The sequence below is a fragment of the Peribacillus sp. NPDC096622 genome (genome assembly GCF_044762665.1).
Lineage (GTDB): Bacteria > Bacillota > Bacilli > Bacillales > DSM-1321 > Peribacillus > Peribacillus frigoritolerans_B.
The window spans coordinates 46,640-104,310 of the sequence record NZ_JBIWES010000010.1 but is presented as its reverse complement, the minus strand read 5'-3'; the positions used below and the strand labels follow the sequence as shown (position 1 = coordinate 104,310).

54 protein-coding genes, 2 pseudogenes and 1 riboswitch (1 of these 57 cut by a window edge) are annotated in these 57,671 nt (G+C 41.3%); of the genes and pseudogenes, 40 read left to right on the top strand and 16 right to left on the bottom strand.

Going from position 1 to position 57,671, the window contains the following annotated elements:
* The 4 genes in view from ACIQYG_RS17880 to ACIQYG_RS17865 are tightly spaced (at most 27 nt apart) and all read left to right on the top strand, a layout consistent with a single transcriptional unit that may run on beyond the window.
* Positions 1-379 carry the 3' portion of a GntR family transcriptional regulator gene (locus ACIQYG_RS17880; protein WP_034310706.1) on the top strand. 2 nt of this gene lie to the left of the window's left edge, so only the last 379 of its 381 coding nucleotides appear in the window; its start codon straddles the left edge of the window (only 1 of its three bases is visible, at position 1); it ends in the stop codon at positions 377-379.
* The gene (locus ACIQYG_RS17875) at positions 376-1,062 is read left to right on the top strand and encodes an ABC transporter ATP-binding protein (RefSeq protein WP_402840499.1); all 687 of its coding nucleotides are present in this window, start codon (positions 376-378) and stop codon (positions 1,060-1,062) included. Before ACIQYG_RS17880 ends, ACIQYG_RS17875 begins: the two co-directional genes overlap by 4 nt.
* A complete protein-coding gene (locus ACIQYG_RS17870; RefSeq protein WP_402840496.1) occupies positions 1,059-1,889 on the top strand; it encodes a hypothetical protein in 831 nt (276 codons plus the stop codon). Before ACIQYG_RS17875 ends, ACIQYG_RS17870 begins: the two co-directional genes overlap by 4 nt.
* A gap of 27 nt (positions 1,890-1,916) precedes the next feature.
* On the top strand, positions 1,917-3,125 hold the full coding sequence (locus ACIQYG_RS17865) for a hypothetical protein (protein ID WP_402840493.1): 1,209 nt from the start codon (positions 1,917-1,919) through the stop codon (positions 3,123-3,125).
* Positions 3,126-3,182: 57 nt separating this feature from the next.
* Here the strand turns inward: ACIQYG_RS17865 and ACIQYG_RS17860 are convergent, their stop codons facing one another.
* Together ACIQYG_RS17860 and ACIQYG_RS17855 are read right to left on the bottom strand one after the other, a co-directional pair.
* A complete protein-coding gene (locus tag ACIQYG_RS17860) occupies positions 3,183-4,382 on the bottom strand; it encodes an MFS transporter (protein ID WP_402840490.1) in 1,200 nt (399 codons plus the stop codon).
* Between the two features lie 12 nt (positions 4,383-4,394).
* Entirely contained in the window at positions 4,395-4,781 is a 387-nt protein-coding gene (locus ACIQYG_RS17855) for a MarR family winged helix-turn-helix transcriptional regulator (protein WP_402840709.1), read from the bottom strand.
* Between the two features lie 199 nt (positions 4,782-4,980).
* Between ACIQYG_RS17855 and ACIQYG_RS17850 the strand changes: the two genes are divergently transcribed.
* Entirely contained in the window at positions 4,981-5,379 is a 399-nt protein-coding gene (locus ACIQYG_RS17850; RefSeq protein WP_402840487.1) for a hypothetical protein, read from the top strand.
* An 89-nt stretch (positions 5,380-5,468) separates the two neighbouring features.
* Here ACIQYG_RS17850 and ACIQYG_RS17845 read toward each other — a convergent pair whose 3' ends face one another.
* A complete protein-coding gene (locus ACIQYG_RS17845; RefSeq protein WP_402840485.1) occupies positions 5,469-6,113 on the bottom strand; it encodes a DUF6944 family repetitive protein in 645 nt (214 codons plus the stop codon).
* A 129-nt stretch (positions 6,114-6,242) separates the two neighbouring features.
* Here ACIQYG_RS17845 and ACIQYG_RS17840 point away from each other — a divergent pair.
* The 9 genes and pseudogenes from ACIQYG_RS17840 to ACIQYG_RS17800 form a co-directional block, all read left to right on the top strand.
* Positions 6,243-6,512, top strand: a pseudogene (locus tag ACIQYG_RS17840) (DUF4306 domain-containing protein); the annotation flags it as partial.
* 32 nt (positions 6,513-6,544) lie between these two features.
* Positions 6,545-6,730: a hypothetical protein gene (locus tag ACIQYG_RS17835; protein WP_402840732.1), complete on the top strand. Its 186-nt coding sequence runs from the start codon at positions 6,545-6,547 to the stop codon at positions 6,728-6,730.
* Between the two features lie 214 nt (positions 6,731-6,944).
* Positions 6,945-7,592: a pentapeptide repeat-containing protein gene (locus ACIQYG_RS17830; RefSeq protein ID WP_402840482.1), complete on the top strand. Its 648-nt coding sequence runs from the start codon at positions 6,945-6,947 to the stop codon at positions 7,590-7,592.
* Positions 7,593-7,763: 171 nt separating this feature from the next.
* The gene (locus tag ACIQYG_RS17825) at positions 7,764-8,450 is read left to right on the top strand and encodes a VOC family protein (protein ID WP_402840479.1); all 687 of its coding nucleotides are present in this window, start codon (positions 7,764-7,766) and stop codon (positions 8,448-8,450) included.
* A 128-nt stretch (positions 8,451-8,578) separates the two neighbouring features.
* Positions 8,579-8,791: pseudogene (locus tag ACIQYG_RS17820) on the top strand (sodium:solute symporter family protein); the annotation flags it as partial.
* A gap of 210 nt (positions 8,792-9,001) precedes the next feature.
* Entirely contained in the window at positions 9,002-9,316 is a 315-nt protein-coding gene (locus tag ACIQYG_RS17815) for a thioredoxin family protein (protein WP_034310732.1), read from the top strand.
* Positions 9,317-9,491: 175 nt separating this feature from the next.
* Positions 9,492-9,998: an Rrf2 family transcriptional regulator gene (locus ACIQYG_RS17810; protein WP_402840474.1), complete on the top strand. Its 507-nt coding sequence runs from the start codon at positions 9,492-9,494 to the stop codon at positions 9,996-9,998.
* Positions 9,999-10,000: 2 nt separating this feature from the next.
* Complete coding sequence (locus ACIQYG_RS17805; RefSeq protein WP_402840707.1) at positions 10,001-12,211, top strand: YhgE/Pip family protein; 2,211 nt, start codon at positions 10,001-10,003, stop codon at positions 12,209-12,211.
* The gene (locus tag ACIQYG_RS17800) at positions 12,208-12,852 is read left to right on the top strand and encodes a YhgE/Pip family protein (protein ID WP_402840471.1); all 645 of its coding nucleotides are present in this window, start codon (positions 12,208-12,210) and stop codon (positions 12,850-12,852) included. Before ACIQYG_RS17805 ends, ACIQYG_RS17800 begins: the two co-directional genes overlap by 4 nt.
* Positions 12,853-12,895: 43 nt before the next feature.
* On the opposite strand, the gene ACIQYG_RS17795 is transcribed toward ACIQYG_RS17800, so the two are convergent.
* From ACIQYG_RS17795 to ACIQYG_RS17780, 4 genes are all read right to left on the bottom strand, one after another.
* Positions 12,896-13,267 (bottom strand): ArsR/SmtB family transcription factor, encoded by a 372-nt coding sequence (locus ACIQYG_RS17795; protein WP_402840468.1) that lies wholly within the window; start codon positions 13,265-13,267, stop codon positions 12,896-12,898.
* Positions 13,268-13,690, bottom strand: coding sequence for an SRPBCC family protein (locus ACIQYG_RS17790; protein WP_402840465.1), 423 nt, complete (start codon positions 13,688-13,690; stop codon positions 13,268-13,270).
* 125 nt (positions 13,691-13,815) lie between these two features.
* Positions 13,816-14,259, bottom strand: coding sequence for a DUF6376 family protein (locus ACIQYG_RS17785; RefSeq protein ID WP_402840462.1), 444 nt, complete (start codon positions 14,257-14,259; stop codon positions 13,816-13,818).
* 36 nt (positions 14,260-14,295) lie between these two features.
* Complete coding sequence (locus tag ACIQYG_RS17780; RefSeq protein WP_101224808.1) at positions 14,296-14,901, bottom strand: protein kinase family protein; 606 nt, start codon at positions 14,899-14,901, stop codon at positions 14,296-14,298.
* A 589-nt stretch (positions 14,902-15,490) separates the two neighbouring features.
* Here ACIQYG_RS17780 and ACIQYG_RS17775 point away from each other — a divergent pair.
* Positions 15,491-18,589: an SH3 domain-containing protein gene (locus ACIQYG_RS17775; RefSeq protein ID WP_402840458.1), complete on the top strand. Its 3,099-nt coding sequence runs from the start codon at positions 15,491-15,493 to the stop codon at positions 18,587-18,589.
* A 45-nt stretch (positions 18,590-18,634) separates the two neighbouring features.
* Here the strand turns inward: ACIQYG_RS17775 and ACIQYG_RS17770 are convergent, their stop codons facing one another.
* Positions 18,635-19,069 carry an Rrf2 family transcriptional regulator gene (locus ACIQYG_RS17770; protein ID WP_402840456.1) on the bottom strand — a complete coding sequence of 145 codons (435 nt, stop codon included), beginning with the start codon at positions 19,067-19,069 and terminating at the stop codon, positions 18,635-18,637.
* Between the two features lie 313 nt (positions 19,070-19,382).
* Between ACIQYG_RS17770 and ACIQYG_RS17765 the strand changes: the two genes are divergently transcribed.
* From ACIQYG_RS17765 to ACIQYG_RS17725, 9 genes are all read left to right on the top strand, one after another.
* On the top strand, positions 19,383-20,072 hold the full coding sequence (locus ACIQYG_RS17765; RefSeq protein WP_402840454.1) for a DsbA family protein: 690 nt from the start codon (positions 19,383-19,385) through the stop codon (positions 20,070-20,072).
* Between the two features lie 2 nt (positions 20,073-20,074).
* Positions 20,075-20,485 (top strand): disulfide oxidoreductase, encoded by a 411-nt coding sequence (locus ACIQYG_RS17760; RefSeq protein ID WP_402840451.1) that lies wholly within the window; start codon positions 20,075-20,077, stop codon positions 20,483-20,485.
* A gap of 349 nt (positions 20,486-20,834) precedes the next feature.
* Positions 20,835-21,476 (top strand): NAD(P)-dependent oxidoreductase, encoded by a 642-nt coding sequence (locus ACIQYG_RS17755; RefSeq protein ID WP_402840448.1) that lies wholly within the window; start codon positions 20,835-20,837, stop codon positions 21,474-21,476.
* A 392-nt stretch (positions 21,477-21,868) separates the two neighbouring features.
* Positions 21,869-22,756 carry a UTP--glucose-1-phosphate uridylyltransferase GalU gene (gene galU, locus ACIQYG_RS17750; protein ID WP_402840445.1) on the top strand — a complete coding sequence of 296 codons (888 nt, stop codon included), beginning with the start codon at positions 21,869-21,871 and terminating at the stop codon, positions 22,754-22,756.
* 136 nt (positions 22,757-22,892) lie between these two features.
* On the top strand, positions 22,893-26,495 hold the full coding sequence (locus ACIQYG_RS17745) for a CDP-glycerol glycerophosphotransferase family protein (RefSeq protein WP_402840442.1): 3,603 nt from the start codon (positions 22,893-22,895) through the stop codon (positions 26,493-26,495).
* Positions 26,496-26,589: 94 nt separating this feature from the next.
* Entirely contained in the window at positions 26,590-27,561 is a 972-nt protein-coding gene (gene galE / locus ACIQYG_RS17740; RefSeq protein ID WP_402840439.1) for a UDP-glucose 4-epimerase GalE, read from the top strand.
* 263 nt (positions 27,562-27,824) lie between these two features.
* Positions 27,825-28,715, top strand: coding sequence for a PhzF family phenazine biosynthesis protein (locus ACIQYG_RS17735; RefSeq protein ID WP_402840437.1), 891 nt, complete (start codon positions 27,825-27,827; stop codon positions 28,713-28,715).
* Positions 28,716-29,088: 373 nt separating this feature from the next.
* Positions 29,089-29,790 (top strand): class I SAM-dependent methyltransferase, encoded by a 702-nt coding sequence (locus ACIQYG_RS17730; RefSeq protein ID WP_402840704.1) that lies wholly within the window; start codon positions 29,089-29,091, stop codon positions 29,788-29,790.
* 396 nt (positions 29,791-30,186) lie between these two features.
* On the top strand, positions 30,187-31,020 hold the full coding sequence (locus ACIQYG_RS17725) for an STAS domain-containing protein (protein WP_402840434.1): 834 nt from the start codon (positions 30,187-30,189) through the stop codon (positions 31,018-31,020).
* 135 nt (positions 31,021-31,155) lie between these two features.
* On the opposite strand, the gene ACIQYG_RS17720 is transcribed toward ACIQYG_RS17725, so the two are convergent.
* A complete protein-coding gene (locus ACIQYG_RS17720; protein ID WP_402840431.1) occupies positions 31,156-31,812 on the bottom strand; it encodes a potassium channel family protein in 657 nt (218 codons plus the stop codon).
* 23 nt (positions 31,813-31,835) lie between these two features.
* Positions 31,836-33,173: a TrkH family potassium uptake protein gene (locus tag ACIQYG_RS17715; protein WP_402840429.1), complete on the bottom strand. Its 1,338-nt coding sequence runs from the start codon at positions 33,171-33,173 to the stop codon at positions 31,836-31,838.
* A 173-nt stretch (positions 33,174-33,346) separates the two neighbouring features.
* Positions 33,347-33,489: riboswitch (cyclic di-AMP (ydaO/yuaA leader) on the bottom strand.
* A 331-nt stretch (positions 33,490-33,820) separates the two neighbouring features.
* On the opposite strand from ACIQYG_RS17715, the gene ACIQYG_RS17710 reads away from it, so the two are divergent.
* Positions 33,821-34,012, top strand: a complete 192-nt coding sequence (locus tag ACIQYG_RS17710) for a hypothetical protein (RefSeq protein ID WP_076370632.1) — start codon at positions 33,821-33,823, stop codon at positions 34,010-34,012.
* 346 nt (positions 34,013-34,358) lie between these two features.
* On the top strand, positions 34,359-35,618 hold the full coding sequence (locus ACIQYG_RS17705) for an MFS transporter (protein WP_402840425.1): 1,260 nt from the start codon (positions 34,359-34,361) through the stop codon (positions 35,616-35,618).
* Positions 35,619-35,663: 45 nt separating this feature from the next.
* On the opposite strand, the gene ACIQYG_RS17700 is transcribed toward ACIQYG_RS17705, so the two are convergent.
* Positions 35,664-36,263 (bottom strand): TetR/AcrR family transcriptional regulator, encoded by a 600-nt coding sequence (locus ACIQYG_RS17700; protein WP_402840422.1) that lies wholly within the window; start codon positions 36,261-36,263, stop codon positions 35,664-35,666.
* Positions 36,264-36,381: 118 nt separating this feature from the next.
* Here ACIQYG_RS17700 and ACIQYG_RS17695 point away from each other — a divergent pair, with 118 nt between their 5' ends.
* From ACIQYG_RS17695 to ACIQYG_RS17675, 5 genes are all read left to right on the top strand, one after another.
* On the top strand, positions 36,382-37,107 hold the full coding sequence (locus ACIQYG_RS17695) for an ABC transporter ATP-binding protein (protein WP_402840419.1): 726 nt from the start codon (positions 36,382-36,384) through the stop codon (positions 37,105-37,107).
* Positions 37,104-38,120 carry an ABC transporter permease gene (locus ACIQYG_RS17690; protein ID WP_402840416.1) on the top strand — a complete coding sequence of 339 codons (1,017 nt, stop codon included), beginning with the start codon at positions 37,104-37,106 and terminating at the stop codon, positions 38,118-38,120. The genes ACIQYG_RS17695 and ACIQYG_RS17690 overlap by 4 nt, the downstream gene beginning before the upstream one ends.
* A 197-nt stretch (positions 38,121-38,317) precedes the next feature.
* On the top strand, positions 38,318-38,926 hold the full coding sequence (locus tag ACIQYG_RS17685; protein ID WP_402840414.1) for a VanZ family protein: 609 nt from the start codon (positions 38,318-38,320) through the stop codon (positions 38,924-38,926).
* A gap of 39 nt (positions 38,927-38,965) precedes the next feature.
* Positions 38,966-40,432: an aminoacyl-histidine dipeptidase gene (locus ACIQYG_RS17680; RefSeq protein ID WP_402840411.1), complete on the top strand. Its 1,467-nt coding sequence runs from the start codon at positions 38,966-38,968 to the stop codon at positions 40,430-40,432.
* Positions 40,433-41,498: 1,066 nt separating this feature from the next.
* Complete coding sequence (locus ACIQYG_RS17675; RefSeq protein ID WP_402840408.1) at positions 41,499-42,197, top strand: GntR family transcriptional regulator; 699 nt, start codon at positions 41,499-41,501, stop codon at positions 42,195-42,197.
* A gap of 72 nt (positions 42,198-42,269) precedes the next feature.
* Here the strand turns inward: ACIQYG_RS17675 and ACIQYG_RS17670 are convergent, their stop codons facing one another.
* On the bottom strand, positions 42,270-42,857 hold the full coding sequence (locus ACIQYG_RS17670; protein ID WP_402840405.1) for a TetR/AcrR family transcriptional regulator: 588 nt from the start codon (positions 42,855-42,857) through the stop codon (positions 42,270-42,272).
* Positions 42,858-43,010: 153 nt separating this feature from the next.
* Here ACIQYG_RS17670 and ACIQYG_RS17665 point away from each other — a divergent pair, with 153 nt between their 5' ends.
* Together ACIQYG_RS17665 and ACIQYG_RS17660 are read left to right on the top strand one after the other, a co-directional pair.
* Positions 43,011-43,928, top strand: coding sequence for an ABC transporter ATP-binding protein (locus ACIQYG_RS17665; RefSeq protein WP_402840402.1), 918 nt, complete (start codon positions 43,011-43,013; stop codon positions 43,926-43,928).
* Positions 43,928-45,532 (top strand): ABC transporter permease, encoded by a 1,605-nt coding sequence (locus tag ACIQYG_RS17660; protein WP_402840399.1) that lies wholly within the window; start codon positions 43,928-43,930, stop codon positions 45,530-45,532. The genes ACIQYG_RS17665 and ACIQYG_RS17660 overlap by 1 nt, the downstream gene beginning before the upstream one ends.
* Before the next feature lie 90 nt (positions 45,533-45,622).
* On the opposite strand, the gene ACIQYG_RS17655 is transcribed toward ACIQYG_RS17660, so the two are convergent.
* From ACIQYG_RS17655 to ACIQYG_RS17640, 4 genes are all read right to left on the bottom strand, one after another.
* The gene (locus ACIQYG_RS17655; protein ID WP_402840396.1) at positions 45,623-46,375 is read right to left on the bottom strand and encodes a sulfite exporter TauE/SafE family protein; all 753 of its coding nucleotides are present in this window, start codon (positions 46,373-46,375) and stop codon (positions 45,623-45,625) included.
* 374 nt (positions 46,376-46,749) lie between these two features.
* A complete protein-coding gene (locus tag ACIQYG_RS17650) occupies positions 46,750-47,412 on the bottom strand; it encodes a methionine ABC transporter permease (RefSeq protein ID WP_402840393.1) in 663 nt (220 codons plus the stop codon).
* Positions 47,405-48,163, bottom strand: a complete 759-nt coding sequence (locus ACIQYG_RS17645; protein ID WP_402840389.1) for a methionine ABC transporter ATP-binding protein — start codon at positions 48,161-48,163, stop codon at positions 47,405-47,407. Before ACIQYG_RS17645 ends, ACIQYG_RS17650 begins: the two co-directional genes overlap by 8 nt.
* A gap of 34 nt (positions 48,164-48,197) precedes the next feature.
* Positions 48,198-49,031 (bottom strand): MetQ/NlpA family ABC transporter substrate-binding protein, encoded by an 834-nt coding sequence (locus ACIQYG_RS17640; protein ID WP_402840386.1) that lies wholly within the window; start codon positions 49,029-49,031, stop codon positions 48,198-48,200.
* A 340-nt stretch (positions 49,032-49,371) separates the two neighbouring features.
* Here ACIQYG_RS17640 and ACIQYG_RS17635 point away from each other — a divergent pair, with 340 nt between their 5' ends.
* The 7 genes from ACIQYG_RS17635 (at position 49,372) to ACIQYG_RS17605 (ending at position 57,512) form a co-directional block, all read left to right on the top strand.
* Positions 49,372-50,856, top strand: coding sequence for a 4-hydroxyphenylacetate 3-hydroxylase family protein (locus ACIQYG_RS17635; RefSeq protein ID WP_402840383.1), 1,485 nt, complete (start codon positions 49,372-49,374; stop codon positions 50,854-50,856).
* Entirely contained in the window at positions 50,804-52,240 is a 1,437-nt protein-coding gene (locus ACIQYG_RS17630) for a 4-hydroxyphenylacetate 3-hydroxylase family protein (RefSeq protein WP_402840380.1), read from the top strand. Before ACIQYG_RS17635 ends, ACIQYG_RS17630 begins: the two co-directional genes overlap by 53 nt.
* A 12-nt stretch (positions 52,241-52,252) precedes the next feature.
* The gene (locus tag ACIQYG_RS17625; protein WP_402840377.1) at positions 52,253-53,308 is read left to right on the top strand and encodes an LLM class flavin-dependent oxidoreductase; all 1,056 of its coding nucleotides are present in this window, start codon (positions 52,253-52,255) and stop codon (positions 53,306-53,308) included.
* Positions 53,309-53,342: 34 nt separating this feature from the next.
* A complete protein-coding gene (locus tag ACIQYG_RS17620) occupies positions 53,343-54,392 on the top strand; it encodes an LLM class flavin-dependent oxidoreductase (RefSeq protein ID WP_402840374.1) in 1,050 nt (349 codons plus the stop codon).
* 297 nt (positions 54,393-54,689) lie between these two features.
* Positions 54,690-56,102 (top strand): glycoside hydrolase family 18 protein, encoded by a 1,413-nt coding sequence (locus tag ACIQYG_RS17615; RefSeq protein ID WP_402840701.1) that lies wholly within the window; start codon positions 54,690-54,692, stop codon positions 56,100-56,102.
* A gap of 241 nt (positions 56,103-56,343) precedes the next feature.
* A complete protein-coding gene (locus ACIQYG_RS17610) occupies positions 56,344-57,129 on the top strand; it encodes a PhzF family phenazine biosynthesis protein (RefSeq protein ID WP_402840371.1) in 786 nt (261 codons plus the stop codon).
* Positions 57,130-57,329: 200 nt separating this feature from the next.
* Positions 57,330-57,512, top strand: coding sequence for a hypothetical protein (locus ACIQYG_RS17605; RefSeq protein WP_402840368.1), 183 nt, complete (start codon positions 57,330-57,332; stop codon positions 57,510-57,512).
* Positions 57,513-57,671 lie beyond the last annotated feature (159 nt).

The window sequence follows — 57,671 nt, the reverse complement described above, 5'->3', positions numbered from 1 at the left end:
GAACGTAAATACCCGGGAACCGGTATATCTGCAAGTCGTTAGGCATTTCAAAGAACAAATAGCCATTGGCAATTTCGTGGCGGGGCAGGAAATTCCCTCTCGAAGAGAACTGGCGGCTTCACTCAATATAAATCCCAATACTGCTCAAAAAGCGTATAAAGAAATGGAGGAACAGGGCTTGATTCATACTGAACGAAATTTCCCCAGTCAAATCACGACGAATGAAACGATACTACAGGCTGTGAGGCAGGAATTGATTTTGGCAGCCGTCGATACGTTTGTCGATGCGATTCGTCCGATTAATGTACCAGTTGATGAACTGCTTCGTGTGGTTAAAGAAAAATACTCGGAAGAAATAAGGGAGGAGGAAGAAAAATGATAGAAGTAAAAAAGATCTCCAAGAATTATGGCCGGAAAAAGATCTTGGATGGTGTTTCATTTACAGCCAATAAAGGGGAAGTCACTTGTCTGATCGGGATAAATGGTGTAGGTAAAACGACTACACTCAAAGCGATCATGGGATTGACGCCATATAAAGGTGAAATCCTGATCGATGATCAAAAGATGACAAAGGACAGTTATGAAAAAATCACCTTCATTCCGGACGCACCGACCATGCTTCCGCAAATGACCATTAAACAGGCCATTGTTTTCATGTCGGATTTCTATACGTCCTGGAATCCGGAAAGAGCTAACCAACTGATGGGGTTTTTCAAGCTTAAAGAGGAGAATCGCATTTCGGAATTGTCAAAAGGGAATACAGCTAAGCTCAACCTGATGCTTGGTTTGGCCCTTGACGTCGATTATGTACTGATGGATGAACCATTTTCGGGAATCGATATGTTTAGCCGCGAGCAAATTGCCGATGTCTTTGCGAGCCACCTGATTGAAGATAGAGGAGTCATCATCACGACCCATGAAATCGGTGATATTGAACATTTGATCGATAAGGTCATTTTACTGGATAACGGTTCAGTGCTTAAAGAGTTCAATACAGAAGAAATGCGGGAAGAGGAAGGAAAATCGGTAGTCGATGTAATGAGAGAGGTGTATCAATCATGATGCGATATATAAAACTAGTGAACTTTGAAATCAACCGTTTCAGTAAAATCTATCTTAGCTTATTGTTGATCACCTTGGTTTCGCAATTTGCCGGAGTGATCATCGTAACGAAGAGCCTTCTTAAAGATGCCAGGGATATCATGAAAGAAGAAAGACTATCTGAAGCCGCTTATATTACCAATTATGGAAGCCTTGATTTTAATCATATTGCCAATACCCTTTTGTTTGTTGGACCGATAGCGCTGAGTGCGGTTGCCCTTATTTTTTACATTTTCCTTATTTGGTATCGTGATTGGTTTGGAAAGAATACGTTCATTTATCGTCTTTTGATGGTACCAACATCCAGATTATCGATCTACCTTTCAAAAGCTACGGCCATTTTCCTGATGGTATTAGGGTTGATTGCTTTCCAGATCATCATTTTACCTATGCAAAATGCCCTATTTAATTCAAATGTGCCGGAAGCGCTCTTGAATGAAATGTCAATTTCTACTATCACGATAGCCAATCCGATTTTGTCATTGATCATTCCAAGCACGTTTACGCAATTCCTGATTTCCTATGGCGCCGGTCTTATGATCATGTCGATATTATTCACGTCGATCATGTTTGAAAGAAGTTTCCGCATAAAAGGAATCATAATGGGCTTGTTATATTGCGGAATCGCTGCTGTGTTGTTTTTAGCTCCATTTTTCGTAATGGGGTTTGGGGATTTCCATTTCTATCCTAATGAATTATTTGGCCTGCTGCTCGCAATAGGAATCATTTTGACAGGATTATCGGTTTGGCTTGGTGCTTGGTTATTGAAAAATCGCGTTACCGTATAACAACAACTTTAAAGGAGAGTGAACAAGGTGAAACGTTATTTATGCAGCATCATTATTGGAATGGTTGTCATCTTAAGCATCGGGACCTATTATGTCAAAGTAGCTTCCTCCGCTTCCAGCCTTCCAAAGTATACGTTCAAGACACTGGAAGGCAGCGATAAAGAGCTTGATCCGGTAACCATAAATGCTACGCTTCAAAAGGGCAGTAATTTTTATGAACCATTAACGATTGAATCCAATACAACGACATATGCCAGCGAAAGGTCTTACTTGGAGAACTTAACTGGAAGACAAAATCAGCAAATTGAAACATTGGTAAAAGAACATCGTTCGTTTATGCGTGGCAAGGATTCCGTTAGTTCTTTATATGAAGACGATGATTTTCTTGCTTACGCTTGGGTGAATAGCGAATATACAAAGAGCGGGGATATGGAAGCAAAGTTTGATATCGGTTTACTGGAGAAGAAGGACGAAGAGGAAACTTCATTCCAAATCGAGCTTCCGAATCAAGGGAGAATCATGAATGCTGATGTCAGGGATGTGCAGTTGGTCCATTCAAAACTACAGGTTTTAACGATGAATGATGTGAATTCCTACAATGAGAAGCAAACGAAAGAAGTTCATCTGTATACGATCGATGTAGCCAATAAAAAAGTCTTGAGCGATAAAACCCTTGTAACTGAAACCTTTACTGACCCAGAACAAGTTGATTTTGAGATGCCAATTGATGTTGCTCCCTCCATGCCAAACAACATGGTATTAATCTCGTTAATTAAAGGGGTAAATCATGAGGATGGCTTTGAGGAAAAACTAAAAGAAAGCAAGCTTATATCTTATAATTATGAAACGGAAAAATTAGAAACGGTAAAAAAAGGATCGCTGAGCCTGGACATGGCTAGATCAGGATATTCAGACGGAAAAAACCTTTATGCAGTTGAAATGAAATCAGGTAAATATCGCATTAAAACGTTTGATCTCAGCAGTCAAACGATAACGAATGATACGGAGCTGGATATAGCTGCTAATAAAGAAGAGCAATATACCGCTGCCTTTAAGAACGGGCGTGTGTACTTCCTATTGAACGGAATGAATCAAGAGGGGAAAACAAACAAGCCTGCCAAACTCTTGATTGCAGATATAAAGACTGGAAAGACTTTATATAAAGGTGAAACAGTCATGAATAAAAAGAACAGCAAAAGTTTTGGACTTTTTATCAATGACTTGGAAGTAAAATAAGGACCAAATAAGCTTAAATGAAAAAGGGATATCCCCCAATGGGATATCCCTTTTTATTTAAATGGAAGCCAAGTTCGTTCTGGCTGTACGTTCCTTTTTGCCGTGCAAGAAGTAGTAAAGGACGGAGGTTGCGATGACCACAACGCCCAAGATGACATAAAGTGTGCTGTAACCTGTTACCGGAATGATGAAACCCAGAATATAAGGGCCGAATCCAAGTCCTGCATCAAGCATGATAAAGAAGGTGGACGTTGCCATCCCCATTCGGTGAGGCGGTGTCAGTTTAACGGCAATCGCCTGCGAGCTTGATTGCATATTACCGAATCCGAGGCCGATGAGGAAACCAGCTGCCAGTAAAGTGAAACTATTTGTTGTCATACTTAGAAGCAGCAAGCCGATCCCGAAAATAATGAACGCCGGATACATAATGAAGTTCGATCCTTTCCGGTCCATCAATGGTCCTGAGATAGGACGTGATAACAATACGGCTACTGCGTAAACTACAAAGAAGAAGCTTGCCGTATTGACCAGATCGATTTCAATGGCATAGAAACTGATGAAAGAAAGGACACTGGAATAACAGAATGCCAATAACAGAGTGATGATTGAAATGGGCAGTGCCTTAGGTTCAATGAAATTGGAAAGCTTGAATCCTTTGCTTTCCGTAACTTTGGCCGTCACTTTCAATGCCGGGACATACAGGAAGAATGCTGTAATCAGGGAGATTACCCCTAAAGCCAGGCAGAAGCTGAAAATGACCTGGAAGCTTGTATGCTGAGCCATAAACAGACCGATGAAAGGACCGATTGCTGTCGCAAGTGTTGCGCTCATGCTGTAATAGCCGATGCCTTCTCCCTTTCGTGTCGCCGGAATGATCTGGGCGACGATCGTGCCTGTCGCAGTACTTGCCATCCCCATTGCCATCCCATGGATCAGGCGGTTAACAAGCAGGAAGCCAATTCCAAGGTCCACAAAATATAGAAGTGTTGTCAAAGTGAAAAAGATCAAACCTATGAATAAAGTTTTCTTGCGGCCGATTGAATCAATGAAACGGCCAATGAACAGGCGTCCGATCAACGTCCCGATAATAAAAATCCCCGATATGAGTCCGGCTTCGCTTGTAGAAGCATCCAATTCATTAACAGCATAGATGGCAAGTGTCACCATCAGTAAATAAAAGATTAATGTTATGAAAAAATTGATGGACGAAACGATGACAAAGTCCTTCGTCCACAGTCTGGTTCTGGATTGATCCATGTTATTATCTCCTTACTTTATAATGTTATTTCTAATTTCGCCCATGATGCGTATGGCTGCGAGTTGTTCCTCTTCCGTGATCCCTATCAAGATCTCCTGTTCATATTGATCGATTGTCACGCGGACTTCGCTGTAGACCTTTTTGCCAAGCTCCGTAAGCCGCATTCTTTTTTCGCGCTTATCTTTGCTTGGCACATGCTCGACATACCCCAGCTCTTCCAAGCGGGCAATGGTCCTCGTAATCGTGGGTTTTTCCACGCTTTGGTAATTGGCAAGCTCTACAAGCGTCGCCGAACCATAATTGTTCAAGTAATACAAAATGGACCATTGCGCCCTGTGTAAATCATGCTTGTTCAGCTGGATATTAAGATTATTTTCAAACGGCCGGTACAACAGCAATAATTGCTGAAAGAATTTTTGGAAAGTCTTTATCAGAAACACCCCTTATATCAATATATAGTTATCGTGAGTAATTGTTACCCTAAGTAACTATAATAACAAAACAAATCCATTCTGTCCACTCGGATTTGTTTTGTTTAGTTAAATCAGGTTTTTAGTTAAAATGAATGGGAATATAGAATAGGAGATGATGTGAAGCATGAATAAATCTATGATCGCGTTGATTGCAGCAGCAATGCTAACTGCCTGCAATAATGACAAAGCGGATGAAAACGGGGAAAAATCTGTCCAAACAACGGATGAGAATCAAACCCAAACCGAAAATGAACAACAAAAACAACCCACGCAAACAGAAACTCAAACAAGTCCTAAACATGAGAAGTGGTCTTCTTTGCCCGAATATGACAAAATCACCGAGCAAATCGGCAACGAAGACTATACTTTCAATAAGGAAACGGATAACGATGGCAAACGAGTCTTCCTTATTGAACTTAATGGTGAAAAACAATATAAAACCGTTTTCGTCAAAAATACCAATCGCCTGAAAATTATCAAAATAAATGGCGGCGGAGAGATTTATAACGGAATCATAAAATAAGTGGACCCTGCGTAAGTGTTGTATTGCCTTTTTTATTCTGCTGTATATTTCGAAGATCCCGATCGGATGAAGGTCGAACTCGTGGCCCCTTAACAATAGTTGGCATAGCTATAATGGCGGTTATGTCGATCTTTCCCTCTCTCAGGTTCGGGTTCTGGGCCAAGTGAAAAGGCCTCGATCAATATAAATGCACCGAAAACTTGGGTCCAGCTGCCTAGTAAAAGAATATGTTCTCCCATCCGTACTTTTTCATTTAAAATGAAAATATTTCCCACGGATTCCAAAAATGAACCGGCTGAAATGAGGCCATTTCCCTTGATCTCATAAGAGCGTGAAATGGTCTCCTCGGTCAGCGATGCCCCGAATGCTTCAATTGCGGCGCCCAGGCCTTGGATTCCACTGCCGAGTACATCGGTTCTAATGCCCTCCTCCACTGAACCACTCAACTGCATACCTATTCCAACTGCATCTGCGATATTGCCAATGGCCTCAAGCCAAGAACCGAATATGAAATAGGTTTCCGTACGTTCATTTTCCGGATTCAGCATTTTCGAACGGCCGATTGCTTGCAGCGAATTTCCAACGGCTTCAATGCCATTCCCTTTAAGGACGAGATCTTTTCCGAGGTCAGTGCTCGTTAAAGTTTGCCGGGTTTGCCCGATTGCACCTACAAGTGTGCCGATGCCGAGTAACCATGCTCCTGAAATAAGGAGGTCTTCTCCATGAGTGATCATATCTCAAACGCTCCTTAAAAGTGGTTAGATTATATTATTCAGGAAACAGTGTTTGTTTACATATTGCTTTATCACTTTGGGCTCTGGTTGAATATTACCCATTTATTGGTATAATGGAAAGTTGGAGGGATGATATTGTCTTTTAACAATTTTTTGCAAATGATTATCGCTGCACTTTTCTTTATGGTTTTTACGTTTTTTACCTGGTATGAAGGAAGTGAAATTCTGGATAGACCTTGGGAATGGAAGTATTCCACGTATTTCACACACGTAAATGATGAACAAGCGATAGATGCAGTTGATATTTCGAATTTCGATCATTTCGTTTATGCCGTAAAATTCAAACCGTTATTTCCATTTCTTATGGCCCTATCCGCATCGTACATCATCATACTTTCGGGATATATCCTGTTCAAAAGAAGGATAAAAAAATGGCCCAATTCTTGTTGGGATTTGGTGTCCTTTTTCTGTTTTCAAGTGGTTTTGTATCCAATTCCCCGACTGTTGGAGGAAATATCTTTCAGGCATTTTTTCTGATAGGCGGAATGATGTCTATAATGGGTGCGGCTCTCTATTATTACCGGATGCCAACAGGATTCAATACGTTCATGAAGTAAGCAAGCTGCCGATGAGGCAGCATTTTTTGTGCAAAATGTTGACACAAAATAACGAAAAATAATAGTCATTTTCGCGAAATTCTTAGATTGAACTTCACTGTAATGTAGTTTATAGTTAAGTCGAAATTTAGTAGACCAGTTGCTATAATACCGGCGATGAACCTTATCGATTGGATAAACCAGTGATTGAAGAATAAAGCGAAAAGGTGATAATATGTCAGGCAAAATCAAAATTGAACAGCCAAAGATCCCCCAAGACTTAACACAAGCGAACTTTCAGGAAATATATTATCAAGATGAGCCTTATCTTGAGTCCTGTATCATAACCAACTGCACGATCGATAGAGAAAAAATGGACAAAATCGTAGTATCACAGGTTGTTTTTAAAAATGTGACATTCAGTGATGTATCATTCAGGAATATCGAGCTGACGGATGTCATCTTTGATCATTGCGATTTAACGAATGCCGATTTCATGGGCGGCTCGATTCATCGAGTGGAATTCAAAGAGTCCAAACTTTTAGGCATTAACCTGTCTGACGCAAGCTTAGGGAATGTCTTCTTTGAGAATTGCAACCTGAATTTAAGTGCCTTTGGTTATTCCAGTTTAAAGCAAGTGAGGTTCGATCATTGCTCATTGGAAAGTGCTGATTATTATGAGTGTAAATTCATTAAAGTGAAGTTCGAAACATGCAGGTTAAATGAAGTGAACTTTTCCCGGACACCGCTCAAAGGAATTGATATTAGCAGTTCTACATTTCAAAGGATTATCGTATCCCCGGAAGATTTAAAAGGATGCGAAGTTTCCCCGGACCAAGCGATAGTCTTTGCAGCCATGCTTGGACTGAAAATTAAAGAGTGAACCTTTCAATAAGGCTGAAACGAGGGACCACCGATTTTGGCGTTCCTTTTTAAGTTATTTGTGGTGAAAAAAGGCAGAGTGAATAGAATTATATAGATTAGGCAAAGCGCGGAATCTTTGCACAAATGCAGTATTATCTTACAATATTTGTTAAGCGGAGGGGGATTGAATGTGATTATCAATAAGGTCACTTTGTATAGTCAGGCATGGAATGAAATGCGGAATTTTTATGTTGAGGTGTTAGGATTTGAGCTACTATCGCTAACTGATGATGGTTTTGAAATGAAGGCAGGGGAAAGTGTGCTTGAAATTAAAAAATATCATCAAAAAGAAAAGCCTTTTTACCATTTTGCCATGAACATTCCGCCCAATTTATTTTCTTCGGCAAAAGCATGGGCGAAATCAAAAGTGGAATTGACTAGAGAAGAGGATGAAGACGAAGTTTATTTCAGCTTTTTCGACGCACAATCTTTTTATTTTTTAGACCCTTCAGGCAACATTGTCGAGTTCATATCGAGATATTCCGTATCACCCGAATCCGAGGCTGAGTCTTTTTCAGCTCAAAACGTCCTGTGCATCAGTGAAATAAACATTACGACAGATGAAGTCAGGGCTTTGGGAAATCGGTTGATCAGCAATGGCGTGCCTGTAAGGAATGGTGAAGTCATAAGAGAAGATGGGTTGAATTTCATGGGGGAACATGAAGAAGGTTCGTTTTTACTTTTAGGTCCAAGGAAACGGCGTTGGATTTTTTCGGATAAAGAGTCGGAAATCTTTCCGCTTTCGCTAGTCATAAATCAGCAGCTAGATATTTCAGTGGATGGGGAAGGATTTATGGAATTGAAAAAGGTGGAATGATGCAGATTTATATTTTTACATAATAAATTCTCTAAACTCATCAATATAGAAAGCTACATAACCACAATTTGGGCATACAGATGCTTTAGGGATTGCAGAAACACTATTGAAAAGTCCTTTCTTTTGGCGCCCTTTTATTGATGGGATACAGCATGGTAACTCAATTGTTCCCATCTTTCATTGCCAGTCTCCTGCAAAAGAATTTCGTGACGAAGGAGGGTGCGTCAGCGGGCATCATTGCCGGTTTAGCTACTGTTGGATATACAACCATAACAAGCGCTACAATTGGGACGCTTTTCCCTGCATTGCCGCAAGCCATTAAAGATTTGAACATTAGCCTATGATTGGAGTCAGCCTTATTGCAAGGGAATTTTCCAAGGACAATAAAGGTGAATGGGGGGCTGCTTGAATATTTTGGATAAAGGAGAGGGGGGAAACCGGGCAAGAGTTCGAACTTTTAGGATAAACCGTTTGTGCTGTGAAGGAATTAATTATATATTAATCCTTGAGTACATTATGGATTAAAGTATAAAAGCCCGGAGGAGACGATCATGAAAAACATCAATACAGAACAAGAATATCGTGAACAAATCAACCAAGAAGGACTGACGGTCGGGATTTTTACGACTACATGGTGCCCGGACTGCAAGCGTTTAGACATGTTCATCGATGAGATCACTCAAGAACATCAAGACAAACAGTGGTTTACAATCGATCGTGACGAGTTCCCTGAGATTTCTGAAGAGCAAACGGTAATGGGAATCCCATCACTATTAGTATTTAAAAATGGGGAAAAGGTTGCGCACCTGCACAGTGCAAATGCTAAAACTCCCGAAGCGGTCAATGAATTTCTAAAGGACCTATAAAAGATCTTAAAAAGGTGAACCCCGTATGGTGCTGTAATGAGGGGTTCATCTTTTTTTAGGAATTTTTTTCTAGAAATGACTTGATTTCTAAGGTGAAACGGGTTTTAATTATAGATACCGAATATCCATTATGGATATCTGATATCCACATACATATTGAAAGAGGTGAACTGATTTGCAATTAACAAAAGGGGTCGAGCAAGCTATATGCATCATCGTTATACTCTCTACCCAGGATAAAAATGTCCCGCTTTCGTCTAATGAGATCAGCAGGAGATTAGAGGTGTCTCCTTCTTATTTGAAAAAAATCATAAGGAAATTGGTCATAAAGCAGGTAATCACTTCCGTTCCTGGTAATAACGGCGGCCTTACTCTTGCCAAAAGTGTAGATAAGATTAAAAACCTTGAAATTATTGAGGCGATGGAAGGTCCCATTTCGATGTTTCCGGATACAGGACTTATAGAAAAAGCGTTCAAAGATGGAGAGTATGCAGAGAAGGGGATGGACGTCCTTCGCCGGATGTTTTCTCGGGCGGATCAACTTTTAATAGAGTTCTTTTCCAGTCAAACAGTGGCGGATTTGCTTAAAGAAAGCTTTGGCACCACGGACATACCGACTCTTAATTGGAATACCGCGTCATTGAGTGATGTACTGCGTGAAAAGAAAGGTGAAAAGAAGTGAACATGCTTAAACAAGAATGGAAGCTCTTCCTTACAAATCGAAAACTGGTCGGTGTCGCGATCGTTTTACTGTTCGTCCCGATTATTTATGGGGGGTTATTCCTTAGTTCTGCTTGGAATCCATACGGAAATACGGGCAAATTGCCTGTTGCAGTCGTGAATAAGGATGTGAAGGCGGAATATGAGGGAAAAACCTTAACAGTCGGTAATGAGCTAGTCGAGCAGTTAAAGGACAATGATGATTTAGAATGGCATTTCGTAACGGAAAAAGCGGCGAAAAAAGGATTCGATGATGGTACATATTATATGGTCGTTACCATTCCGGAAGACTTTTCAAAAAATGCTTCTACCGTCATGGATGATAAGCCCAAGAAAATGAATTTGACGTATGATGTGAATCCTGGACGCAGTTTCGTTTCTGAAACGGTCGGGAAACAGGCAACGAATAATTTGAAAACGGAAATTGCGGAAAGTGTCACAAAAGAATATGCGGAGGCGATCTTCTCACAACTGGATGAAATCGGAGAAGGATTCGGTGAAGCGGCAGATGGGGCATCAAAGCTGGATGACGGTGCAAAAAAACTGCATGATGGAAACAAAGAAGTGACGGAAAATCTGAATAAGTTAGCTTCGAGCACATTAACTTTTAAAGATGGAGCGAATAAACTTCAAATTGGCGTTGGCGAGTTTTTGGAAGGGGCCAACAAGCTTGAAAGTGGCGCGGCGGAATTGAATAAGGGAATTTCACAATATACTTCCGGTGTCGGTCAGTTGCAAAAGGGTGCGACCGAACTCGCATCAGGCACAGGGGAATTAACTAATAACAGTGAAGCACTTATACAAGGTTCATCCCAACTTTCCACAGGGCTGGCCAAAGTGGTTCCAGGAGCGCAGTCTTTAAATACTGGATTGGCACAAGCGCAAACGGGAAGTGCGAATTTGAATGATGGGTTGAATCAATTATCACAAAATGCAAGCCAGCTGACGGACCAATCGACAGGAATTCCAAAATTGGCAGCAGGTCAGCAGAGTTTAAACGAGGGAATCAATAAACTGGCAGAAGGAAGCCAGGCGTTAAATGACGGCCTAAAAAAAATGGATGGCCAATTGCCCGCAGAAGAACAGCTGAATCAGCTTAAGCAAGGACTGACAAGCATTCAAAGCGGTGTAAATCAATTGCAAGAAGCGGTTCCCGCAGGAAGCAGCACGTCCGGTACCGTATCCGGCATTACCGAAGACCTCAATAACAGTCAAGCGGCCTTAACGGAACTTCAATCAACGATTGCGAATAATGGTCAGAGCACGATCAATGCCGTTCAAAACACGGAAGCCTTCAAAAGCATGACCAGTGAACAGCAATCCGAATTAATCGGAGCCATTCAAAATGAACTTCAAGGCCAGGCGGAAGCACAAAAACGAATCGCATCGAATCTTGCTGCAAGTGTATCCGACATATCAACACAATTAACGGATAAAGTAATGCCTGTATTGAATGGATTAGGCCAGCTTCCGGAACAAGTGGCCAATTTAAATAATGCGGTGAATAAAGTCAATCCAAACGCCGTTTCAGCGTTAAACGGATATACGGCAATAAGGAACGCACTGAATGAACAATTGATTCCTGGTGCGACCCAATTAAATGGCGGTTTTAATGAAGCTGTAGAAGGCAGCGATCAATTAACGGCGGCAACACAAAGTTTAAATGAACGGACACCAGAATTAGTGAAAGGGATCAACCAGTTAGCACAAGGCGGTTCCTCGTTAAATAATGGCCTTTCAAAACTAACTGAGGGATCTGGTCAGTTGGTTGATGGGGTTTCACAACTGCAAGCAGGTTCATCCTCCTTTGGGAATGGTCTTGAGAAGTACGCATTTGGTGTTAGCCAAGTTGGTGAAGGGGCAAGCAAACTGGCTAATGGGGCCAATCAACTGAATGCCAACTCAGCGGCATTGAACGAGGGCTCATCAGCACTAGTTAAAGGCACGGAACAATTGGCAGGCAACCTGCCTACTTTGAGCAATGGAGTCATCCAGCTTGCTGATGGCGCAGGGAAGATCAATGAAGGTTCATCAGCACTTGCTGAAGGTTCCGGCAAATTGGGTGATGGAATCTCATCACTTAAAGATGGAACGGTCGAGCTTTCGGAAAAACTTAGTGATGGTGCAGAAGAAATAAGTGAAAATAAAACAACCGATGATAATTATACAGCATGATTGCTGAACCGACAAAGGTCAAAGAACAAAAAAGCAGTGACGTGCCGAATTATGGTCATGCACTGGCTCCTTATGTATTGTCTCTTGGGTTATTTGTAGGGGCTATTGCCTTCAATATGGGATTCCCGACAGGCTTGCCCTCTACAAGGCCTACATCAGGGGTGGCATGGTGGTTCAGTAAATTTACGGTCCTGTTTATCCAAGCGACGCTATCTGCATTAGTGTTGGATGCAATCATGATATGGGGAATGGATTTACAGGTCGAGAACATGGGGCAATTCATTGGGGTATCCATCCTGACATCCCTTACGTTCATGTTCATCGTTACCTTCCTGACCGTAGGATTTGGAAATCCAGGTCGTTTATTGGCGATGATATTCCTTGTATTACAGCTAGGTGCAAGCGGAGGAATGTTCCCTGTAGAACTGACCAATAACTTCTTCAGTCATGTTCACCCGTTCATACCCATGACATACTCTGTCATGGGCTTCCGCCAGGCAATGAGTACGAGCCTTGGAGCGGATGCATTGACAGCGAGTATAGTGTTCCTTACTGGATGCATCATTGTTTTTAATCTACTGCTATTGCTAACGATGGTCATCAAAAAGCGAAAAGCATACAATATTGAGATGGATGCATAAACAAATGAAAAACCCCCGGTGCAATGCGCCGGGGGTTTTCTCATTATAATGGTTCATCCGTGTTCTTTTCTGCTTCGATGACTTTCAATCCATTTTCGCCTGAATTTTCAATCACATGTTTAAGGATGGATAATTTGTTATCCCAGTATTGATCGTAAAAAGAAAGCCACTGTTTCAATTCCGCTAAAGGTTCCGGCTGAAGCCGGAAGCGTTTCTCCCTTCCTACCTTCCGGCCACTGACCAATTCAGCTTCAGAAAGGATATGAAGATGCTTGGCAATCGCTGTACGGCTCATGGAAAAGTGAGAAGTGATTTCTGAAATGGGTAAATCCCCTTCAGCAAGCAATTGCAGGACCTTTCGGCGGGTCGGGTCGGCTATAGCCTGAAATACATCATGTTTTTCTGCTGCAGACACTTAGCCCTCAACAGCCTTTTTAAGACCTTGATTAACGATCTGCTCCCAGCCATGATTCATTCTATCGCGAATCACTGAGCTTTTTTCGTTCGGTTTCGGAAGAATCGTTTCAGGCTCTTTCCAGCCACCATGAATAAGGGTGAACTCCGTTTTGTCATCCAGTTCTTTTAAAATGAAGGAAATGAACCAACCGTCCGTATCCCAACTGAATGAAAGACGATGAGGAGCATCTAACTCCGTTACCTTACAAGGAGATGGACCGAAGGGTGATTGCACATGGAACTCATGTCCCACTTTCGGTTGAAAATCATTTGGCATGAACCATGAAGCTATGCCCTCTGCAGTCGAAACTGTATCCCAAACTTTTTGGATAGGTGCTTCAAGAATAATTGTCTTCTTGATATCCTGTAATGTATTTTCCATACTGTTTCTCCTTTTTAAGTGAAAATATGAAACCAATTGGTTTCGCTTTTTTGATTATATAAAACCTTTTGGTTTCATGTCAATAATTTGTTTCAAGCGATTCCTTTTTATTCATTGCAGGATGCTTAATTACCCAACTCTTCAATTTGTTTTGCCAAGCCCGTTATATTATCGATTGATTTCATTATCTCTGAATCTTCCAATGCCTTAGGGTCAATTTGGCCCTTTTCAATATTATTCAGATATAATTCAATTCCATCTGAAAGCTGTTGATTTGAGCTGACGATCTTCTCATGGATGCCTTCAGCGATTTGGGGTGGTTCAGTTGCATCAAATTCTTCAATCTCCGTTTTCATCAATTCCAGTTCTTTTTCAAGATTTGCTCTTGCTTCTGCATTCGTGACGGCGTCCTGGGACATTGCGGGCACCTCATTGGCAAAATCCTTAACGGTATTTACATACTCCGTCGCATTATCTGCATACTCCAAGGATGAATTGACTTCTTCTAAAGCTGAGCATCCGCTTAATGTAAGGATGGACAGCAGCGCAAAGGTCATTATTTTTTTCATATGTGTGCCTCCAATGTGATTTTTTTATAGTAAGGATCAAATGGGCAGAAATCTTTTTTTATAAATCGCTGCAATCGAATTCAGTATGAAGCTGGGGATCTTCTTCGGAAAAAATGACTTCGAATAGAAAAGGTGAAAAGCGCTTTTCAAGTCGTGCCACTGATTGCAGGATTTCACTTGCTTAAACCTTGCAACGTCAATGATCTTCACCTTTTTTTCAGAAGTTATGAAGATGTTTCGTAAATGGATATCCGAAGGATTCAATCCCTCTTTCCTTGCCAATTGCAGCGCATGGTCTATCTCCGCAATGTTTTCTTCCGTTATCGGGATTCCCAATGTTAAACATTCAAAAAGAGTGTTGCCTTCAATGTGATCTATAACCAGGTAATTTACCCCCGCATCATATAGGGTTGGATAGTATTCGATGGATTGGACGGTTTTGTATATTTCAGCTTCAACTTTAGCTGTGTGAGTATGATCCGGGAAAAACACTTTTAGTGCCTTATTGGTGGAATGTATTCGGAATACATATGCGCTTCGGCCTTTTCCGATCAGTGATAAAGATGGGTCGGCATCGAGCAATATATGTTTTTTATCATCGGAAATCTTAACGCTTTGAGCTAATTCATTATAGTTCTGCATACTTTTCACCTCTATTGTGCAATTTTTTCGAATCGAAAAAGACGGTATAACCGATTATTGGTTATACCGTCTTTTAAAAATTAAAAGACCTCACCAAATAATCGGCAAGGTCTTGCAAACAACTAAAATCAGTTGCCAATAAAGCCGAGGATTCCATCCTGTACTGACGACTTTATTGTATAGCTACTCCCCTTAACAGAAGGATTCTTATAAGTTATATACAGTAATTATATAGGTTATTGCCTCGTTCCGTCAAATATAAGGATCGTGTGCTTACCCTTTATATATATTCGGTTTAGGCAGAAAGATGCTCGTCTCATTAGCATTAATTTGAGTGGTAATTAATTATATCAATATATTTTATATTCATCATTTGCTTGGCGTATAAGGTTCGTTGCGGATATTTCTATTTAATTACATAAATGTCTATTAGTTTACTATTATATTACAATCACCTTTATCTCCCTGTAGATCTAAAGGAATATGATATATTTTAGATGAATGAGCATATTTACCTATATTATTATACTAATTTTAACCGATATTTAAATAAATGTTAAAAATATAATTCTTTAGTAGGGAGAATGAGATGAAGAAATTAATTATACCAACTTTCTGTTTTGCAGTGTTGTCTACAGTTGCTTTCGAAGAAAAAATATCTGCAGCTCCACTACATGCGGAACAGGCCAATATTGAAAACGTCATGTTTGTGCAGGTGAATTCCGGATCGCTCAATATGAGAAAAAACGGGAGGGAAGGTGCAAGCATAGTTGCAAAGCTGGCAAATGGCACACAGGTGACGGTGTATTCGGAATCCAAAGGCTGGGCGAAGATCAAAGCCAATGGAAAAGAAGGATATGTCAGTACCAAGTATTTATCGGCAACGAAGCCAGGGACTTTAAAGAAAACTGCTGTGACCATTAAAACGACAACGAAATATGTGAATGTGAGCACAGGTTCACTTAATATGAGAAAAAGCGGTAGTGATAGTGCAAGCTTAGTCGCGAAGCTGACAAGGGGCACACAGGTGACGGTGTATTCGGAATCCAAAGGCTGGGCAAAGGTCAAGGTCAATGGAAAAGAAGGATATGTCAGTGCCAAGTATCTATCGGCAACGAAGCCTGGAGCGGTAAAAAAAGCTTCGGCGGCCGTTAAAACGACAACAAAATATGTGAATGTGAGCACAGGTTCACTTAATATGAGAAAAAGCGGTAGTGATAGTGCAAGCATAGTCGCAAAGCTGACAAGAGGCACACAGGTAACGGTGTATTCGGAATCCAAAGGCTGGGCGAAAATCAAGGCCAATGGAAAGGATGGATATGTCAGCACGAAGTATCTATCGGCAACGAAGCCTGGAACAGTAACCAAAGCTGAGGCGACAGTTAAAACGACAACGAAATATGTGAATGTGAGCACGGGTTCACTCAATATGCGAAAAAGTGGAAAAGCTACCGCAAGCATAGTTGCCATCCTTTCAAAAGGGACGAAAGTGACGGTGTATTCGGAATCCAATGGCTGGTCGAAAATCAAAGCCAATGGAAAGGATGGATATGTCAGCAATAAATATCTGTCTGCTTCAAAGCCAGGGTCGGGATCAACGGCAGTCACACCTGCAAAAACGACGACGAAATATGTGAACGTGAACACGGGATCACTCAATATGCGAAAAAGTGGAAAAGCTACCGCAAGCATAGTCGCCATACTTTCAAAAGGAACGAAAGTGACGGTGTATTCGGAATCCAATGGTTGGGCGAAAGTCAAAGCCAATGGAAAAGACGGATATGTCAACACCAAATATCTGTCTGCTTCAAAGCCGGGATCGGGATCGACGGCCACGCCTGAAAAAACGACGACAAAATATGTAAACGTGAGCTCTGGAACGCTCAATATGCGAAAAAGCGGATCGGAAAGCGCGAGCGTAGTCGCAAAGCTGTCAAAAGGAACGAAAGTGACGGTCTATTCGGAATCCAAAGGCTGGGCCAAGGTCAAAGCCAATGGAAAAGACGGACATGTCAGCACCAAATATCTATCGACAACAAAACCGGGAACGGGTTCAACGGCAGTCACGCCTGAAAAAACGACGACGAAATATGTAAACGTAAGCTCTGGAACGCTCAATATGCGAAAAAGCGGGTCGGATAGCGCGGGCATAGTCGCAAAGCTGTCAAAAGGAACGGAAGTGACGGTGTATTCGGAATCCAATGGATGGGCGAAAATCAAGGCAAATGGGAAGGATGGGTATGTCAGCACTGACTATCTTTCCACGACAAAGCCTGGAACGGACTCCAAACCATCCATACCTGAAAAAACGACAACGAAATATGTAAATGTCAGTTCGGGTTCATTGAATATGCGGAATAAACCGTCAGATAGTGCTTCCGTCATTGTGAAATTGGCAAGGGGTGTAGAGGTTGAAGTCATCTCGGAATCAAATGGCTGGTCAAAAGTTAAAGCCTATGGCGGAGAAGGTTATGTCAGTACGAAATATCTATCGGCAACGAAGCCTGGTTCTGTACCGGGGCTGAATCCAGATGGAGAAGAAAACACATTAGTTAAATACGTAAGTGTGAATGATGGCTCGAGTCTGAATATGCGGTCTGCAGCATCTGCTTCCGCTTCAATTATAACCAAGCTTGTAAACAATACGGCCGTAACGGTGTATTCAGAGTCTAATGGCTGGTCAAGAGTCACGGCCAATGGAAAAACCGGATATGTCAGTACGCAATATTTAACGGCCAAAGCATCGGAAGGTCCGGGAAGTTCGAATGGATCGATAATCAGGATCGATAAAGAGTATAATCTTACGATGGAAAAGATGGTTGAAATTCAAATGGCCGTTAATGGTCAAACGGATAAGAAGTATAAGACCTACATACGTGAAGATGGATTATCTTTAATCAATTCAACAAAAGGTACAGTTAAAGGAACCGGATGGCGTGTCAGGGGCGGAGCCGGTTCTAATTATTGGGTAGTCGGTCCTGTCAGCAATAACCAATCATTGAATATTAAATCAAAAGTAAGGGGCTCTGACGGATACTGTTGGTATGAGGTGGACTATAACAAGACATGGGTAAATGCCAGTCCTGAAGAAATAGAATATAATCTTAACCCGAATAATTTTGTGAATGATCCAGTAAATTCATTCCAATTCGTCAAGCTCTCCCAAGTCACCAACATGAACGTTTCTGAAGTGAATAATAGAATCCTTTCAGGTAAAGGGATACTACAAGGCCAAGCTGCAACCTTCACTGCGGCAGGGGAAAAATATGGGGTAAATGAAATCTACCTGATTTCACACGCTTTGCTGGAGACCGGGAATGGCACCTCACCATTAGCGACTGGCGTAAAGGTGAACGGGAAAACGGTCTATAATATGTATGGAGTCGGAGCATTTGACGGAACGGCGCTAAGCAGCGGCGCTCAATACGCCTATAATGCAGGCTGGTTCACTCCGGAAGCGGCCATCATAGGAGGTGCCGAATTCATCGCCAAAGGGTATATCTCTTCTGGACAGGACACGCTTTATAAAATGAGATGGAATCCTACAGCTGCAGAGAAATATGGATATGCATCACACCAGTATGCGACTGATATTGGCTGGGCAACAAAACAAGTGAAACAGATTTATAATTTATATAGTTTATTAGATTCCTATAAATTGACGATAGAGGTTCCTAAGTATAAATAAGGAAACAGGAAAAAACACATGAGCCCGGCTCATGTGTTTTTTTTGCTATTTAGTTTTATCCTTTTCCAGAATCCCCTTGACGACATCCTCGATCGTCACCACTCCCAACGCCTTTTCCAAGGCAAGTTCAGCAACTGAAAAGATGGGCTCTATTGTATCTTGTATATTTCTTCCAACAGTGCATGCTGGATTAGGATTTTCATGGATTCCAAATAATTCTTTATCGGAGACAACGTTGACAGCGTGATAAACATCGAGCAAAGTGATATTCGATAATTCCTTGGCCAATGTCGCTCCGGCGATACCCGGCCGGACATTCACTAAACCTGCATTCTTCAGCATGCCGGTGATTTTTCTGATTAAGGCTGGGTTGGTGTTTACACTTTTTGCAATAAAATCGGAAGTGTTAACGCCTTCTTTGTTTATTTCTAAAAGAGATAATATATGGATTCCTACGGAAAAGCGGGTACTGATGGACATCTCTTTTTTCTCTCCTTTAAAATCTCTATTCCTATATAGTATAAATTATTTAACATGTAATTCAAGTGGTTACAAGTTATAATGGCCTGTAAGAATAATATTTATCCATTAAACGTTTCCTTGTCAAGCCAGGCCTTTTCTTCAAAGTCAAAAATAAAAGGTATGTGTAATTGACAAACAAGCATGGTGAAACTTATATTATAACGTGTAAATGAATCAGTTACAGGTGAAAGGTACAGGAAGGGGGAACTGAAATCGGCCGCTATGGCTGGATAAGGAATAGCGACACAACTACAAGTGATGGAGGTATATGATGGCTAATAAAAAAAAGGGTAATCAAAAACAATCTTCTGCATTCACGTTTTGGATCATCGGGTTAATCGCTGTAATCATTATTGGCTTTATATTTTTAGCAAATGGGAAAGACGAAGATACCGCCGTTAATGAAATCGATTATAAATCACAACCTTATTTGGGAGAAAAATCGGCTCCTGTCCAAATAGTGGAATTTGGGGATTATAAATGTCCAGTCTGCAAGACATTCGAGGAGCAATTCTTCCCTTCTATACAAAGTGAATTGATTGATACGGGAAAAGCGCAATTTTATTTCATGAATTATTCGTTCATTAACGTCGATTCAACCAGATCCGCTAAATTCGCGGAAACTGTTTATCAGGAATTGGGAAATGAGACCTTTTGGAAATTCCATGAGCTTTTATTCGATAAGCAGCCAGATGACCTGAAATATGAAAAGGAAGATGTCTTTACGGACAAATTCTTAGAAGAAACATTGAAAGAAATCGCAACTGACAAAGATGTGAAAAAGGTCGTTACTTCTTTTAAAGCCGAAAAGTCCGAGGACCAATGGAACAAGGATATGGAGTTGGCCGACGAATTGGGCGTTACTGGAACTCCTTCCTTATTTGTCAATGGCAAGAAGTTTGAAGGAAATACAATCGATGATTTAGTTAAAATGGTTGATGATGCAGCGAAGGAGAAATAGTGATGAACAAACCACTATTATTTTCTTGGATCCTGTCCATCATCGCCACTGCTGGAAGTCTCTACTTTAGTGAGATTCTCCATTATGTACCCTGTACCTTTTGTTGGTATCAAAGGATCTTGATGTACCCGCTCGTTATCTTATTGGGCCGGGCCTTTTATGAACAGGACCTGAAAATCCATCGATACATCCTCCCATTATCGATTTTGGGCATGTTGGTGTCAGGGTATCACTATAGTCTGCAAAAAATTCCAGCACTACAGCATTTCGAAATGTGCCAAAGCGGTGTTCCCTGCTCAGGTGAGTATATAAATTGGCTTGGATTCATCACGATCCCGTTTTTGTCCTTTATCGCCTTTACTCTCATCACAATCTGCATGGCACTGCTAATGAAAAAGAAAATCAGCATGTAATTAAGCGCACCATTCTAAAAGGAATGGTGCTTTTTTATTTATAACAGATGAAAAAATCAGAAATATATCTCCGAAAATTGGATTATATCGACGAAACTTGGCAATATATCTCCGAAACCTGAATTATATCGACGGAAAGCAGCAATATTTCCCGGAAAATTGAATTATATCGACGAAAGTCAGGATATATCTCCGAAACTTGAATTATATCTACGAAATCAGCAATATATCTCCGAAACTTCGCTCTAAATAATATAGTTGACAAAAAGGCAACCTGTAACTTATATTATTACATGTAAGTAATTTAGTTACAGCTAATATTTCAAAAACAATATAGGAGGAATTTAAAATGAAAATCGGTATTATTGGTGCGAGCGGAAAAGCTGGAAGTCTGATTTTAAAGGAAGCATTGACTAGGGGACATGAAGTTACGGCCATTGTCAGGGATGAAGCTAAAGTCCAAATTCAAGGAGCATCTGTACTGGAAAAAGACGTATTCGATCTGAAAGCGGAAGATATTAAAGAATTCGATGTGGTAGTGAATGCCTTTGGCGCTGCTCCAGGGAAAGAACATCTGCATGTCGATGCAGGAAAAACCTTGATTGAGGCAATGAAAGGGGCTCCTCAAACGAAACTGATTGTTGTTGGCGGAGCGGGAAGCCTTTTCGTTGACGAGGCAAAAACGATCCGTGTACTGGATACGCCTGAGTTCCCTAAAGAATACTTTGCAACAGCGTATAATCAATCCAAGAACCTTGGAGATCTGCAAAACGCCACGGGCATCCAATGGACGTTCATCAGTCCTTCCGCCTTCTTTGATCCGCAAGGAAATAGAACAGGTCGATATAAATTGGGTAAAGACAATCTTCTTGTAAACTCAAAGGGTGAAAGCTATGTAAGTTATGCCGATTTTGCCCTTGCAGTACTTGATGAAATTGAAAATCCGCAGCACATCAACCAACGCTTTACCGTTGTTGCCGAAGCTGAATAATTTATGACGTCTCTCCTCTGGGGTGACGTCTTTTTTTATGATAGTAACTTCTGAAATCGTTTTGCGCAGACTCTCTGTATCATTCATCGCTGAAAGATCAATATGAGGATCAAAGCGCGAACGGTGGGCACCAATAAGGAGGAAGCCGGGATGAGATGATCAATTGTGCTGAATGAATAAGTCTTTAGATCTATGAGCTGTAATTAAGAAAAATAAGTCCTTTTCCTCAAATATCAGGGAAAGGCCTTAAATATTATGGATGTGTTTACAAATGAAGGAATTTTTTCTGTTAATATATTTACAAAAAACGAGTCTATGTTACTATGAAAAGGATGATTCAGAAAAAAATGGTTTTTTTTGTTGATTTATCCTAATATGAAGGAGTTACAAATATGAAAAAAGTTAAAAAGGCCATTATACCTGCAGCGGGATTGGGAACTAGATTCTTGCCCGCAACGAAGGCCATGCCTAAAGAAATGCTGCCAATTGTCGATAAACCTACTATTCAATATATTATAGAAGAAGCCGTGAAAGCGGGAATTGAAGATATAATCATTGTCACAGGAAAGAATAAACGAGCGATAGAAGATCATTTTGATAATGCTTACGAACTAGAGAATAACTTGAGTGAAAAAGGGAAATTCGATTTATTGGAGAAGGTGCGATACCCATCCAATTTGGCTAATATCCATTACATTAGGCAAAAAGAACCGAGAGGCCTCGGACATGCTGTTTGGTGTGCTCGTAACTTTATTGGTGATGAGCCATTTGCCGTCCTTTTAGGCGATGATATCGTAGAAAGCGATGTGCCCTCCCTGCGTCAATTAATCAACGAATATGATGCGACAGGTTCGTCCATCATTGGTGTGCAGCCGGTGAATGAGAGCGAAACACATAGATATGGCATCATTGACCCGCTTACGCAAGAGGGCAGAAGATACGAAGTGAACCGTTTCGTCGAAAAACCAAAACAAGGAACGGCACCATCCAACTTAGCCATCATGGGAAGATACATACTGACTCCGGAAATATTCGATTTCCTGGCCAAGCAGGAAACAGGGGCTGGCGGAGAAATCCAGTTAACGGATGCCATCCAAAAACTGAATGAAATCCAAAGTGTCTTCGCTTACGATTTTGAAGGAAAACGCTATGATGTCGGAGTTGTCGATGGCTTTGTGAAAACGACAATTGAATTTGCCCTGCAACGTCCCGATTTAAGAGAAGACATTATAAAAGTAATGGAAAATATCCTCGAACTGCACAAGGCAGTGGACAAATGATCTTTTAATTTAATAGAGTAATTATTTATAAAAAATCTCCAACTATTGATCATTCATAGTTGTTATTTTTGGTTAATGAAATGCAAACATAATTTTGAATGGTGAATATATATCCATAAAAGGGGATGCCTATTTAGTGAATAAGAAGGTAATAAAAAGAAAAGTCGATTTCCTTAAACAGCCTATTGTTAATTTCCTGCTAAAGGAAAATCATCAGCGTGTAAATAGATATGCAAAGTATTATGAGAAATTAAAAATTCAAAAAAACACGATTCTATATGAGAGCCGTGATGGTAACAGTATGACTGACAGTCCATACGCGATGTTTAAATATATGCTGGAAAATCAGGACTATCAAGATTTTATGCACATTTGGTCCATCCAGGATTTCAGTGTCCTCTCAGGTGTAATAGCGAAGTATAAGGATATGCCGAATGTTCAATTTGTTCAGCGTAATTCAAAGGAATATTTAAAGTGGTTGGCAAAAAGTGAGTATTTAATCAATAATTCCACATTCCAGTCTTTCTTCATCCCTAAAAGCGATCAAGTTTACATCAATACCTGGCATGGAACGCCCCTTAAGAATATGGGCTTTGATATACCCGGTAACCCTTCGGTCTCTCAAAACGTCGTCAGGAACTTTTTGAGTGCAGATTTCATTTTGAGCCCTAATGCCCATACTACGAACATATTTACACATAGCTATAAGTTAAATGGATTGTATAAAGGTGAAATAATAGAAGAAGGATATCCGAGGATCGATTTGACGCTGAATACGGATCCGGGGGAGTATAAGGATTATCTAAGGACCCTGGGTTTGAAAATCAGTGATGCTAAGGAAAATATTTTATATGCCCCGACCTGGAAGGGGACGAACCTGGCCAAGGTAGATAACGATCTTCTTCAAATCATTGCAGATATTAATTATTTACAAAGTCAAATCGGTGAACGATATAACCTATTTATTAAGGTGCATCCATTTCTATATAAAGAAGCGGCCAAGCATTCGGAAATCAAGGATCGGCTAATACCAGACCATGTGGATACAAATGAATTGCTTGCTGCAGTCGATTTGCTTATCACGGATTATTCCAGCATTTTCTTTGATTACCTTGTTACCGATAAGCCAATTCTATTTTACACTTGGGATACGGACGTTTATGCAGAGCAAAGGGGACAATATCTCCAAAATGATGAACTTCCGGGACCAATGCTTTTTAACTCAAAAGAATTGGCGCTAGCCATTAAAGACATTAAAAATGTGAAATTGAGATATTCCGATAAATATAAAAAAATGCAGGGAAAATTCACGAACCATGAAGATGGAAAAGTAACGGAGAGAATAGTCAAAAATATTTTCAATAAGTCTACGAAACAACTGAACACAATTACCGGGCTGGATTCCGCAAAGGAAAAAATATTAATATATCCAGGCGGTTTGAGGGATAACGGGATTACATCCTCTTTCCTTAACTTAATGAATAATATTGATTATGATAAATATGATGTCAGCTGTTTCACTGCCACTCCTCACTCGTACGAGGTTTTGAAAAATATGGGCAAGGTTAATAAGAATGTGCGTTTTCTATTCAAACCTGGCTTGCCTGTGTATAAAATTTTGGAAGTCTACAAAGATAAATTCATCCATAACAGAGGGGAAAGAGGTTTCTTAGGGAAGAAGCTTTACCCGGAAAATGCCTATATTAGGGAGCATGCACGTTTATTCGGCAAAACAAAGTTTGATTTTGTTATCGATTTTAGCGGTTATAGCCATTATTGGGCGAAATATCTGCTGGCGGCAGATGCAAAAAAGAAAGTTTGCTATATGCATAATGATTTGCTTTCTGATAGTGAGCGCATCATTAACGGAAAGAGACCTCACCGTATTAATCTAAGAGGGATATTTTCGGTATACAATCGATTTGATAAACTGGTAAGCGTTTCTGAGGGAACGATGGAATTAAACCGAAAGAATCTATTGGAGTATGCAGACTTCGATAAATTTGATTTTGTAATGAATTCTATCAACCCGGATAAAATCCTTCAAATCGAGTCAAATGAACCTGAAGTTATCGAAAATGATGAAAAGGCAATGATCACAGAAAACTTCAAAGCAAGGGCGATATTATGGGATGTCAAGGATAATCCTGTTTGGAATACCCTTCCGGGAATTTCGAATGCCGCTCAATTTCCAATGGAAGAACGATTTGAAGGTGCTGAAATCGTAATTTCGAGAAAAGCCCATGCTGATCAAAAAACTTTTTACAAATTCAGCCATGACAATCAAATAATAGGCTGGATTAGTGAAGAAGCTGTGGAGCTGCTGCCAGACAGCATCATTTATGAAAAAGAAGTGGATAAAATTGCAAGGTTAGTAAGACCTCGATCGAACTATATTTGGTCCCTGCCGTATAAAGTTGAAGGAACGTACAAAGTTTCCGGCAGTCATGATTTTAAAGGGATCATTGTAAAAGTTGATAGGGAAGCAAAAACCCAGCATTCGATTTATAGCAGAATATCTGTAAAAGACAAGATAATAGGCTGGATAGATAATGCTGCTTTATCCATCCTTGAACATTGTACAATCAATGAAGACATGAGCTTTAATGACAAGCTGCAAATCATGATGAAAAGAAAGTATATAATATCGAGAAACTATAAAAACAATAAAAAGTTCATTGATAAGATCGAGAATAGAACGCTGAAGGAAATAAACACCGGCAATCAGAAATACGGAAAAATAGCTAACCCGGAAGATCATACAATCTGGACGAAGGCATATCCGAACTACAAGGCTAAAAGAGTGAGCAAGGCAATCGATTTTGAAGGGCAAATCGTCAGAATCATAAAGTATAACAGAACCAACAAAGGCGGCTATTACCTTTTCGAAATCGATAATAAGAAAATTGGCTGGTTAAATACGGGGGCATTCGAAATCATAGAAGAGCCAATCCTGTTAAAAGAACGGGAAGTGCGCGGCACTGCCGAAATTAACTTGGGCGATTATCATATTTGGGATAAGCCTTATGGACTGCAAGATGCCATGGTCTTGGAAAATGGGCCAACCTTTAATGGCCGGATTGTGGAATTCGATAAAGAAGCGGTTACTCAACTTGGTACTTATACCCATATATTATTGGATGGGATATCTATAGGCTGGATCGATAAACAGGCGTTAATCGTACAAGAGGTCCATGGATTGGAAGTGAATGATCAGTTCGTTCCATATCCTGATAAAAATGATTTTAACTTTGTCAATATGGGAAGGTTATCTCCTGAAAAAGGGCAAGATAATTTGATTCGTGCATTCGCAGGCTTTCATGAGAAACACAAAAATAGTAAACTGTATATTTTAGGACAAGGACCCTTAAAGGAAGATTTGCAGGCAATCATTGATGAGCTGGACTTAAATCATTCCATTCATCTTTTGGGCCAGCTTGAAAATCCTTTTTCGTTCATGGAAAAATGTGACTGCTTCGTTCTTTCCTCACATTATGAAGGGCAGCCTATGGTTTTATTGGAGGCCATGACGTTAGGAATGAAAATCATGGCTACGGATATTGTGGCTAACCGAACCGTTTTGGAAAACGGTAAATATGGTTTACTTGTCGAAAATAGCATAGATGGACTGGAAAAGGGCTTATCTACCATGGGTAATAATGATAATCCTAAACTAGCGAAGTTTGATTACACCCAATATAATGGATTGGCCATGGAAACCTTCAATAAATGCTTATAAAATGAGGGAGGTTCTATTAATAGAGCCTCACATATATAGGTTGCGGGAATTGGTTATGATTCATTTAAGCTTAAAGTAAAAGGGGAAATTCTATATGATTTTGGTCGTTGGCGGTGCAGGATATATTGGAAGTCATCTTGTAAAAGAGTTAGTGAAAACTGAAGAGGTTGTCATTCTGGATAATCTCTCAACTGGATTTCGTTCGCTGGTCGATTCGAAGGCCATCTTGGTGGAAGGGAATTTAGGGGATGAAGCGGTCTTGAATGAAATATTCCTTAAATATCCCATTAAAGCTGTTATGCACTTTGCCGCCAATAGCTTGGTCGGGGAGTCTGTTCAAGATCCTTATAAATATTATGATAATAATGTAGGTGCCACTCTTACATTGTTGAATACCATGCTCAAGCATGATGTTAAGAATTTCATTTTTTCATCAACGGCAGCTACGTACGGGATACCAAATGTGGATATGATTGATGAAGATCAGCCAACCAATCCGATTAACCCATATGGCCGCTCAAAATTGATGGTAGAGCAAATCTTAGGGGACTTTGCAAATGCATATGGACTCCATTATGTCGTCTTGCGTTACTTTAATGCGGCCGGAGCACATGCGTCAGCAGAAATCGGTGAAAGCCATGATCCGGAAACACACCTGATTCCTATCATTTTACAGCATTTATTAGGTCAACGTGAGAAGATTTCCGTGTTTGGAACGGACTATGATACAGAAGATGGCACTTGCATTCGCGATTATATCCATGTAACGGATTTAGCCCAAGCTCATATAATCGCGCTTCAAGCCCTATTATCCGGGAAGAAGGATACGGCCATCTACAATCTTGGGAATGGAAAAGGGTTTTCGGTTAAGGATGTAATCGACACTTGCGAAAAAGTCACAGGAGTTAAACCGACCGTAGAGTATGCAGACCGTCGCCCTGGAGATCCAGCCCGCCTGGTAGCTTCGGCCAATAAGATATATGAAGAACTTGGTTGGAAAGCATCAATAGATTTGGAAGAAATCATTGAAAGTGCGTGGAAATGGCATAAATCTCAAATGAATTAATGGTCCCTTGGGGGCCGAAAGTCGTTTCAGACTGCAGGCAAACTCTAAGAAATACGAGTTTGCCTGCAGTTTTTTTATTAGGTTGCAGTTGATTTCAGGGATCCGCTCCCTTTCCGCCGGCTGTCGGCCAAGCCTCATCAAAGCAAGCACCTGTGGGGTAGGCAATGGTTGTTTCACTTAATAAGCACGAAAAAGGGATATTGATAGAGATATAGAATTACTATTCAAGAGAAGCACCATTCATTTAATAGGAGATGTTTGATTTGAAAACGGTAAGGGTTTTTCATTACGATGCGTTCAGCAGTAAACCGAATAAAGGAAATCCGGCAGGTGTGGTTTTAGATGCGGATGGACTGACGGAAAAGGAAATGCAGGTTATAGCGATGAAGGTCGGGTTCAATGAAACCGCTTTTCCCATGGGGTCCGATATTGCCGATCTTAGAATCCGTTATTTTACACCGGGGCACGAAACGAATCTTTGCGGACACGCGACAATGGCCACCATCCATGCACTGAAGACCAGGGGATTGTTGAATAAAGATGAGCTGATGATTGAAACAGGAGCGGGAATATTGCCAATCAAGATCCATACGACGGCGGATCTTGATATATATATTACGATGAAGCAGGCCGCGCCGCAGTTTGAAGCGTTTAACGGAGATAAAGTTGGCTTAGCCAGTTCCCTCGGACTTGATATAGAAGATCTAGAAGCGGAATTGCCTATTATTTATGGAAGTACAGGTTTATGGACTTTACTGATTCCGATAAAAGACCGCAATGCATTCAAAAAGATGAAGGCGAACAATAACCTGTTTCCACAAATATTAAAGGAAATGCCAAGAGCTTCCGTTCATCCCTTTTGCCTGGAAACGTACGATCAGGATGCCCATATGCATGCCCGGCATTTTTCCTCGCCATTTTCGGGTACGCTTGAAGACCCGGTTACAGGAACGGCTTCAGGTGTAATGGGCGCTTATTATGCAAAATACATAAAGGATGATCTTGAAGATGAGGTGCAACTGTTAATCGAACAAGGACATGAAATCGGAAAGGATGGCAGAGTTCACGTTACGGCTACCAAAAACGATGACACATATGATATTGAAATCACCGGGAATGCTGTCTACGTTAAAGAGTTTGAAGTGAAAGTCTAAAGGTTAGGGCAGGGGGGATGGGCGGTTGAATGATAAGCATATCTGAATAGAGCTTTAGTTTTGTTATTTGGAAGCTAAACCTGACCCGTTGTAAAGAGCATGTAATATTTGACATGCATGTATAAAATCCCTGTCTTCCCTAACATGGATAATGAGCTGATCGCCGGGTCATTAAGTAAGAATGGATCATACCATCAGAGGGCAGTTTGAATGCATTTTTGATACCTTTAAATTCCAGTGACCATTATATAAACAACAAGGTCCAATGGTGTCTGATCGTCATATGTAACGCATTTTTGATGCAGCTGTTACATAGGCACTGGCCGAAATCAGTATAATTAAATGGCGGGATACAATGGAAGAGGTGATGGTTTTGTCGGAAACGATTACAACCTACGAAGATCTATTGAACATGCTGGACTCATTATTGCGTGAGCCAGCTGGATTCTGGGATGGTTTTTATGAAGACCGTGAAAAAGGGGTTCCCTTTTTTGGGAATTTCCCTGATGAGAATTTGGTTTCATATTTTGATGATCGGTTAATTGGGCCAGGAAAGGTTCTTGAGCTTGGATGCGGACCTGGGAGAAATGCCATTTACCTTGCTCAAAAGGGCTGTTCCGTTGATGCGGTGGACATTTCGAAGGAAGCCCTTGAATGGGGAAAAGAACGGGCAGCAGATAAAAATGTCCACGTGAACTTCATTCAAAGGAATATTTTTGATCTGGATATTGCAAAAGGGCAATATGACTTCGTGTATGATTCAGGTTGTTTTCACCATATTGCTCCACATCGAAGGATCAATTATTTGGAGATGGTGAAAAAGGCGTTAAGGCCTAAGGGGTTGTATTCGATTACTTGTTTTGTCGAAGGCGGCATATTGGGTGGGGCAGACATCTCGGATTGGGAAGTATATAGGCAAAGGAGCCTTAAAGGCGGATTAGGTTTTACTGAAGAAAAACTCAGACTGATCTTCAATGAATTTGAAGCGGTGGAAATACGGAAAATGAGGAAAATGGAACAAACGGATGAAACCTTTGGGGTGCAAGGTTTATGGACGGCTTTATTTATGAAGTGAGAAGGCGAAATGGTTTTAAACGGAGGATCTGGGATCAGGTCCTTTTTTTGTAATGAAGAAAAGTGGGGATTTGTTAACAAAAAAATGAAAATGGTAAACTATAACAACACTATAAAGTTTTGGGAACGTAGATTTACCAGAATGATAGATGAAGGTTTTGCTGATCTTTTTTTTAAAAAAACAGTGGTTGCATGGTTTTAAAAACAGCTGGGAAGGTATATGGAAAGAGGGGGCAATGGGGCATCAGATCATAAGATTTTAAGTATGGAAGAGGTTGTCTTCGATGCTTGCTTTTTGATGATATTTCAATAACCTGACAATGCCGATTTCAGCGTTAGGTTTATCGACTGCTGAGACCAATTGAATGCTTTATAAAAAACTAAATAGGAGGAGTTTATGCACATAAATAAAGAATTATATTCCTTTTTATTGGGTGTGGCAGCACAATTGACTGAGGATTGGTACACATCATTGAATAAAGGTGATAAGTCAGGTGTTTATAGTTCATCCGATCCCAAAGTGATTAAAAAACTTAAGCAGCAAAATAATGAATTTCATTTACGTTTCTTTCAGGTCTTTGATACAGAGGAGAGAGAATTCTTTAAGCAGCTTGGTGATTGGATTGAAGATATCGGTCAGGATGAGCAGCATTTAAACACACCCATCTATTTTATATTGAGGGAGTTTTTCCGAACGCAAGAGCAATACCTGGATTATATTGACCAGTTTGTGGAATTGCATGGGGATAAATATACACAGGAGGAAGTAAATTCCTGGTATCGGATAGTGGTGAAGGTGTTCAGTGAAGTGATGGAGAGGTTTACGGAAGCGAATCATAGATATGCCAATAAAATCATGAAGGCACAACAGGCAACGATCGATGAATTGAGCACACCCATCATTTCGCTTAAAGATAACACGGCGCTGCTTCCCCTGATAGGCGATATTGACACGATGAGGGGCATGTCCTTGCTTGAAAACACATTACAAAAGTGCGCTGGAAAAAATGTCACCAGACTTTTCATTGATCTATCTGGCGTTCATGCAATAGATAGCGGATCGGCACACCAGCTGTCTCAATTGATTGAATCCTTACATTTGATAGGAATTCAAACAACCCTTTCAGGACTTCGGCCGGAAATAGCCATGACTGCCGTTAAGCTTCAACTGCCTTTTGATAAAGTGACGATAAAGTCCACTCTTGCCCAAGCAATCAGTACGACAAAATAATACATACATATCCAGGGCGCGGGGATGCTCGTTATACATTTCATCGAGAAGACCTCCATATGGCGGTCTTCCCGCATGTATTAGCATTCAAAATGGGTATCGGGCAACATAAAGCAAATGCCGGAATCTGCCGGATTATTCAATATTGGCAAAGACGGCTAGATCTTCTTTATTGCCAACCACTAAAAGCATATCTTTTTCATGGATATCCTGATCCGGTGAGGGTGCTATGATAATTTCTCCATTACTCACGATGGCAATGACGCTAATATTATATTTTGCCCGCAAATCAAGCTCCCTGAGGCTTTTACCCTTCATGCTCTTGGGGAGGATGATCTCCTCGATATTGTATTCTTTAGAAAGCTCTATATAGTTCAGCATGTTAGGGGAAAGAAGCTGATTCGCGACCCGTTCCCCCATATCCCTCTCAGGATAGATGACCCAGTCGGCACCGATTTTAGTGAGCACCTGACCGTGATTTTTATTAAGTGCCTTGGCGATGACTTTTTTGACCCCAAGCTCTTTTAAAAGCAAGGTAGTTAAAATGCTCGATTGCATGTCATTTCCGATGGCTACGATGACACAATCGAAATTACGGATTCCGATTGCTTTTAATGTCTCTTCTTCTGTCGTATCTGCCATGACCGCATGGGTAACGTTCAGATCCGCATTCTCGACTCTTTCCTCGTTGACATCAATACCCAATACCTCTTGGCCGGCCGAATATAATCTATGGGCCACGCTGGTTCCGAATCTGCCTAAACCGATCACGGCATATTGTCGTTTTCCCATCGTTTACACTCCTTCATTCATTATTAACCAATCATGATTTTTCCTTTTGGACGTCGGAACGGATCTGGTTTGCGCCTCATGGCGATAGCGAAGGCCAAAGTCAAAGGACCAACACGGCCTGCAAACATCGTGAAAATGATGAGCATCCTGCCAACCGGTGATAATTCTGGGGTCAAACCCATTGAAAGTCCCACGGTGGCGAATGCTGAAGTGGCTTCGAACAAAATCATCAAGAAGTCAGTTCCGCTTTCAGTGATGGTCAGCAGAATGGAGATGAGCGAAACCATGAATACGCCAATGAATGTTACGGATAATGCTTTAAAAATCGTTTCAGTCACAATGCGGTGACGGAATAAGACCACATCACCCTTTCCTTTAATCTGTGACCAAACCGTTCCGACAAGCGTCGCCAATGTAGTCGTTTTAATCCCGCCGCCAGTCGATCCGGGTGAAGCCCCGACGAACATCAAGAAAATGATGAGCAGTAATGTAGGCTGAGTCAAATCAGGGATATTCAGCGTATTGGAGCCGGCTGTCCTTGGTGATACCGATTGAAATAAAGATGACAGTATTTTACCCATGAAAGATAAAGGCTGCAATGTCTTTGGGTTACCGAACTCGAATAAAAAGATTAAAATTGCGCCGGTAACCGTAAGGGTCAAGCTAGTCATCAGAACCACCTTCGTATGTACGGATAAACGATGGGTGTCACGATATTCGTATAGTTCATTCATCACGATGAAGCCTATTCCGCCAAACGTGATGAGGAAGGCGACGGTAAGCGTTACGAATGGATCCGATACATATGGGGTCAAACTCCTGAATTCCCCCATTAAATCAAAGCCGGCATTATTGAAATTCGAGATGGAATGAAAAAACCCGTAATAGATCGCTTTTCCCATTGGCATATCAAAAGAAAAGCGAATCGATAAGATAAGGGCACCCACGCCTTCAATGATGGCCGTGAAAATTAAAAGCCGTTTCACTAACCTGACTATACCTGCCATGGATAGGTTATTTAAGGATTCCTGCAAGAGTAACCTGCCTTTTAAAGAAATCTTTTTGCCTAGAAGGAAAAAGAAAAACGTCGCAAATGACATGAACCCTAAACCGCCTATCTGAATCAGTGTTAAGATGACCAGCTCACCAAAAGTGGTGAAGGTCGAACCCGTATCCACTACGACCAGTCCTGTTACACAAGTAGCTGAGGTTGCGGTGAATAAAGCATCCAGAAAAGAAAGGCCTTCGCCATTTTCAGTGGAAATCGGCAGGGTCAATAAATAGGACCCGATAAGTATCAGGATGGCAAACCCGAGTACAAGTATTTTGGGCGGATCTAACAAATTTTTTGCTTTTATCAAATTGATCATCCCTACCTATAAAAATGAAATGTGTAAAACTGTTTGAATATCTTAACCATCAATCCTCATTCCGACTCTTTTTAAAGGCATAATAAAAAGACCTGCGAAAACATCGAACAGCTATTTGCTCCTGAAAAAACGCGCAAAAAAGCTCCCGAAATAGGCGGTCTTATGACCTCCTTCGCTTTAGCCGACGAAGTTAGCTGACGGGTAGGATGGCGAAAGAGCTGATCTCATCCCTTCTGCAAGGCAGAATTAACCCCAAATGATTGGGTCCTCCGTACTCAATTCCTTTGAGTTTAGGCCGAAATATATTAAATTGATAAACGTATTCTACTCCCATCATTTAGCAGTTGTAAACCCCTAAATCGTAAAAAAATATTTCTTTAACAAAACTGAAAATTTACGTTTAATTTACATTTAGAAAACGTATTGACAAATATTAGTTAGCGCATTATGATAGGTTCGATTAATCCGATTATGATAACCGGCATCGATGAACTTTATTCAATACTTTCAAGCAGAACATGCTATTGCCAATCAAAATTTCTAACATATATATTATGTTTCTTTTGTAAAAGATAAAGAAAAAAGCAGTACATTCGTATTTAAAGATTCAATACATTTTATTAAAAAGGCGGGCAATTATGGAGAAGACGTTCAATAGATATGTTATTAATGCTACAGGCAAGGGTGGCCAGACATATTTAACACAATGCCAGGATAAAGATGCACTAAGGAAATGGATAGCCGATCATGAGGATCAAATCATCATGGATGAGTTAAGGATAACGGATAAGAAAAAGAATCCGTTTTTAAAATTGTTTTCCCTAAGGTAATTCAATTGATTCAACATTCATTAGCTGTATTCAATTATGATCTATCCAGGAATGCCGAGCGAAAAATCCATATCTTGTTTTGCTTTTAAACTCATTTATTTTGAATGAGTTTTTTTGCGTTATTTACAGTTTTGAACCATCAATGTTAAAATTTAGTGATGGTAATGTGGACGTAAAGAAGAGGAAAGTAAATGAAATGACCACTTTCCGAAAGAGCCCCGAAAGCAGCCGAGGATAGTTGGGGATGTATAGTGACGCATGGGAGTGGCACCGCAAATCGATCTCGTCCCGAGAGGCATTGGCTTGGGGACGGGGTTTTTTATGTACGGTCAAAGGGGGAGAAGCGATGACATTAAGAAATACATTAGTATCCTGGAAATACCCCTCCATTCTATTGTGCGGAATAGGTATCTCCAACTTCGGTTCTTGGGTTTATTTCATTGCACTTAATTTAATCGTTCTGGATATGACTGATTCAGCCTTGGCGGTAGCTGGGCTATATATCGTTAAACCGATTGCTGCCATATTTACGAATGTGTGGGCAGGGAGCGTGATCGACCGGATAAATAAGCGGAATCTAATGGCGGCACTTGACATATTTCGCACGGTATTCATAGCCTTGCTGCCATTGACTTCTTCTATTTGGGTCATCTATTCCCTTGTGTTCGTGATCAATATGGCAGGGGCCATGTTCGGAACAACATCAAGGTCGTATATTACAAAATTAATTCCCGTTGAACAGAGGAAACGATTTAACTCCTTACGAAGCTTAATGGATTCTGGGGCTTTTTTGATTGGACCGGCGCTAGCGGGTATCCTTTTCTTGATCGGTACGCCCGTTTTAGCGATTTATATTAACGCGGCTGCCTTATTATTATCCGGTATCATCACTTTATTCATGCCTGATCTTGAAAAGGATCATCCCCTTGAACAATCCAGTCGTTACCTGTCTTGGACCATCATGAAAAAGGATTGGGGCATCGTCCTGGACTTCAGCCGGAAATCTTCCTATATCATGCTCATTTATTTCTTATTCAGCTGCATGGTGGTGATGGAAACGGCCATCGACTCCCAAGAAGCGGCGTTTGCCAAGGCCGTGCTCCTTTTGTCGGACAGCGATTACGGATTCCTTGTAAGCATCGCAGGGGCAGGCATCATTGCCGGCGCCATAGTCAATGCCGTCTTCATCAGTAAAGTGAAAATCTCGCACATGATTGGTCTTGGATCTTTATTTGTCTCGATAGGTTATATGATCTATGCCTTTTCGAATTCCTTTTCATTGGCCGCCATCGGATTTTTCATCATTGCCTTTTCATTGGCTTTTGCCAACACCGGCTTTCAAACCTTTTATCAAAATAATATTCCGGTGGAAATCATGGGCAGGGTCGGAAGTGTTTTTGGCTTGTTAGAAGCTTTATTGATCATCATTACTACCGCAATAGTTGGTGTTTCAGCCCATTTCATTTCGATTCGGTTCGTGGTGATTTCAGGTTCCTTGATCATGTTCGCTTTATCAATTTTATTGTCGATGCTTAGTATGAAGGCCTCCAAGAGGATGTATTATTCCCTTGGTGATGTAGAGGTAGAAGCGAAGGAAAAGATGTAATCCGATTTAAAGGCATGTTGATGGAACATGCCTTTAATGAATCGTTCATTGGATGAAATTTCGCAATTGGCTGATGAAGTTCAAGATTTGAAAATGGATTTTCGCCATTTCCTCCGCCGTTTGTTCTTCACAGTTCTCCAGCCACTCAGTAATCACTCCTAAAATAGCCGATGTCAGGAAGGCGTGCATATACATGCGGAATGCTTCATTTTTTGCTGCTGGATGCAGGCTGATCAAACGCTCCAATAGTACTTCACCGAATACCCGCTTTATTTTTTTGGCAAAAGAAGGATCGCCCTGATCACCAAGAATGGCCCTTAATGCGTGAGCATGTTCACTGATGAATTGAAAAATCGCTATGAAAGGCGGGTAAAGTTGCTGTTGATGAAGAGCCAAAAAAGCCTCTTTCGGCAAAATGGCAGTAATGCGGGTTCGAAGTTCATTTAACAATTCCTGCTGTAAGTGATCCATCAATTCATATTTATCTGTGTAATGCAAATAGAATGTACCCCGATTAATGTTGGCGCGCTCTGCAATTTTCTTCACTGATACATGTGAGAACCCCTCTGCTTCAACAAGTGCAATAAAATGATGCTGTATCTGCATTTTCGTCTTTTGTACCATATCCTCATGAATCGATGCCATGGAATGTCTCCTTCACTGAACATTTTTCCAAATGTGTTGATTGTATTAGACCGAGTGCTACCTTAGAATGATGATACACTCAACACCGTGTTAATTAAAGAGGGAGGATGTGTGTGCAATGGAAAATGCGATTTCCATTGAAGGGATTGCTAAGGGTTTTCAGCAGAAGAAGGTCATTCAGCCATTGAGCCTGAATATTGAAAAAAGCGGGATTTTTGGCTTGTTAGGCCCATCCGGATGCGGAAAGACGACCTTGATTAAAATGATTGTCGGATTGATTAAGCCCGATGCGGGTAAAGTCACGGTTCTGGATCAAGAAGTGCCAAATGAAGCACTGTTGCTGGATGTCGGCTATATGGCACAGTCCGATGCTTTATATACAGACCTGACGGGGGCCGAAAACCTTGAATTTTTTGCGAAGCTTTATCGTTTTTCGAAAAAGGAACGAAGGGAACGCATTCAATATGCAGCTGAAATCGTACAGTTGACGAGTGATTTGAACGTTCGGGTTGCCCATTATTCAGGGGGAATGAAACGCCGTCTGTCACTGGCGGTTGCACTCATCCAAAATCCTGAGATTCTCATTTTGGATGAACCGACAGTAGGGATAGACCCTTTGCTGAAACAATCGATTTGGCAGGAACTTGAGCGTTTAAGAAATGAAGATCATAAAACGATCATCATCACGACGCATGTCATGGATGAAGCGGAACGATGCGATAAATTGGCGATGCTGCGGGAAGGTAAAGTCATCGCGGCAGGAACCCCTGCAGCTTTAAAAGCACAATTTGGCGTGGAAACGCTTGATGATGTTTTTTTAAGGATTGGAGGCGGCCTAAAATGAGAATTGCCTCTCTTGTTACTCGTATTACACAGCAGATGCGCCGGGATCGAAGGACGCTCGCTTTATTTTTCCTAGCTCCATTGCTTATTTTAACGCTCATGTATTTTATTTTCGATACAGAAGCAAGTGATTTGAATATCGTTGTTACAGGCAGTGATGAAACGATCGTTAAAGCATTGAAAAAAGCGGATTTTCAAGTAACGGCTGCAGAGGAATTCTCACAGGAAAAGATGATTGAAAATGATACGGATGGCTGGCTGCATGTTGAAAATGGCAAAATGAAACTCACACTATTGAACGACGAACCGACCCGTGCAAAAGCCGTTCAAATGCAAATGATGCAAGGCTTTCAAGGGAATGAAAAAAACACTCCTTCAATTGAGGAGCAATATGTTTACGGAAATGCCAACACAAAGGGATTTGATACCTTCAGTCCGATGCTCGTCAGCTTTTTCGTTTTCTTCTTTGTATTTTTAATAGCGGGGATTGCGCTTTTGAAAGAGCGTACAAGTGGTACGTTGGAACGGCTGCTTGCCACCCCGATTAAAAGATACGAAATCGTAGCGGGCTATGTAATCGGATATGGCTTATTCGCTCTCGTTCAAACCATAATTGTCGTACTTTATGCTGTCAATGTATTGGATATCGTCCTTGTTGGCTCCATTTGGCTCGTTTTACTGACGAATATACTGGTCGCGCTCGTTGCATTATCGCTCGGTACATTACTATCGAGTTTCGCGACATCTGAATTCCAAATGGTACAATTCATTCCGCTTGTCATCGTGCCGCAAGTCTTCTTTACAGGGATTTTCCCATTAGATGGCATGGCAGACTGGCTCCAAAAAATCGGCAAGGCCATGCCCCTCTATTACGCATCGGATGCCATGAACGGCATTATGTACAAAGGGTTCACATTCAATGAGGTTTTACTGGATTTGTTCATTCTCCTGGCCTTTGCCGTCGTTTTTATCACCATCAATATCATTAGCTTAAAAAAATACCGTGCACTATGAAATCAACAACTTTTAAAAAAGAAGCCGGATTCCTGGAAAGTGAGGAACAGGCTTTTTTGTTTTCTGGTTCGAATTTTGGTTGAAATTCGAATCAGAATTCCCATCGGTGTTAATGCAGTTTGTTGACTGGCTGTTAAAGTTGTCCTAGGATATAAGGATATGCAATGATTTGGAAAGAAATAGAAGGGGGGAGTTATATGTCCCTAAAATCGTTCATGCTTTCCCTTTTGCTGTCGCAAGCATTGTTTTTGTGCGGTTTGCCTTTATTCCTTCAGCTTCTACTATATTTGAATCCTTTAGTGATCTTGGTTGTCTGGTTTTGTATACTTCTTATCGTTTCGTTTGCGATTCTTTATTATCGAGGTGAAACGGTCAGGGTTCCGCGCCTTTTATGGCAGGCAGCATTGTTTGGCTACACTTTATCATTATTGGTTTTGCTGTTCTTTCGTCCGGAAGGGCAGGTATATTCATATAATTTGATTCCTTTTTCTACGATTCTTTCATATTTATCGAACAAAATGAACGGGCTTGTGTCATTTTATAACCTTAGCGCCAATGTGGGGCTGTTCATTCCATTCGGTCTGTATTTGTTGTCCAGGGAAGGGGAAGGGCCCTCGGCTAAAAGGAAATTTATTTATCCATTACTCTCGATTTCGGGCATCGAAATCTGTCAGTTCGTTTTTCGGCGCGGAAGTTTGGATGTCGATGACCTGATCCTGAATATGATTGGTGTTTACCTAGGGTACATTCTGTATCCTTTTTTCAAGAAAGTCGCAGTGCTCCGTTCTGGAAAAGTGAAAGGATGATAGGCAGTACAAATATGTTAAATGAAAGGGTGTATTTCCATGTATAGCACGCTAGAAGAATTATCGAACCATCCGGTGTTTCATCATTTTGCAGCGATTTCCAAAATCCCGAGAGGATCGGCTAATGAAAAAGCGATCAGTGATTATCTGGTTCGCTTCGCCAAGGATAGGAACCTGGAGGTAATCCAGGATGAGGCGCTGAATGTGATTATTAAAAAGCCTGCCACAATTGGATATGAGAATGCACCTACAGTCATTATCCAGGGGCATATGGATATGGTTTGTGAAAAGCACAAGGGAACGCTTCATGATTTTGAGAAAGATCCGCTTCAATTAAGGATTGTGGGAGATATGTTATATGGAACGGATACAACATTGGGGGCGGATAATGGAATTGCTGTTGCTTATGCTTTGGCATTATTGGATGCAAATGATATTCCGCATCCCTCTCTTGAAATAGTCATAACGACTGAAGAAGAAACGACAATGAACGGTGCACTTGCCGTGGATCCGGCTCACTTCAAAGGAAAAATGATGATCAATATCGATTCGGAAGAAGATGGGAAGCTTCTGGTCAGCTCTGCTGGAGGAATACGCGTGCGGCAGATCCTGCCAATCGGATGGAAACCGGCTTCCATTGTTGATGCGGTATCTTATAATATCAGGATTAAAGGGTTGAAGGGCGGACACTCCGGTATGTCCATCCATAAGGGAAGAGGGAATTCCAATAAACTTTTGGGCAGAGTATTGCATGAATTAACGACAGACTTCCCTTGCTGCATACAGCAAATGAACGGTGGCCTGAAAGGGAATGCAATCCCTCGTGAAGCGGAGGCGACTGTACTGATTTCTGTAGAAGATGTTCAGAAGATAACGGAGAGACTCCAGAAATGGGAGGATACTTTTAAAAATGAACTGCAATCTTCCGACCCTGAGATATCGATCAGGTTTGAAAAAATTGAAACGATTTCTTCAAACGTTTTTTCCAAAGAGACGGTGACTAAAGCCATTGCCTCCTTACTGGTGATCCCGCATGGCGTTCAAGGAATGAGCATGGGAATAGAAGGGTTAGTCGAAAGTTCGACGAATCTAGGGGTCGTTACAACAAATGAAGCGGAAATGATATTCGAAAGTGAAATCAGGAGTTCGGTCAAAAGCATCAAATATAATATGGTCACGCAGGCAAAGGCGATTGCCGACATGCTTGGGTGTGAGCTATTGGTTGACGCGGATTATCCGGAATGGCCCTATAATCCTGATTCGAAACTCAAGAAATTATTTGAAGAGACATACAAAGAAAAATATAATGAAGAAATTGAAATCATCGCTGTCCATGCAGGGATCGAATGTGGCGTATTCATAGATAAGATACCAGGGTTGGATACTGTTTCAATCGGGCCGGATATGTTTTCCGTACATACACCTGAAGAACACTTAAGTATCCCTTCGACCATAAACAACTGGGAATATTTTATTTACACATTAAAGCGGATGAAGGAGCTATAAACAACTATATGTCTGGGGAAACGGCAAAATGATATTCAATAGATTTGGAGACATCCTATCGTTAATCGATAGGGTGTCTCTTTTTTAGTTGAAATGAGGATCAGCCCGAGGATAAAAACATTACACTTTATTGTTTTGTACTTTTCTTGGCTAGCCATTCAGAACTTTTGTCGACAAAAGGAGTTCTATCTAAATGTAAAACAAAGTTGATTGGAACGGAAGGTACGAGACTCCTGCGGGAAAAGCGCGTCCAAGGGAGACCCCACAGGCGCAAAAGCGCCGAGGAGGCTCCCGGACCGCCCGCGGAAAGCGAGTGCCTGGAGTGGAAATCCACGTCCAAATTATACAAGCCATAAGAAGGGTCCGGAAAGCGTTTCTTTCTTTAATTGATGTACCGGCAACACCTTCAACTCCTCATGTATGGTTTCTAACTAAATGTTATAACAAAGTTGATTGGAGAGGAAGGTACGAGACTCCTGCGGGAAAAGCGCGTCCAAGGGAGACCCCGCGGCACAAGCCGAGGAGGCTCCCCGGACCGCCCGCGGAAAGCGAGTGCCTGGAGCGGAAATCAACGTTCAAATTATACAAGCCATAAGAAGGGTCCGGAAAGCGTATCTTTCTTTAATTGATGTACTGGCAACACCTTCAACTCCTCATGTATGATTTCTATCTAAATGTAAAACAAAGTTGATTGGAACGGAAGGTGCGAGACTCCTGCGGGAAAAGCGCGTCCAAGGGAGACCCCGCAGGCGCAAAAGCGCTGAGGAGGCTCCCGGACCGCCCGCGGAAAGCGAGTGCCTGGAGTGGAAATCCACGTTCAAAAATCTTCAATCCAGTTGCGCCGAGGAGGCTTGGCAGGCAGTCGGCGGAAAGGGAGCGGATTTCTGAAATCAGCTGGAATGTTTTCTTGAAAAAACTATAGGCTTTTCTTCGGATTTGTCTGCAGTCTGAAAGAAACAGAGGTTTCTTTACAATCGTTATAAAATAAACTATTGTAAAGAAAACCTAGCATTCAGTCTTAATTATTGTTCTAAATCATTATGTATAGAGGAAGGTAAATGGAAATATGGGTGTAAAGTATAGAATGGTCGTAGAACAAATGGAGAAGGAAATATTAGAAGGAAAATATACATTAAATACTAAGTTACCTACTGAAGAAGAGTTGATGAAGAAGTTCGATGTCAGCAGGAATACCATTAGAAAAGCAATCAACATATTGGTTGAGCAGGGTTATATCTATCAAGTGCAAGGAAGCGGCATATTCCTAAGGGAATTTTCCAGACCGGGCTGCATTTCGATGAGGGATATGAGCGGCTTAACCAAAGTGTTTCCAAATGATGAAATGAAAAGTAAAGTATTGAAGTTAGAATTAATAGAAGCTGATGAAAAATTGGCCAAACAAATGAAATGCAATGTAAAAACCAAAATCTATAACCTCAAAAGGGTAAGATACTTAAATGGTGAACCCATTGTAATAGAAGAGTCCTTTTTCAATAAAGACATCATCCCCATCTTGAATAAAGAAATCGCAAATGGTTCCATTTATGATTATATAGTCGAGGATTTGAAGTTGAATATCGGGTTTGCAGATAAAATCATTTCGTGTGAAAAACTAAATGACGACGATGCCAAGCTTTTGGACTTGCAGCCAGGCGATCCGACTTTAATAGTTGAAAGTACGGTCTTTTTAAAAGCGGGAGCCGTTTTTGATCTATCAATCGAGAAATATAATTACACTTCAGCCAAATTATTAACATTGACTTAAAGAAAGCGGGAAATTCTTAAATAAGATTTTACGGTGTGAATTGGAAATGTCGATTCACACCGTTTTTTTAATTCATTTCTCTTTTTCCCCAACGATCCCATAAAACAAAATCTTCATAATATCCTCAGTCAAAGGCAGGATGCTTTGATAAACCTCCTCCCGTTGGATATATTCATTCATCGCTTTTATATAAAATAAAATCGCTTCATTGGATAAGTTCGGATTAACATATCCTTGTTCCTTCCCTTGGTTAAACAGATCAATAAAGCGTGGCAGGGCCTTTTCTGTGTATATTTTTTCCATGTAATTGACTCCGGAAGTATATTCCCTCATTAAATATTGATAAAAATCTTCATGAATTTGTTTCGCAGTTTCATTCTTCGTGAACATCAGCTGCTTTATTTTTTCAGGGAAAGCAACGTTGCTGGTAAGAATTTGTTCAAATTCATCCAATGCCTTATTTGTATAATGAATAAAAACCTCATGAATCAAGTTATGTTTACTTTCGAAGTAATTATATATCGTTACTTGAGATACATTTGCTTTTTTGGCTATTTCCCCAATCGAAATCTTCTGTACACCATACTCCATGAATAAAGCTAAGGCAGCTTCTAATATATGCAACTTTTTTTGTTCCCTGCGTCGTTGAAATCCGTCCATTTGTTTCACCTCAACTTTAGTTTAATTAAAAATATGTAATAGAACAATAAAATAAGTTCATAAACTATTGTCAGGAAATCCCCTTTTGTATATTATGAACTAAATCGATTAAAATATTTCATATTTTTTCAATGAGGAAGAGGTGGATGAGGAATGTCAGTATTGAAAACAACGGATTTAACGAAAAAGTTTGGAAAGTTCAATGCTTTAAATGGTGTGAACATTGAAGTGAATAAAGGTGAGGTATTTGGGTTCATCGGTCCTAATGGTGCCGGAAAATCAACAACGATCCGTGTGCTGCTCGGGATTTTAAAAGCGACGGATGGGGAAGCGAAGATTTTTGGCAAGGATGCATGGAAAGATGCGGTTGAAATTCACAAGAGAATCGCATATGTTCCTGGAGATGTGAACCTATGGCCCAACTTAACAGGCGGGGAAGTTATTGATCTATTTGTTGAATTACGCGGGACGAACAATAAAAGCAGACGCGAAGAACTAATGAAAAAATTCGACTTGGATCCTTCTAAGAAATGTGGAACATATTCAAAGGGGAACAGGCAAAAGGTTGCTTTGATTGCTGCTTTCTCATCTGATGCCGACCTCTATATATTGGATGAACCAACATCAGGTCTAGATCCATTGATGGAAAGGGTTTTCCAGGAATGTGTGATGGAAGCGAAAAATGAAGGAAAAAGTATATTGCTTTCCAGTCACATTCTTTCTGAAGTGGAAAGGTTATGCGATAAAGTGGGCATCATTCGGCAAGGACAAATAATTGAAACGGGAACATTGGATGAGTTGCGTCATTTGACGAGAACGAGCTTGCTTGTCGAAACGAAGCAGCCTATTCCGGCTTTAGGGGATGTAAATGGTGTTTGGGATATCGTGAAGAAAGACGAGGCACTTTCATTCCAAGTGGATACAGAGGAATTGGATAATGTCATGAAATATATAAGCCAGTTTGGAATTGTAAAATTGGAAAGTGCGCCGCCTACATTGGAAGATTTATTCATGAGCCATTATGAAGGTGTAAGGAAGACTTCTGATTCTGGGGCGGGAGGTGCGTTATAATGGCGAACCAGTCCTATCATAATACAGGGAGGCTCTCCCGATTCATCGTACGGCAAGATCGGATTCGGATCCCTGTTTGGATAATTTCCCTATCCGTCCTTACATTCATGGTTGCAATGGCATTCACCGATCTGTATCCGACTGGGCTAGAAAGGCAAACCATTGCAGAAACGATGAAGAACCCTGCAATGACAGCGATGGTGGGGAAAGGTTACGGCCTGGATGCCTATACAAACGGAGCGATGATGGCGCATCAAATGTTACTGTTAACCGCTATGGCCGTTGGAATAATGAGTATTTTACTTGTTACGCGTCATACACGCGCAGATGAAGAGGACGGCCGTATCGAAATGATCCGTTCTTTGCCAGCTGGACGGTCGGCGAATTTATATGCAACCATTTCCGTATCGTTTGGAACGAATGCATTGATCGTGTTAATAACGGGTTTCGGATTGTATGCTCTGGGAATTGAAAGCATGGATTTGGAAGGTTCCCTTATGTATGGAGCTGCTTTAGGGGCAACCGGTATATTCTTCTCGGCGATAACGGCATTATTTGCCCAGCTTACGGAGAGTGCCCGAGGTACGATTGGTTACTCCATCACTGTATTGCTTCTCTCCTATCTTATCCGGGCGGTAGGGGATGTCAGCAATGTAACACTTTCCTGGTTTTCACCATTGGGTTGGGTTTTAGGTTCAGAAGTATATGTGAATAATTATTGGTGGCCAATCATCCTTACGATCGGTGCGGCAATCATTTTGGTTGCCCTATCTCTATATTTGAATGCCATCCGTGATTTGGAAGCTGGATTCATTCCGGCTAAGCCCGGCAGGAAATATGCTTCATCGTTTTTAAAAAGTCCGCTTGGCCTCGCGCTAAGGCTTCAGCGTACAGGATTGATCGCCTGGGCAGCCGGGATGTTCATTTTAGGAGCATCTTACGGTTCCGTTTTAGGTGATTTAGAATCCTTTTTTTCAAAAAATGAAATGATGGCGGAACTAATGACGCCAGTTGAAGGCTATTCGCTGACAGAACAATTCTTGACAATGTTGATGTCGGTCATCTCCATGATATGCACCATTCCGCCTTTAATGGCGATGTTAAAACTTAAAGGGGAAGAAAAAAAGAATCATACTGAACATTTACTGAGCCGCGCCGTATCCCGCACAAGGCTTATGGGCAGCTATTTTATCATCTCCGTCATGGCCGGTTTTCTCATGCTTGCGCTTGCTGACACCGGTCTTTGGGCAGTCGGGAATTCAGTGATGGATGAAGGGATTGCTTTCGGCACTTTATTTAGTGCAGCAATGGTCTACCTGCCTGCGATGTGGATCATGATTGGCATCGCCGTGCTGTTTATTGGCTTTGCACCAAAATTATCCGGATTGACTTGGCTTTACTTGACATACTCAATCTTAGTCGTTTATTTAGGGGGGATGCTTCAATTCCCGGAATGGATGGGAAAACTAACACCATTTGGCCATATTCCGAAACTTCCTGTTGAAGATATGGATTACATGAAGGTATCAATGCTTTCAATCCTGGCTATCTTATTACTGGCAGCAGGCTTCATCGGATATAACAAACGGGATATCCGAGGTTGATGATTCGACTATGATTCTATTATTTTTGTAAATTGTCTTCAGACTAAAGCCTGATTTCTTTGTTTCAAAGAGAAATCAGGCTTTTATTGGTTATCGGTCATGGGGAATCAATAATAGTACACCTAGCGCAATGATGATAAAGAATAAATAGCTTTCGAATTTCTTCGCGGGAATTCGCTTATTCATGAAGATTCCGAGACCTGTCGCAAGTAATATGGCTGGAATGGAATACGCGTAAAGAATAAGTGAATCGGCCGTCCATAGTCCGCCTAGCGCATGACCCGTCACGACCAGGATTCCGGATATAAGGAAATGGGCTTGCAATGTTCCGCGGAATCGATCTGGATTCCATCTTCGTAAAGTTCCATAGACGACGACAGGCACTCCGTTAAAGTTATAGGCGCTGCCAAGGACTCCCGCCGCAAAACCGAACGGCCATACCCAGCCCTTCGAGTTAAGTAATGGTTTATCCACAGCTTTAAAAAGTTTTTGCTTTAGAAGAGAATATCCTCCATATGCAATCAAAAAAACACCGAGTGCAGAAGTAATGATCAAAGAAGGTGCGTAATGGAGCAAAGCGAGGCCGGCGGGTATGCCGATGACCGTTGAAGCCGACAGCCTGATTATTACCGAGCGTTCGATATGCCGCCATCCGCTAACGACGGTTAGCGAAGCGACGGTAAGACCTGCCAATCCAATCAGGGAAACCGATGTATTAAGCGGAATGTGGAGTAAGGCAAGCAGAGGCATGCTGACAATCGCTTCACCAAACCCGAACATGGTCCGCATCAAGGCGCCGATAAAGACTGCCGCCACCACCAATATGATGCTGCTGATCGTCATTATTCCACCTCCTGAAGCGAAAATTAGCCCTTCTATAATCATACCATACCAATCTGGTTTTGGATTGAGGGAACTATGCTTTAAAACAGGTTATTCAAGGACCATAAGCCTATCTATGGAACGTTTGATATGTGTTTTGATGGTGAAGTACAGGAGTGGTTTTTGGTTGGCTTAGGAGTCAGAAATGAGGCTGGAAAAGCGGGTATATATCTTGAGGTGTTGATTTATTTTGATGTGAGGGTTTTCTAACAGATCAATAGAGGTATCGAAGGATTGTATGTTACTGGCAATACTTTTTAAGGGAAGCATTTTTAATTTAAAGAAAAAGTCATAGCCTTTCATTGGATTCGAACCAAGAAAGGCTATGATTGCGTTCACCTTTTATCAAGTTTAGCAGATAGATAATTTCCGGCGAATTGGACGGATTGAACAATGATGATAAGAAGGAATACGGTTGTTATCATGATGTCAGTTTGAAAACGGTAGTATCCATAACGAATGGCCAAGTCGCCAATTCCCCCGCCTCCTACGACCCCGGCAATAGCTGAATAGGATATGAAAGAAACGGCAGTAACAGTGAGGCCTAACAGGAGACCGGAACGGGCTTCCAATAATAAAACTTTGCTGATGATCTGGAAGGGGGACCCGCCCATCGCAACAGCAGCCTCAATTGTTCCTTTTGGCACCTCACGCAAAGATTGTTCAACAAGCCGAGCTAAAAACGGAATGGCAGCTATCGATAGTGGGATGGAGGCGGCAAGCGGACCTACAGATGTTCCCAATAACGTTCGTGTAAATGGAATAAGAGCAATCAGTAAAATGATGAATGGGAATGAACGGACCGTGTTGATCATTGCATTTAAAACGTTATTTAAGATAGTCTGTTCGAGTAATTGTTCCTTTGAAGTCAAAAATGCAAGGAAACCAAGCGGGAGGCCTAATAAGATAGCTGCCAATATCGCTATCCCCACCATTAAAAATGTTTGGCCTACACCTAAGTAAATTTCAGGGAGTAAGGAAATGATATTATCAAACACTTACCTTCACCTCTTCAGATTCATGTTTTAATAGAATTTTACCGATTTTTGTTGTGGGTATGGTTCTATTGTCCGCTAAGTTCAATTCCTCCATGATTTTCCCATTTTCCATGACAGCCACCCTATTTGCTAACCTTCGAATTACATTCATTTCATGAGTCACGATCAGGATGGTCACACCATAGGTTTCGTTTATTTTTTTTAGATAGGCCAGGATGGATTGAGTGGTTTGTGGATCAAGTGAAGAGGTGGGCTCATCACAAAGCAATACATTTGGTCTTGTGCTTATGGCACGGGCAATCGCGACTCTTTGCTTTTGTCCGCCAGAGAGCTGAGCTGGATAATGATTTGCCTTATCAGATAAATCAACGATTTGCAGGGACTCGGCAATGATTTTGGCGCGTTCATGTTTTGGTACATTGGCAAGTTCCAATGCGAGGCTGACATTTCCTTGCACCGTTCGATTTGCCAAGAGGTTGAAATGCTGGAAAACCATCCCGATTTTGTTGCGTGCTTCCCGAAGCTGTTTGCCAGATAAATCACTAAGGATCGAATCATTTATCGCGATCGTACCTTCCGTAGGCTTTTCCAGCAGGTTGCCCATGCGCAGTAAAGTAGATTTACCTGCCCCGCTAAAACCGATGATCCCATATATTTCATTTTCCCTAATATCAAGATTCACATGGGAAACCGCAGTGAATAATTTGTTTTTGACAGAAAAGGTTTTACAAACATTAGTAAACTTTATCATTCTGAACCTCCGATCTGCATGCGTTATATATCTTTCATTTAAAATAATCAGGTCGGTGAAAACCTTCAAACTCTTTATTGCTTTCAATCGCTTTTTGAAAGTCAGGGGATTGGTAGGCGTCAATGATTTCCTTCACAAATTGCTTGTCTTTATCTTCGGTTCTTACCGCCACAAAATTTTGGTATTCAAATGGGGGATCTTCTAAATAGATGGCAGAAGATAATTTCCGGTCGGATACCAGGATGGTATACCCATTCGCTACCGCATAATCTACATCAGGCAAGATTCGAGGAACTTGAGCCTGTTCCACCTCAACAAATGAAAATTTCACCTTTTGCTCCACGATATCTTTTTTGGATACAGTCAGGGGATCGTATCCCTTTTTTAATTGAAGCCAGCCAATTTGTTCAAGCATTCTCAATGCTCGTGCCACGTTAGCGGGGTCATTGGGGATTGCCACTTTTTGCCCCTCCTTCAATTCATCCTTGCTTCCATGTATGTCTGAATATAACCCCATGGGTGCTGTAGGGACTTTAATGGTTTCGGTAAGTTCCAGTTTGTTTTCATTGATGAAATTCTTGAAAAATGCAGTATGCTGAAATACATTAACATCGATTGAGCCTTCCGCTAAGGCAAAGTTTGGTTGGTTCGGGTCACTGATTTCCACATACTTAACGGTGTATCCTTTATTTTTCAGGTAGGGTTCTATTCCTTTTTTCACTTGGTCACTATAAGGGCCTGGAGTGAAGCCGAAAATAATTTCTTTCTTATCTTCACTCGCGGCTTTTTCACTGCCGCTGCTGGTGCAAGCTGAAAGCAACATGACGAATAATAGGGACATGATGATAAACAAAAATGAATTTCTCATCTGGAATTCCTCTTTTCTTTTTTATGGGTCCATTCTTTTTTTGGGAATAAAAAAAAGCATGAACAAGGTTTGTTCATGCCGCCGGTTATCCGGTAGGCTTTCATAGTATAGTTTTCCAATTGGAATAATTAAACTATAACAAGATTGCTGATTATTTATCAAGTATTATTTTTACTGGTTATTTTTGGGTAATTAGTTAAATCATACTTGACCAATTAATTTTATCGGATTATGATAGTAAACATAAAAAAATAGCTTATCGGACAACCGAGAGCCCTTGTTAGGAGTCAGTTCCATACTCCTTCAAGGGCTTTTGTATTATCCAAGGGGGGATTGCTTAATGAAGGTCAATAAAAGAAGACGGCTAGCCGAAAGTTTGAAAGATGGAAGAAATGTTTGGCTTGATGGAAAGAAAATAGACGATCTATATGCCCATCATGCTTTCACAGGCACCCTGGACACATTAACACATTTGTTGGATATGCTGGATTCGCCTGAGGAACAAAAGATTGTCGGATATGAAAGTCCAAAAACAAAGGAATTTGTTCACAAATCTTTTCTTATCCCCAAAGATATGGAAGAGCTGATTTCAAGAAGAAAGGCCTTTGAATTATGGTCGCGGAAAACTTATGGAGTGATGAGCCGATTATCTGACTATGCGAATTCGATGGTTACAGGCTACTACATTGATAGGGATTTCTTTAACCAATATGATTCAGGATTTTCCAAGAAAATCACGGAATACTATGAACAGGCCAGGGATGAACGACGTATTGTGATTCAGGCCATACTTGATCCTCAGATCGATAGGTCAAAGCCAGGTGATGAACAGGAAGATGCTTTATTGAGAGTCATAAAGGAAACGGAGGAAGGAATCGTCGTTAGAGGTGCGAAAATGATTGCTACCGCTTCCCCGTATGCTCACGATGTCATCATCATGCCGCATCAGAAACTGTCTTCTGATAAAACAGAACAAGCAAATATGTGCATTATCCCTTTGAATCTTCCCGGCCTGCAAATTGTCTGTCGTGAATCATTCGCCTCAAGAGATCAAAGGAAACATCCATTAAGTGCGCAATTTGATGAAATGGACGCTGTTTTATTATTTGATGATGTGTTGATTCCTTGGGAACGTGTATTTATAAGGGGATCCGTAGAAGGGGTGTTTGAGGCGCAGCGGCACCAGCAATTAAACTGTCTCGCCCATCATCAAACGGTTGTCCGATTGCTGACGAAACTTCAATTCGTTGCAGGGGTGGCTACGGCCATCGCTCAATCGATCGGTGTCGATCAATTCTTACAAGTGAAGGAGAAGCTTGGTGAACTATATACCCAAATCGATAGTATAGAGGCATTGCTTATTGTCTCGGAGATTCAAGGATCACTAAACGAAAAGGGTGTTTATCTACCTGCTCTCGTACCCTTGCAAACCGCGCGAAATCTTGGAACCCGCCATTATCCAAGAGCGATCGAGATTTTAAAACAAATCGGGGCAGGCGGTTTTATCCAGCTCCCTTCTACAACGATAGAGGACAGCAACGAACTCATTCCATTATTAGAAAAGTATTTTAGAGGAGCGAATGTCGATGCCGTCACTAAAACGTCTTTATTTCAAGTAGGATGGGAACTGATAGGGAGCACACTGGGATCAAGGCATGATCTGTATGAAAGGCTGTATACCGGGGATCCCATTCGAACCTTTGCCATGCAGTATGAAACCTATGATAAAGAGCCATTAAAACGAAGACTCCACCATTTTTTGGAGGAGGTAAATGGAAAGGGGAATTGTGATGATCGAAAACAATCGGTATCTTCAACGACTTAATGATGGGAGAAATATCTGGTTAGATGGAGATATCATCAAGAACGTAGGGGAACATCCTGCATTTAAAGGAACGGTCCATACGATTCAGTCCTTGCTGGATTTACAAACAAAAACAGGCAGTAAATCCTTGCTGACATACAAGACGGAGGAAGGGCTTGATGCGAACCTGTCATTCTTCGTTCCAAGAACACATAAGGATCTGGAAAAAAAACGTTTGGCGTATCAGCATTGGGCCGATCAGACTTTTGGAGTCATGAGCCGTCTATCTGAATATTCCCGTTCCATAATTACTGGCTGGTTCGCAAACCGCTCAGAATATGAAGATGCACATCCAGGTTTTTCAGAGAAAATAGAAAGCTATTACTATCAATCCCGTAATCTTGATTTATTGTCAACAGTTGCAGGGCATGATCCACAAAAGGATCGTTCAAAAACATTAGTGGGAAAGAAACCGGGAATTTTACATATCAGCCGTAAAAATCGTGAAGGAATCTATGTTCGCGGTGCGAAAATGATTGCGACAGCTGCTCCATATGTTGATGAAATTTTAATTTTTTCCTATCACAAAAGAGGGGAAAATGAACGTGAATTCGCAAATGTTTTCTTTGTTCCTGTCAATGCCAAAGGTTTGCATATCGTTTGCAGGGAGTCGTTTTCTGATGAACGAGAGGAGGATCATCCGCTAAGTGCACGTTTTGACGAAATGGATGCCGTCTTGATTTTTGATGATGTATTCATCCCTTGGGAGCGGGTGCTTGTTCAAGAGGATCCTGAATTTGCATGGATGCTTCGTTGTGATGCCCCTTCATCAATGCTTAGCCAGCATCAAACTGTTGTGAGGCTTGTCAGCAAACTGGAAAGTGTTGCAGCAATCGGAAATGAATTAGCGGAAACGGCTGGTGCTACACAATTTTTACATGTGAAAGAGAAGCTTGCAGAATTGATCATCCAGCTTGAAACCATTAAGGCATTACTGCTCGCTTCGGAATATAAAGCGAAAATGCATAATGGCATAATGCTTCCTGATCGAGATTTTTTAACGACAGCCAGAAATCTGGGAACGAGATTCTACCCAAGGGCATTGGAAATCATCCAGCAAATTGGTGCAGGAGGACTGTTACAGGTCCCATCCAGCTTGAAAGAATTGGAAGGCCCCATAGGTCCTTTGTTAAAAGAGTATTACCAGGGTACAGAGACATCTGCCGAGGATAGGACCCGATTAATTAAATTGTCGTGGGATTTATTAGGGAGTCCGCTTGCATCACGGCATGAATTATATGAACGATTTTATTCCGGTGATCCTGTCAGAACATATGCTGCACAGTACACAAATTATAAAAAAAAGCAGAATCTCGTAGATTATGCTTATGAGATTTTAAAATAAGGAGGTTTTATAATGTCTGTGCATTTTTACTGGTATGTGCCTACAAATGGCGATGGAGAATACTTAGGACTAAACGAGCCGCAGAGGAAACCCACTTTGGATTATATAGTGAATGTTGCTAAAGCGGCAGAAGAGGCTGGTTTTGAAGGGGTTTTGATTCCAACAGGCATTCCTTACCTGGATTCATGGATAGTGGGCTCGGCAATCATTCATCATACAAGAACGATCAAGCCATTGATTGCCTTTCGCCCAGGATTCATTGCTCCTACGGTTGCCGCAAAAATGGCCGCGACCCTTGACCAATTCTCGGAAGGGCGACTGCTTGTCAATGTAGTTACTGGAGGTTCGGCAAAAGAATTGGGGCAGGATGGTGACTTCCTTGAGCATAATGAGCGATATGCCAGAACAGGTGAATTCCTTGATGTGGTACAAAAATCATGGACGGAAGAAAAAGTGAATCATATAGGAGACTATTTCACGGTCAGCGATGGAGTATTGAATCCAAGTATCCGCCAAAGTCCGAATATTCCGGTTTATTTCGGAGGCTCATCCGATGCAGCAAAGGAAATTGCAGCGAAATCTGCCGATGTTTATTTACAATGGGGAGAACCAGCGGAGCAAATTGAACAACAAATCAATGATGTCAAACACAGAGCCAGGAAGTATGGAAGGCATTTGGAATATGGTGTCAGGATTCATGTGATTGTTCGGGACGAGGAGAATGAGGCATGGGAAGCAGCGAGGAAAATAATAAGCAGGGCAGGCAGGGAATCTTTGGAAAATATGAGTCATTACTATGAAACGACGGATTCGGTGGCTCAAAAGCGGATGAATGAATTAACGAAGAACAAGGAACGTTTTGGAAGGTATGGTTGGTCGGGAATCGGGAAAATCAGAAAAGGAGCAGGTACAGCCATTGTTGGCACTCCTGAACAAGTGAGGGAAGGCCTGCAAGAATATATCGATATTGGCGTCAAGCATTTTATCCTATCAGGTTTTCCACACTTGGAAGAAGCAGAAAGATTTGGGAGAACGGTGCGGCCATTATTTGGAGAAAAGGTTTTATGAGCAGGAAGATCCTGAAAACTAAGGAGGGAAGGATATGAAATTTTCAATCTGGGGAGCTAATTTATCCGGTGGTTTCTTACGGGCAAACGTAGAACAAAATACGGATGGAAGTATGGAATACAATCGTAAACTTGCAAAAATGGCAGACCAGCTACAAGTTGACTCCATCCTTTATGCAATTCGCTATGTCGGCAGTATTGGAGGCAGCTCGGCGGATAGAGGGCAACTGGATCCTTTATCGGTTATTACTGCTTTGGCAGGGGATACCGAAAACGTTCATTTCATTGCTGCGGTTTTACCGGGTTTCATTCATCCTGCAACCCTCGCTAAAATAGGTTCGAGCATCGATATTATCTCAAAAGGGAGATTTCACATTAATTTGGTCAGCGGCTGGTTTAAAGAAGAACAAGAAATGTTCGGGATAGAATGGATTAAGCACGAAGAGCGATATAAACGTTCAAGGGAATACCTGAAGGTTTTAAAGGGATTGTGGACGACCGATCATTTTTCTTATCAAGGAGACTATTATCAAATCAATAATGCTATATTGGCACCGAAACCTATTCAAAAACCATATCCACCAATCTATCAAGGCGGGAATTCACGAGATTCCCAAGAAATGGCGGGTGAATTATCCGACTATTACTTTATGAATGGGGCTTCCAAAGTAGAGTTGAAAGAACAAATGGAATATGTGAAGGCTGCAGCACGAAAGCATGGTCGTGAAGTGAAATTTGCCGTCAATGCTTTTGTCATTGCCAGAAAAACGGAAGAGGAGGCAAAAAACGAATATCAGTATATTATCGAACGCGCAGACGATACGGCAATAGCACAGTTTAAAAACCGTAAAGATACAAAAGGAATGTGGAAAAATGCGTCTTCAATTAGTGATTTTGTAGCAAATAATGAGGGATTCAGGACAGGGCTAATCGGCAGTTACGAATCGGTTGCGATCAAAATCCAGGAACTTCAAGCGATCGGAATCGATAAGATCCTATTAACCTTTCGAAATGCACTACAAGAATTACCGGACTTTTATAAAAACGTAAACAATCGTTTGGAATCAGAGTTCATAAAGAAATAAATATGGACAAGGATTGTTGGGGCTTAATCGAGGACGCAATATGGAACTTTGGGTGAATGGTAAAACACTGAAATACGAAGGACCGCCATATGGTGGTCTTTTTCATTTTTTCCTCTACTGAAATCACTCCCTTGGTTTTCTCAATAAAGAATCCGTGCTCACAATGGGGAACAAACAATATACGCAATATGAGCGAAAAAACTAAGAATACTGGAATGTTGAACGCAAAAAAACATATTAGGGCTATCTAGGGAATAAAATGAAGGGAATATTTTGAAGGAAAGTGGGGCAGTGCATGTGAAAATCCATGTGGTGAATAGGGGGGATTCTTTGTGGGGAATTTCCCAGCAATATGGTGTCAGTACCAACCGGATTGTTCGGATCAATGGCCTTGAAAATCCAGATAAGCTGGTGATTGGCCTAGCTCTTTTGATTCCCGAACCTTATCTTCAGTACAGGGTTCAGCAAGGGGATACTCTAGAAAAAATCTCAAATCAGTTTGGAACTGCGGTACAGGAAATCATGCAATCGAATCGCATCACAAATCCTTCTACTATCTATCCAGGGCAGAGACTAACCATTCCGGTTATTTATCATACCGTAAGGGAACGAGATACCCTTTATGATATAGCAAGACGTTATGGAACGACAGTTCAAGCCATTATGCAGATGAATCGGATTACAGATCCGTCCAATATTCATATCGGTAGGATAATGAGGATTCCCCAGAAACCAAAACCCATCATTGAAGTAAATGGTTTTACAAACGTTTACGGGCAAGCAGGTGCGCAGCAGGTACGTGAAGTAGCCTACGATTTGACCTACGTAAGTCCATTTGGTTATAGAATGAGGCAAGATGGCAGCTTAGAAGTCATAGATGATACCCCGACGATACGGGCGGCACAGTCAACTGGCGTCATACCCATGATGTGCATAACGAATTTTTCCGCGACGGAAGCGGGAACACAGCTTGCACATACGATACTTTCCGATTTAAGTTTAGTGGAAAAAATATTAACCAACGTCATAAAAACGATGAAAAACAAAGGGTACCGTGGATTGAATATCGACTTTGAAAGTGTAGCACCAGAGGACCGTGATTTCTATAATCGCTTTCTCCAAAGAGCAGTGGATCGATTGCGTCCTGAGGGTTACTTTGTGTCATCCTCCCTTGCCCCAAAAACTAGCGCCAGCCAAAAGGGATTATTAGTTGAGGCACATGATTATCCAGTTCACGGACGACTGCTCGATTTCGTAGTGCTGATGACATATGAATGGGGTTATCGAAAGGGGCCGCCACAGGCAATCTCTCCCATTAATGAAATAAAGCGTGTCCTTGACTATGCCGTAACGGCGATACCAACAAATAAAATCTTCATAGGATTTCAAATTTATGCACGGGACTGGCTCATTCCTCATGAAGAGGGCCAGGAAGCAGAGACTTTCGACATGCAGGAAGCCATCAGACGCGCCGTCCAATATAATGTAGAAATAAAATATGATGAGACAGCCCAATCACCGTATTATAGGTACAAAGATAATCAGGGACGCACACATGAAGTTTGGTTTGAGGACGCACGCAGTGCTAAAGCTAAATTCGATCTGGTGAAGAGTTACAGGTCAAGGGGCCTCAGTTATTGGGTACTTGGTTATCCTTTTCCCCAGAATTGGGAATTGCTTGGGGATACATTCATTGTACGGAAACTGTAGGGTGGTTTGTTACAGCAAGGTGGATCACACATTATTAATATAGTGATGGGCAGCTTTTTTTATAAAGCTGTCTATTTTAGTGACTTCGAAATGCACTACAAGAATTACAGGTTTTTTTAACAACGAGGACGCCATATGTGTTCTTTTTCATTTTAATGAGAACTCTTAATTCAAAAAAGGAAAAGGGCTCCTCATTGTGGAATTAGGAGACTGGAATATTACTTATCCGGAGGAACATTTAATGGAATTAACCATCATTAATACGTTTACAGATCAACCTTTTAAAGGAAACCCTGCAGCTGTCTGCCTTCTTACTGGGGAAAGTGACAGCGAGTGGATGCAGCGAATGGCTAAAGAAATTAATATGCCTGTCACTGCGTTCATTCACCTTCATAAAGCTGAATGGCAGCTGCGTTGGTTCACACCTTCCATTGAAATACCGATTTGTGGACATGGGACGCTGGCAAGCTCTTTCTTTTTGTGGGGGAAAGAATACGTGCCAAGGGATCGACCGATTGTCTATCAGACGAAAAGTGGGCTTCTCACAGCAAGATTCGTTCATGGAATGGTTCAATTGGAGTTCCCGCCATTAATCGAGCAGGAGACCGCTGTCCCTGAATCACTGATAAAAGCTTTAGGTGTTGTGCCTGCGTATGTTGGACAAAGCAAATGGGATTATCTAGTCGAAGTTCAATCAGAGGAAATCGTAAGGAATATGAAGCCGGATATAGATTCCATTGCCCAATTGCCGATTCGGGGTGTCATTGTAACGAGTCGATCGGATAGCGGTGAATATGATTTCGTTTCACGTTTCTTTTCCCCTGCCCAAGGCCTTGACGAAGATCATGTAACGGGCTCGGCCCATTGTTGCCTTGGACCATATTGGAAAAGAAAGTTGGACAAAAGTAGTTTTATAGCCTATCAGGCATCGGAAAGAGGAGGACTATTGAAGGTTGAAGTAACGGAAGACACAGTTAAACTTTCCGGACATGCCGTGACAATATTCGAAGGGAGCTTAAACATTTAATCCAAGGGTTTGGGGGGGTTCGAACGTTCATTTCCATTCCAGTCCCGCTTTTTGCGGCGGTCCGCCCTCGGCGCTTTTGCGCCTGTGGGATCTCCCTTGGACTCGTTTTCCCGCAATAGTATCGCCTTCCATTCTAATCAACTGGATTGTTTTTTTAAGAAAAACTGTGGTCTAGCCTCATCACTAACCTTGATTAAGAAATGGTTAAACTTTGGGTTTTTTTATTGTTTTATGAAACTCTCATTGGATTGAAGAAATTTGCGACACTCCTGCCGAATAACTGGCTAGCCGAGACCCCACAGACGCTTGAGTCGATGAGTCTTGGCAGCCAGTCGGCGGAAAGGGAGCGGGTTTCTGAAATCAGCGAACGTTCTTTTAAATAAAAAACCGCAGCAAACTAGTTCAATATGTTTTTTTATTGTTTTATGAAACTCTCATTGGATTGCAGAAATTTGCGACACTCCTGCCGAATAACTGGCTAGCCGAGACCCCACAGACGCTTGAGTCGATGAGTCTTGGCAGCCAGTCGGCGGAAAGGGAGC

Excerpts from the sequence above, each read along its gene's own strand:
- galE (WP_402840439.1), top strand. The coding sequence starts at position 26,590 with ATGATTTTGGTCGTTGGCGGTGCAGGATATATTGGAAGTCATCTTGTA.
- ACIQYG_RS17705 (WP_402840425.1), top strand. The coding sequence starts at position 34,359 with ATGACATTAAGAAATACATTAGTATCCTGGAAATACCCCTCCATTCTA.
- ACIQYG_RS17610 (WP_402840371.1), top strand. The coding sequence starts at position 56,344 with ATGGAATTAACCATCATTAATACGTTTACAGATCAACCTTTTAAAGGA.
- ACIQYG_RS17670 (WP_402840405.1), bottom strand. The coding sequence starts at position 42,857 with ATGGACGGATTTCAACGACGCAGGGAACAAAAAAAGTTGCATATATTA.
- ACIQYG_RS17685 (WP_402840414.1), top strand. The coding sequence starts at position 38,318 with ATGTCCCTAAAATCGTTCATGCTTTCCCTTTTGCTGTCGCAAGCATTG.
- ACIQYG_RS17800 (WP_402840471.1), top strand. The coding sequence starts at position 12,208 with ATGATTGCTGAACCGACAAAGGTCAAAGAACAAAAAAGCAGTGACGTG.
- ACIQYG_RS17755 (WP_402840448.1), top strand. The coding sequence starts at position 20,835 with ATGAAAATCGGTATTATTGGTGCGAGCGGAAAAGCTGGAAGTCTGATT.
- ACIQYG_RS17635 (WP_402840383.1), top strand. The coding sequence starts at position 49,372 with ATGAAGGTCAATAAAAGAAGACGGCTAGCCGAAAGTTTGAAAGATGGA.
- ACIQYG_RS17640 (WP_402840386.1), bottom strand. The coding sequence starts at position 49,031 with ATGAGAAATTCATTTTTGTTTATCATCATGTCCCTATTATTCGTCATG.
- ACIQYG_RS17835 (WP_402840732.1), top strand. The coding sequence starts at position 6,545 with ATGGCCCAATTCTTGTTGGGATTTGGTGTCCTTTTTCTGTTTTCAAGT.
- ACIQYG_RS17805 (WP_402840707.1), top strand. The coding sequence starts at position 10,001 with ATGCTTAAACAAGAATGGAAGCTCTTCCTTACAAATCGAAAACTGGTC.
- ACIQYG_RS17870 (WP_402840496.1), top strand. The coding sequence starts at position 1,059 with ATGATGCGATATATAAAACTAGTGAACTTTGAAATCAACCGTTTCAGT.
- ACIQYG_RS17645 (WP_402840389.1), bottom strand. The coding sequence starts at position 48,163 with ATGATAAAGTTTACTAATGTTTGTAAAACCTTTTCTGTCAAAAACAAA.
- ACIQYG_RS17770 (WP_402840456.1), bottom strand. The coding sequence starts at position 19,069 with ATGTCCATCAGTACCCGCTTTTCCGTAGGAATCCATATATTATCTCTT.
- ACIQYG_RS17625 (WP_402840377.1), top strand. The coding sequence starts at position 52,253 with ATGTCTGTGCATTTTTACTGGTATGTGCCTACAAATGGCGATGGAGAA.
- ACIQYG_RS17710 (WP_076370632.1), top strand. The coding sequence starts at position 33,821 with ATGGAGAAGACGTTCAATAGATATGTTATTAATGCTACAGGCAAGGGT.
- ACIQYG_RS17845 (WP_402840485.1), bottom strand. The coding sequence starts at position 6,113 with ATGATCACTCATGGAGAAGACCTCCTTATTTCAGGAGCATGGTTACTC.
- ACIQYG_RS17695 (WP_402840419.1), top strand. The coding sequence starts at position 36,382 with ATGGAAAATGCGATTTCCATTGAAGGGATTGCTAAGGGTTTTCAGCAG.
- ACIQYG_RS17830 (WP_402840482.1), top strand. The coding sequence starts at position 6,945 with ATGTCAGGCAAAATCAAAATTGAACAGCCAAAGATCCCCCAAGACTTA.
- ACIQYG_RS17690 (WP_402840416.1), top strand. The coding sequence starts at position 37,104 with ATGAGAATTGCCTCTCTTGTTACTCGTATTACACAGCAGATGCGCCGG.
- ACIQYG_RS17655 (WP_402840396.1), bottom strand. The coding sequence starts at position 46,375 with ATGACGATCAGCAGCATCATATTGGTGGTGGCGGCAGTCTTTATCGGC.
- ACIQYG_RS17660 (WP_402840399.1), top strand. The coding sequence starts at position 43,928 with ATGGCGAACCAGTCCTATCATAATACAGGGAGGCTCTCCCGATTCATC.
- ACIQYG_RS17760 (WP_402840451.1), top strand. The coding sequence starts at position 20,075 with ATGAACAAACCACTATTATTTTCTTGGATCCTGTCCATCATCGCCACT.
- ACIQYG_RS17725 (WP_402840434.1), top strand. The coding sequence starts at position 30,187 with ATGCACATAAATAAAGAATTATATTCCTTTTTATTGGGTGTGGCAGCA.
- ACIQYG_RS17620 (WP_402840374.1), top strand. The coding sequence starts at position 53,343 with ATGAAATTTTCAATCTGGGGAGCTAATTTATCCGGTGGTTTCTTACGG.
- ACIQYG_RS17850 (WP_402840487.1), top strand. The coding sequence starts at position 4,981 with ATGAATAAATCTATGATCGCGTTGATTGCAGCAGCAATGCTAACTGCC.
- ACIQYG_RS17785 (WP_402840462.1), bottom strand. The coding sequence starts at position 14,259 with ATGAAAAAAATAATGACCTTTGCGCTGCTGTCCATCCTTACATTAAGC.
- ACIQYG_RS17860 (WP_402840490.1), bottom strand. The coding sequence starts at position 4,382 with ATGGATCAATCCAGAACCAGACTGTGGACGAAGGACTTTGTCATCGTT.
- ACIQYG_RS17680 (WP_402840411.1), top strand. The coding sequence starts at position 38,966 with ATGTATAGCACGCTAGAAGAATTATCGAACCATCCGGTGTTTCATCAT.
- ACIQYG_RS17815 (WP_034310732.1), top strand. The coding sequence starts at position 9,002 with ATGAAAAACATCAATACAGAACAAGAATATCGTGAACAAATCAACCAA.
- galU (WP_402840445.1), top strand. The coding sequence starts at position 21,869 with ATGAAAAAAGTTAAAAAGGCCATTATACCTGCAGCGGGATTGGGAACT.
- ACIQYG_RS17665 (WP_402840402.1), top strand. The coding sequence starts at position 43,011 with ATGTCAGTATTGAAAACAACGGATTTAACGAAAAAGTTTGGAAAGTTC.
- ACIQYG_RS17605 (WP_402840368.1), top strand. The coding sequence starts at position 57,330 with ATGGTTAAACTTTGGGTTTTTTTATTGTTTTATGAAACTCTCATTGGA.
- ACIQYG_RS17775 (WP_402840458.1), top strand. The coding sequence starts at position 15,491 with ATGAAGAAATTAATTATACCAACTTTCTGTTTTGCAGTGTTGTCTACA.
- ACIQYG_RS17630 (WP_402840380.1), top strand. The coding sequence starts at position 50,804 with ATGGAAAGGGGAATTGTGATGATCGAAAACAATCGGTATCTTCAACGA.
- ACIQYG_RS17765 (WP_402840454.1), top strand. The coding sequence starts at position 19,383 with ATGGCTAATAAAAAAAAGGGTAATCAAAAACAATCTTCTGCATTCACG.
- ACIQYG_RS17700 (WP_402840422.1), bottom strand. The coding sequence starts at position 36,263 with ATGGCATCGATTCATGAGGATATGGTACAAAAGACGAAAATGCAGATA.
- ACIQYG_RS17780 (WP_101224808.1), bottom strand. The coding sequence starts at position 14,901 with ATGCAGAACTATAATGAATTAGCTCAAAGCGTTAAGATTTCCGATGAT.
- ACIQYG_RS17790 (WP_402840465.1), bottom strand. The coding sequence starts at position 13,690 with ATGGAAAATACATTACAGGATATCAAGAAGACAATTATTCTTGAAGCA.
- ACIQYG_RS17720 (WP_402840431.1), bottom strand. The coding sequence starts at position 31,812 with ATGGGAAAACGACAATATGCCGTGATCGGTTTAGGCAGATTCGGAACC.
- ACIQYG_RS17675 (WP_402840408.1), top strand. The coding sequence starts at position 41,499 with ATGGGTGTAAAGTATAGAATGGTCGTAGAACAAATGGAGAAGGAAATA.
- ACIQYG_RS17875 (WP_402840499.1), top strand. The coding sequence starts at position 376 with ATGATAGAAGTAAAAAAGATCTCCAAGAATTATGGCCGGAAAAAGATC.